51 protein-coding genes, 2 tRNA genes and 1 other RNA gene (2 of these 54 running past the window's edge) are annotated in these 57,671 nt (G+C 59.8%); 11 read left to right on the top strand and 43 right to left on the bottom strand.

Features of this window, described 5'->3' with window-relative positions; genetic code table 11:
* The 5 genes from M0412_RS14270 to M0412_RS14250 all read left to right on the top strand — a co-directional run.
* Nucleotides 1–197, top strand: partial view of an NAD-dependent succinate-semialdehyde dehydrogenase gene (locus tag M0412_RS14270; protein ID WP_269699043.1) — the 3' end only. It extends 1,234 nt beyond the left edge of the window; only the last 197 of its 1,431 coding nucleotides appear in the window; its start codon lies beyond the left edge, outside the window; the stop codon is at nt 195–197.
* 124 nt (nt 198–321) lie between these two features.
* The gene (locus M0412_RS14265; protein ID WP_269699042.1) at nt 322–1,134 is read left to right on the top strand and encodes an HpcH/HpaI aldolase/citrate lyase family protein; all 813 of its coding nucleotides are present in this window, start codon (nt 322–324) and stop codon (nt 1,132–1,134) included.
* Nucleotides 1,135–2,103 (top strand): hydroxyacid dehydrogenase, encoded by a 969-nt coding sequence (locus M0412_RS14260; RefSeq protein ID WP_269699041.1) that lies wholly within the window; start codon nt 1,135–1,137, stop codon nt 2,101–2,103.
* On the top strand, nt 2,096–3,220 hold the full coding sequence (locus M0412_RS14255) for a Gfo/Idh/MocA family protein (RefSeq protein WP_269699040.1): 1,125 nt from the start codon (nt 2,096–2,098) through the stop codon (nt 3,218–3,220). The genes M0412_RS14260 and M0412_RS14255 overlap by 8 nt, the downstream gene beginning before the upstream one ends.
* Before the next feature lie 75 nt (nt 3,221–3,295).
* Complete coding sequence (locus M0412_RS14250) at nt 3,296–4,180, top strand: MurR/RpiR family transcriptional regulator (RefSeq protein WP_080819437.1); 885 nt, start codon at nt 3,296–3,298, stop codon at nt 4,178–4,180.
* Nucleotides 4,181–4,190: 10 nt separating this feature from the next.
* Here the strand turns inward: M0412_RS14250 and M0412_RS14245 are convergent, their stop codons facing one another.
* The 11 genes from M0412_RS14245 to M0412_RS14195 form a co-directional block, all read right to left on the bottom strand.
* On the bottom strand, nt 4,191–4,946 hold the full coding sequence (locus M0412_RS14245) for a sulfite exporter TauE/SafE family protein (protein WP_237681410.1): 756 nt from the start codon (nt 4,944–4,946) through the stop codon (nt 4,191–4,193).
* A 57-nt stretch (nt 4,947–5,003) separates the two neighbouring features.
* Complete coding sequence (locus M0412_RS14240; protein ID WP_269699039.1) at nt 5,004–6,017, bottom strand: ABC transporter permease; 1,014 nt, start codon at nt 6,015–6,017, stop codon at nt 5,004–5,006.
* 35 nt (nt 6,018–6,052) lie between these two features.
* Nucleotides 6,053–7,588 (bottom strand): sugar ABC transporter ATP-binding protein, encoded by a 1,536-nt coding sequence (locus tag M0412_RS14235; RefSeq protein WP_142856262.1) that lies wholly within the window; start codon nt 7,586–7,588, stop codon nt 6,053–6,055.
* A gap of 86 nt (nt 7,589–7,674) precedes the next feature.
* Complete coding sequence (locus tag M0412_RS14230) at nt 7,675–8,601, bottom strand: substrate-binding domain-containing protein (RefSeq protein WP_269699522.1); 927 nt, start codon at nt 8,599–8,601, stop codon at nt 7,675–7,677.
* Complete coding sequence (locus M0412_RS14225) at nt 8,601–8,807, bottom strand: hypothetical protein (RefSeq protein ID WP_110758044.1); 207 nt, start codon at nt 8,805–8,807, stop codon at nt 8,601–8,603. The genes M0412_RS14230 and M0412_RS14225 overlap by 1 nt, the downstream gene beginning before the upstream one ends.
* 250 nt (nt 8,808–9,057) lie before the next feature.
* A complete protein-coding gene (pbpC, locus tag M0412_RS14220; protein ID WP_269699038.1) occupies nt 9,058–11,136 on the bottom strand; it encodes a penicillin-binding protein 1C in 2,079 nt (692 codons plus the stop codon).
* The gene (locus M0412_RS14215) at nt 11,133–16,586 is read right to left on the bottom strand and encodes an alpha-2-macroglobulin family protein (RefSeq protein WP_269699037.1); all 5,454 of its coding nucleotides are present in this window, start codon (nt 16,584–16,586) and stop codon (nt 11,133–11,135) included. Before M0412_RS14215 ends, pbpC begins: the two co-directional genes overlap by 4 nt.
* A 118-nt stretch (nt 16,587–16,704) precedes the next feature.
* Nucleotides 16,705–16,893, bottom strand: a complete 189-nt coding sequence (locus M0412_RS14210; protein ID WP_006310303.1) for a Trm112 family protein — start codon at nt 16,891–16,893, stop codon at nt 16,705–16,707.
* Between the two features lie 9 nt (nt 16,894–16,902).
* Nucleotides 16,903–17,574, bottom strand: a complete 672-nt coding sequence (locus M0412_RS14205) for an LON peptidase substrate-binding domain-containing protein (RefSeq protein ID WP_161991344.1) — start codon at nt 17,572–17,574, stop codon at nt 16,903–16,905.
* 68 nt (nt 17,575–17,642) lie between these two features.
* A complete protein-coding gene (gene trxA, locus M0412_RS14200) occupies nt 17,643–18,611 on the bottom strand; it encodes a thioredoxin (RefSeq protein ID WP_046799884.1) in 969 nt (322 codons plus the stop codon).
* Between the two features lie 53 nt (nt 18,612–18,664).
* On the bottom strand, nt 18,665–19,174 hold the full coding sequence (locus tag M0412_RS14195) for a prolyl-tRNA synthetase associated domain-containing protein (RefSeq protein WP_269699036.1): 510 nt from the start codon (nt 19,172–19,174) through the stop codon (nt 18,665–18,667).
* 255 nt (nt 19,175–19,429) lie between these two features.
* Here M0412_RS14195 and M0412_RS14190 point away from each other — a divergent pair.
* Nucleotides 19,430–19,504 (top strand) — tRNA-Gly (locus tag M0412_RS14190).
* An 832-nt stretch (nt 19,505–20,336) separates the two neighbouring features.
* Here M0412_RS14190 and M0412_RS14185 read toward each other — a convergent pair.
* From M0412_RS14185 to ruvC, 24 genes are all read right to left on the bottom strand, one after another.
* Nucleotides 20,337–20,413: transfer RNA gene (locus M0412_RS14185), tRNA-Met, on the bottom strand.
* Between the two features lie 135 nt (nt 20,414–20,548).
* Nucleotides 20,549–21,745, bottom strand: a complete 1,197-nt coding sequence (gene mnmA, locus M0412_RS14180) for a tRNA 2-thiouridine(34) synthase MnmA (protein WP_142841524.1) — start codon at nt 21,743–21,745, stop codon at nt 20,549–20,551.
* 209 nt (nt 21,746–21,954) lie between these two features.
* Entirely contained in the window at nt 21,955–23,145 is a 1,191-nt protein-coding gene (locus M0412_RS14175) for an OpgC family protein (RefSeq protein WP_269699035.1), read from the bottom strand.
* A 496-nt stretch (nt 23,146–23,641) separates the two neighbouring features.
* The gene (locus M0412_RS14170; protein ID WP_269699034.1) at nt 23,642–24,721 is read right to left on the bottom strand and encodes a Tim44 domain-containing protein; all 1,080 of its coding nucleotides are present in this window, start codon (nt 24,719–24,721) and stop codon (nt 23,642–23,644) included.
* A gap of 225 nt (nt 24,722–24,946) precedes the next feature.
* Nucleotides 24,947–26,542, bottom strand: a complete 1,596-nt coding sequence (serA, locus tag M0412_RS14165) for a phosphoglycerate dehydrogenase (RefSeq protein WP_269699033.1) — start codon at nt 26,540–26,542, stop codon at nt 24,947–24,949.
* A gap of 85 nt (nt 26,543–26,627) precedes the next feature.
* Complete coding sequence (locus tag M0412_RS14160) at nt 26,628–27,806, bottom strand: phosphoserine transaminase (RefSeq protein WP_269699032.1); 1,179 nt, start codon at nt 27,804–27,806, stop codon at nt 26,628–26,630.
* 210 nt (nt 27,807–28,016) lie between these two features.
* Complete coding sequence (locus M0412_RS14155) at nt 28,017–28,862, bottom strand: outer membrane protein (protein ID WP_142841529.1); 846 nt, start codon at nt 28,860–28,862, stop codon at nt 28,017–28,019.
* A 184-nt stretch (nt 28,863–29,046) separates the two neighbouring features.
* Nucleotides 29,047–30,399 (bottom strand): phosphoglucosamine mutase, encoded by a 1,353-nt coding sequence (glmM, locus tag M0412_RS14150; protein WP_046799890.1) that lies wholly within the window; start codon nt 30,397–30,399, stop codon nt 29,047–29,049.
* Between the two features lie 189 nt (nt 30,400–30,588).
* Nucleotides 30,589–32,553 (bottom strand): ATP-dependent zinc metalloprotease FtsH, encoded by a 1,965-nt coding sequence (gene ftsH / locus M0412_RS14145; RefSeq protein ID WP_046799891.1) that lies wholly within the window; start codon nt 32,551–32,553, stop codon nt 30,589–30,591.
* Between the two features lie 154 nt (nt 32,554–32,707).
* On the bottom strand, nt 32,708–34,039 hold the full coding sequence (gene tilS, locus M0412_RS14140) for a tRNA lysidine(34) synthetase TilS (RefSeq protein ID WP_269699029.1): 1,332 nt from the start codon (nt 34,037–34,039) through the stop codon (nt 32,708–32,710).
* Between the two features lie 30 nt (nt 34,040–34,069).
* Nucleotides 34,070–35,086: a tol-pal system protein YbgF gene (gene ybgF / locus M0412_RS14135; RefSeq protein WP_269699028.1), complete on the bottom strand. Its 1,017-nt coding sequence runs from the start codon at nt 35,084–35,086 to the stop codon at nt 34,070–34,072.
* Between the two features lie 158 nt (nt 35,087–35,244).
* Complete coding sequence (gene pal / locus M0412_RS14130; RefSeq protein WP_046799894.1) at nt 35,245–35,775, bottom strand: peptidoglycan-associated lipoprotein Pal; 531 nt, start codon at nt 35,773–35,775, stop codon at nt 35,245–35,247.
* Between the two features lie 210 nt (nt 35,776–35,985).
* Complete coding sequence (gene tolB, locus M0412_RS14125) at nt 35,986–37,293, bottom strand: Tol-Pal system beta propeller repeat protein TolB (protein ID WP_052819686.1); 1,308 nt, start codon at nt 37,291–37,293, stop codon at nt 35,986–35,988.
* Nucleotides 37,294–37,313: 20 nt separating this feature from the next.
* Entirely contained in the window at nt 37,314–38,483 is a 1,170-nt protein-coding gene (locus tag M0412_RS14120; protein WP_269699027.1) for a hypothetical protein, read from the bottom strand.
* A 9-nt stretch (nt 38,484–38,492) separates the two neighbouring features.
* Nucleotides 38,493–38,954, bottom strand: a complete 462-nt coding sequence (gene tolR, locus M0412_RS14115) for a protein TolR (protein ID WP_020012206.1) — start codon at nt 38,952–38,954, stop codon at nt 38,493–38,495.
* Between the two features lie 61 nt (nt 38,955–39,015).
* Nucleotides 39,016–39,735, bottom strand: a complete 720-nt coding sequence (gene tolQ / locus M0412_RS14110) for a protein TolQ (protein WP_003497570.1) — start codon at nt 39,733–39,735, stop codon at nt 39,016–39,018.
* Nucleotides 39,736–39,996: 261 nt separating this feature from the next.
* Nucleotides 39,997–40,437, bottom strand: a complete 441-nt coding sequence (gene ybgC / locus M0412_RS14105; protein WP_045019133.1) for a tol-pal system-associated acyl-CoA thioesterase — start codon at nt 40,435–40,437, stop codon at nt 39,997–39,999.
* Nucleotides 40,434–40,970, bottom strand: coding sequence for an NUDIX hydrolase (locus M0412_RS14100; RefSeq protein ID WP_269699025.1), 537 nt, complete (start codon nt 40,968–40,970; stop codon nt 40,434–40,436). The genes ybgC and M0412_RS14100 overlap by 4 nt, the downstream gene beginning before the upstream one ends.
* Nucleotides 40,967–41,494: an NUDIX hydrolase gene (locus M0412_RS14095; protein WP_065117461.1), complete on the bottom strand. Its 528-nt coding sequence runs from the start codon at nt 41,492–41,494 to the stop codon at nt 40,967–40,969. Before M0412_RS14095 ends, M0412_RS14100 begins: the two co-directional genes overlap by 4 nt.
* On the bottom strand, nt 41,494–42,072 hold the full coding sequence (locus M0412_RS14090; protein WP_269699024.1) for a DinB family protein: 579 nt from the start codon (nt 42,070–42,072) through the stop codon (nt 41,494–41,496). Before M0412_RS14090 ends, M0412_RS14095 begins: the two co-directional genes overlap by 1 nt.
* 36 nt (nt 42,073–42,108) lie before the next feature.
* A complete protein-coding gene (locus tag M0412_RS14085) occupies nt 42,109–42,327 on the bottom strand; it encodes a DUF2945 domain-containing protein (RefSeq protein WP_269699023.1) in 219 nt (72 codons plus the stop codon).
* Between the two features lie 53 nt (nt 42,328–42,380).
* Nucleotides 42,381–43,421, bottom strand: a complete 1,041-nt coding sequence (ruvB, locus tag M0412_RS14080; RefSeq protein WP_065117401.1) for a Holliday junction branch migration DNA helicase RuvB — start codon at nt 43,419–43,421, stop codon at nt 42,381–42,383.
* A 128-nt stretch (nt 43,422–43,549) separates the two neighbouring features.
* Nucleotides 43,550–44,167, bottom strand: coding sequence for a Holliday junction branch migration protein RuvA (gene ruvA, locus M0412_RS14075; RefSeq protein ID WP_046799902.1), 618 nt, complete (start codon nt 44,165–44,167; stop codon nt 43,550–43,552).
* Between the two features lie 28 nt (nt 44,168–44,195).
* Entirely contained in the window at nt 44,196–44,708 is a 513-nt protein-coding gene (ruvC, locus tag M0412_RS14070) for a crossover junction endodeoxyribonuclease RuvC (protein WP_003523217.1), read from the bottom strand.
* A gap of 250 nt (nt 44,709–44,958) precedes the next feature.
* Between ruvC and M0412_RS14065 the strand changes: the two genes are divergently transcribed.
* Both M0412_RS14065 and M0412_RS14060 read left to right on the top strand, forming a co-directional pair.
* The gene (locus M0412_RS14065) at nt 44,959–47,268 is read left to right on the top strand and encodes a methyl-accepting chemotaxis protein (protein WP_142841535.1); all 2,310 of its coding nucleotides are present in this window, start codon (nt 44,959–44,961) and stop codon (nt 47,266–47,268) included.
* A 127-nt stretch (nt 47,269–47,395) separates the two neighbouring features.
* Nucleotides 47,396–48,397 (top strand): LLM class flavin-dependent oxidoreductase, encoded by a 1,002-nt coding sequence (locus tag M0412_RS14060; RefSeq protein ID WP_269699020.1) that lies wholly within the window; start codon nt 47,396–47,398, stop codon nt 48,395–48,397.
* Between the two features lie 57 nt (nt 48,398–48,454).
* On the opposite strand, the gene M0412_RS14055 is transcribed toward M0412_RS14060, so the two are convergent.
* The gene (locus M0412_RS14055) at nt 48,455–49,201 is read right to left on the bottom strand and encodes a YebC/PmpR family DNA-binding transcriptional regulator (RefSeq protein WP_003497595.1); all 747 of its coding nucleotides are present in this window, start codon (nt 49,199–49,201) and stop codon (nt 48,455–48,457) included.
* Nucleotides 49,202–49,400: 199 nt separating this feature from the next.
* Between M0412_RS14055 and M0412_RS14050 the strand changes: the two genes are divergently transcribed.
* The gene (locus M0412_RS14050) at nt 49,401–49,904 is read left to right on the top strand and encodes a pyridoxamine 5'-phosphate oxidase family protein (RefSeq protein ID WP_142841537.1); all 504 of its coding nucleotides are present in this window, start codon (nt 49,401–49,403) and stop codon (nt 49,902–49,904) included.
* A gap of 65 nt (nt 49,905–49,969) precedes the next feature.
* Here the strand turns inward: M0412_RS14050 and M0412_RS14045 are convergent, their stop codons facing one another.
* The 7 genes from M0412_RS14045 to M0412_RS14015 form a co-directional block, all read right to left on the bottom strand.
* The gene (locus tag M0412_RS14045) at nt 49,970–50,812 is read right to left on the bottom strand and encodes an MBL fold metallo-hydrolase (protein WP_269699018.1); all 843 of its coding nucleotides are present in this window, start codon (nt 50,810–50,812) and stop codon (nt 49,970–49,972) included.
* A 119-nt stretch (nt 50,813–50,931) separates the two neighbouring features.
* On the bottom strand, nt 50,932–51,756 hold the full coding sequence (locus M0412_RS14040) for a TIGR00282 family metallophosphoesterase (protein WP_269699017.1): 825 nt from the start codon (nt 51,754–51,756) through the stop codon (nt 50,932–50,934).
* 70 nt (nt 51,757–51,826) lie between these two features.
* Nucleotides 51,827–52,444, bottom strand: coding sequence for a 5-formyltetrahydrofolate cyclo-ligase (locus M0412_RS14035; protein WP_269699016.1), 618 nt, complete (start codon nt 52,442–52,444; stop codon nt 51,827–51,829).
* Nucleotides 52,444–53,706: a hemolysin family protein gene (locus tag M0412_RS14030; RefSeq protein WP_046799910.1), complete on the bottom strand. Its 1,263-nt coding sequence runs from the start codon at nt 53,704–53,706 to the stop codon at nt 52,444–52,446. Before M0412_RS14030 ends, M0412_RS14035 begins: the two co-directional genes overlap by 1 nt.
* 230 nt (nt 53,707–53,936) lie before the next feature.
* Nucleotides 53,937–54,095, bottom strand: a non-coding RNA gene (gene ssrS / locus M0412_RS14025) — 6S RNA.
* A gap of 78 nt (nt 54,096–54,173) precedes the next feature.
* Nucleotides 54,174–54,551, bottom strand: a complete 378-nt coding sequence (locus M0412_RS14020) for a cell division protein ZapA (RefSeq protein ID WP_046799911.1) — start codon at nt 54,549–54,551, stop codon at nt 54,174–54,176.
* Nucleotides 54,552–54,561: 10 nt separating this feature from the next.
* Nucleotides 54,562–54,834 (bottom strand): DUF4164 domain-containing protein, encoded by a 273-nt coding sequence (locus M0412_RS14015; protein ID WP_046799912.1) that lies wholly within the window; start codon nt 54,832–54,834, stop codon nt 54,562–54,564.
* 325 nt (nt 54,835–55,159) lie between these two features.
* Between M0412_RS14015 and tkt the strand changes: the two genes are divergently transcribed.
* On the top strand, nt 55,160–57,142 hold the full coding sequence (gene tkt / locus M0412_RS14010) for a transketolase (protein ID WP_052819449.1): 1,983 nt from the start codon (nt 55,160–55,162) through the stop codon (nt 57,140–57,142).
* Between the two features lie 61 nt (nt 57,143–57,203).
* On the top strand, nt 57,204–57,671 hold the 5' portion of the coding sequence (gap, locus tag M0412_RS14005; RefSeq protein WP_269699015.1) for a type I glyceraldehyde-3-phosphate dehydrogenase. 543 nt of this gene lie beyond the right edge of the window; 468 of the gene's 1,011 nt are visible here — the first part of the coding sequence; its start codon is at nt 57,204–57,206; the stop codon falls past the right edge of the window.

Here is a 57,671-nt window from a genome sequence, read left to right as displayed (position 1 = left end):
CCTTCACCCGTTCTCCGGACAGGGCACGGCGAACGGTAGCGGCACTGAAATCCGGCATGGTCGGCATCAACAGCTTCGCGCTCGCCGCATCCGAAGCGCCTTTCGGCGGCACCAACCATTCCGGCATGGGGCGTGAGGGTGGTATCGAGGGGATAAGCGATTATCTCGAAACCAAACTCGCCCAGATCGTCTTTTAGAGCATTTCCAGTAAAAGTGCGCAGCGGTTTTACGTCCGGAAAATGCGGAAAAACAAAGGGCTAGAGCACATCCGACGATTCCGTTTACGTGCTCTAGCGACAGACAACCTTGCAGGAGAATCCCATGCGGAAAAACAAGTTGAAGGAAATCTGGGCCGAGGGACGTCCGGTGCTGCATGGCTGGCTGTCCATTGCCAGCCCGTTCAGCGCCGAAATCATGGCGGCGCAGGATTACGACGCCATCTCCATCGACATCCAGCACGGCGCGGTCGACTACAAGGACGTGCTCGGCATGTTCCAGGCAATGCGCGCTTCCGACAAGGTGCTGATGGCGCGGGTGCCCTGGCTCGACCCGGCGTGGATATCCAAGGTTCTGGATGCCGGGGCCTACGGCATCATCTGCCCGATGATCAACAACCGGGCGCAGGCCGAGCAATTCGTTCGTTACATGCGCTACCCGCCGCTCGGGGAGCGCAGCTTCGGCCCCACCCGCGCCGTTTACGCCGCCGGCGGCAATTATGCCGCGGAAGCCAATGACGAAATCCTCGCCTTTGCAATGATCGAAACGGCAGAGGCGATGGACAATCTCGAAGAGATTGCCTCCACCCCCGGCCTCGACGGGATTTATGTCGGCCCCGCCGACCTGAGTTTCTCGCTCTCTAAAGGTCAATTGACGCCTGCCTTTGACCGCGAGGAGCCCGAGGTCATCGGCGCCATCAAGCGCATCCTCGATGCCTGCCACCGCAACGGCATCAAGGCGGCCCTCCATTGCGGCACGGCGGATTACGCGGCACGCGCGGTGGAATGGGGTTTCGACATGACCACAGTGTCAGGCGATTCCCGCCTGCTGGCCGCCGCAGCGACGGAATCGACCGCGACGTGGCGCAGGCTGGTAGAAAAGACCGCCAAAAAAACCGATGGCAAAGGGGGGTATTGAATGCCGAACCTTCTCGTGGCCGGAAAACTTCATCCTTCCGGCGAGGCCATGCTGCGTGACCTGCCGGCCCTCGGCTTCTCCGTCCGCTATATCGAAGACGTTTCCGAAGCCTCCTACGCGCCTTTCATCGAAGAAGCGGATGCCATCATCATTCGCACACAGCCGCTTTCGGCAGCCACCATTGCCAGGGCCGGACGGCTGAAAGTGGTGTCCCGCCATGGGGTGGGTTACGATAGCGTCGATCTTGCCGAACTCAACCGGCGCAACATCGCACTCACCATCGTCGGCGATGTCAATTCCGTCTCCGTCGCCGAACATGCGATGATGCTGCTGCTGGCGGCGGCAAAGCGGGCCATACTCGCCGACCGCGCTGTCCGGGAGACCGGACAGTGGAGCTGGCGCAACAGGCTGGAGCAGCAGGAAATATCGGGCAAGAACCTGCTCATCCTCGGTTATGGCCGGATCGGGCGGCATCTCGCCAGAATGGCTTCGGGTTTCGGCATGCATATCCGCGCCTATGACCCCTACCTGCTGCAATCGGGATGGCCCGAGGGGCCGACAAGACCCGTATCGCTGGAAGAGGGCCTGCCCTGGGCCAACTATATTTCCGTGCATATTCCCAAAGGGCCAAGCCCGGCAATCGGAGCCGCCGAAATCGCACTGATGAAACCCGGTGTCGTCCTGTCAAACACGGCCCGTGGCGGTGTCGTTTGTGAAAAGGCACTCAGCGAAGCGCTTGCCTCGGGTCATGTCGGCGCGGCCGGGCTTGATGTCTTCGACGACGAGCCGCCGGAAAGCTCCTCCCCGCTGCTGTCGCAGTTCAACACCGTCCTGTCGCCGCATATTGCCGGGCTTACGACGGAATGCGGGGAGAGGATGGCCATCGCGTCCATCCAGAATGCCGTCAACTACCTGAAAGGGACGATCGATCCCGGCCTCATCGTCAATCCGGAATTTGCCCATGTCTGAAAAACCCGTTCTACGCGTCGGCCTCATCGGCACCGGCTTCATGGGCAAAGCCCATGTCTTCGGTTTCGCCTCTGCCCAGAAGGTCTTCGACCTCCCCTACCGGATCGAACTGCACACCGTTGCCGACATCACCGAAGATGCGGCTGCACGGGCAGCTGCGGATTTCGGCTTCGCCCATTCCACGGCGGACTGGCGCAGCATCATCGCCGATCCGGATATCGACCTCGTCGACATCACCGCGCCGAACGCCCTGCACAAGGAAATGGCGCTTGCCGCGATTGCCGCCGGCAAACACGTCTATTGCGAAAAACCGCTGGCGCCGCTTGCTGCGGATGCCGGCGAGATGGCGGCAGCCGCGGCTGCGCGTGGCGTCAAAACACAAGTGGGCTTCAACTATCTCTGCAATCCCATGCTGCGGCTGGCGCGGGAAATGGTGGCGGCAGGCGAACTCGGCAAGATACGCGGTTATCGCGGTCTGCATGCCGAAGATTATATGGCTGACGCCGCAGGCGCCTTCACCTTCCGCCACGATCCGGCCGGCGGCGGTGCGCTTGCCGATATCGGCTCTCACGCGCTTGCCACAGCCGAATTCCTGCTCGGCCCGATAACCGAAGTGATGGGGGATTGCGTGACGCTGATTGCCGAGCGGCCGGATGGCAAGGGCGGCACACGCAAGGTGGAAGTGGACGATGTGGGGCGCGCCTTCCTGCGTTTCGCCAATGGCGCGCAGGGCTCGGTCGAAGGCAACTGGATCGCCACCGGCCGCAAGATGCAGCATGATTTCGAGATCTACGGCGACAAGGGTACACTTTATTTCACACAGGAGCGGTTCAACGAGCTACATTTCTATTCCGCTGCCGATCCGGCCGGCCGCCGTGGCTTCCGCAAAATAGAGGCCTCTCCTGACCACGCACCCTATGGCCGCTTCTGCGTCGCGCCCGGCCATCAGCTCGGCTTCAACGACCTGAAAGCCATCGAAATCGAAGGTTATCTCCGGGCGATCGCGGGACAGGCACCAGAGCCTTTCGGCTTCGCCGCCGGCCTGCGCATCCAGCGCCTGGTCGAGACGATCCAGCGCTCGTCATCGGCACGGCAATGGATGGATGTCGCTGCCTGAAATCCCGGATTAAGCGGCGGGCTGCGGACCTTCATGCCTCTTGGAAAACCGCAATAAATATTGCAAGATCATGCCATGAAGCAACAACCGCAGCCCGTCGACCCTCCGAAAGATTACGAAGAACTGATCCGCCTCATCCATGATCGTCATGACCAGATGAGCAAGACCTATCAGCGGATCTCCGTTTATCTGACGCAGAACCCCAATGAAGTCGCAGTGCATTCGGTCAATACCATTGCCGAGCGGCACAACATCCACGCCTCCAGTTTTGTGCGGTTTGCGCAGTCGCTGGGTTACAAGGGGTTCAAGGAACTCCAGGCGCTGTTCCAGAAACGGCTGGCGACGGCGGCTCCGGGTTTCGAGGCGCGCGTGCGCGCGCTCGACGATGAATTGCAAAGCCGCGAGGACCGTTCGGAATACGGTTTCCTTCACGATCTGGTCGTCAGGGATATCGCCTCCCTTCAGGACCTGCTCGAACGCATCAGCGCCGAACAGCTCGGCACCGCCGCCGATCTGATCGAGGCCGCCGGTACAGTCTATCTTGTCGGCCAGCTGCGCTCCGCACCGGTGGCGGAGCTGCTGCGTTACATCCTCACCATGCTCGGCAAGCAATGTATCCTTCTCGATCCCGGCGGCGGGCTCGCCACCCATATGGCGCGGACGATGAAGACCGGTGACGTGCTGATCGCGGTGTCGTTCCGATTTTACGCGACGGAAGTGGTGAATATCGTCGAGGAGGCGGAAAAGATCGGTGTGCCGACCGTGGCGATTTCCGACAGTACCCTGTCGCCGCTGGCAAAATCGGCAAAGGTCCTGTTCTCGGTCCCCGAGCATGATTACAGCTTTTCCCGGTCTCTGGCCGCGCCGATGTGTCTTGCGCAGGCTCTGGCCGTCGCCGTTGCCGCCCGTGTTCAGAAGAACGAAACAGCGCCGCGCATTCCGACGGTGACCGGCCTCTAGGCACCCTCACTCAAAGCCCTGTCACGCCGTCCCAGATAAGCTTCACCGCCACCAGCGCCACGGACACATAGGTCAGTGGATAAAAGATCGAGGCGCGCATGTGGCGCACCGTCCAGGCGCCAAGCCATGTGGAGACGATAGCCAACGGCACCATCAGGGCGGCGCGGCCGAGATTTTGCGCGCCGAAACCGCCGAGAGCCGCATAAGGCACGAGCTTCAGCACATTGGTGATGGCAAAGAACATCACATTGGTGCCGGTGAAAACCTTCGGGTCCATGCGAAGCGGCAGCAGGTAGACCTGTAGCGGCGGCGCGCCGGCATGGGCGACAAAACTGGTGTAACCCGCAAGCAGGCTCCAGAATCGCCCCGCCATTGGCCGCTCCTTCGCAACCGTCACCAGGACGCCCCTTGAAAGCACGACGCGCAGCACGAACACGGCCGAGACAAGGCCGACGATCAGACGCACCACGGCATCCGAGGTGATCTCGGCGGTCATCCATCCAAGCCCGATGCCGAGAACGGCTGCCGGCAGAAGCTGGCGCATGATCCGCCAGTCGACCCATTTGCGCCAGGCGGCCACGCCGACCATGTCCATGACCACCAGAATGGGCAGCAGGATGGCGGCCGCCGTGACCGGTGACATCACCAGCGCCATCAGCGGCACGCCAAGCAGGCTCATGCCGCCGAGCCCGCCCTTGGAAAGCCCGACCAGCACGACGGCAAGCACGGTGACGCCCAGTTCCAGAGGAGAGTTGAATAGGTTCAAGTGCATCTCCTCGGCATTGCCGCCGGCACCCCTGCCGGGGCACCGCGCGCATGAATATCAGCCCTTCCTGAGCCGGGCTTTTTGACGGTAGACATCAGCGACGACCGCGCTGACGATGATCAGTCCCTTGACGATCTCCTGATAGTAAGCATCCACACGCAGAAATGTGAAGCCCGACATCATCAGACCGAGGATCACCGTGCCGATAACGGTGCCGAAAATGCGTCCCCGCCCGCCGGAAAGGGATGTGCCGCCGATGACCGCCGCAGCGATGGCGTCGAGTTCATACATCATGCCCATACCGGCCTGCGCCGTTTCCGCACGGGCAGCGGTGACGATGCCGGCGAGGCCCGCGAGCAGGCCGGCAATGGCATAGACCTTGACCAGATGCACCTGGACATTGATGCCGGACACCCGGGCCGCCTGCATGTTCGCGCCGATCGCATAAGTGAACTTGCCATAACGCGTATAGCGCAGGGCAATGTGGAAGGTGACGGCGACGAGCAGGAAGATGACGACAGGCCATGCGCCCGAGCCGATCGACGCGAAGCTCTCGGTCGGGAAGGAGATCGGTTGCCCCTTCGTATACCACTTGGCGATGCCGCGCGCAGTCACCATCATGCCCAGCGTGGCGATGAAGGGCGGTATTCCCGTGACCGCGATGAGCATGCCGTTGACGATGCCGGCGATCAGGCCGAGACCGAGGCCGACGACCAGCGGCACCACCACGGGCATATCGGTGAGCGCCGGATAGATCGCCCGCGCGAAATCGCTGCTTTGCGCAAAACTCATGGCGATCATGGCCGTCATCGCCACCACCGAGCCCGAACTGAGGTCAATGCCGCCGGTGATGATGACCTGGGTGACCCCGACGGCGATGATGCCGACGACGGAGACCTGCAGGATCATGATCGTCAGGCGCTGCGGACTGCCGAGAAAGCTCTGCCCCTGCACGAACCAGCCGAGCAACTCAAACACAAGTGCGACGCCGATCAGCACGGTCAGAATATTCAGTTCCTGCGGCAGCTTGCGCCTTTTCCGTTCGACCGGTTCGGTCTGTACGCTATCCATGATTTTTCCTCCCCGGCATTGCCGCCGTCGCAGCCTCAGCGGGCCGCCAGTTCCATGATTTTGACTTGGTCCGCTTCGGCGCGATCGAGAATCCCGGTCATATGCCCCTCATGCATCACGACAATCCGGTCGGACATGCCGAGAACCTCCGGCAGTTCCGACGAGATCATGATGACGGCGACACCTTCCTTCGCCAGACTGGAAATCAGGCGATGGATTTCCGCCTTGGCGCCGACATCGATGCCGCGCGTCGGTTCGTCGAGAATGAGGATTGCCGGTTTCGTCAGAAGCCAGCGGGCGATCAGCACCTTCTGCTGGTTGCCGCCGGACAGGTTTTCGATCCGCTCGTCGAGATCGGGCGTCTTGATGCGCAGCGCCTTCTTCATGTCGTTGCACAGCACCGTCAAACCGCGCTCATCGACATAACCCATCGCCGCATGACCATTCTGGAGGGCTGCGATCTGCATGTTTTCAAGGATCGAAAGCGGCAAAAAACAGCCGGTTGCCTTGCGGTCCTCCGTCAGCAGCGCCATGCCCCTGCGCATCGCATCCGCCGGCGAGTGGATCGTGACCGGAGCGCCGTTGATGCGGATGGTCCCTTCGCTCGCCGGCACCACCCCGAAAATCGCCTCGGCGACGTTGGAACGGCCGGATCCCACCAGTCCCGCCACGCCGAGGATTTCACCACGATGCAGATCGAAGGAAATACCGCGGAAAACACCGGACAAGCCGAGATCGCGGACCTCGAGAACCACGTCGCCGATCGATGCCTCCTGCTTGGGAAACATGTTGGTGATCTCGCGGCCGACCATCATTTTTATGATGTCGTCGCGCGTGACATCGGTGCTCGCATGGGTTCCGACATATCGCCCGTCGCGGAACACCGAAAACTCGTCGGCGATCTCGAACAGTTCGTTCATCTTGTGGGTGATGTAGACGATGCCGATATTGCGTGACCGCAGATCGCGGATGATATCGAAAAGATGCGCGACCTCGGACTCCGTGAGGGCCGATGTCGGCTCATCCATGATGAGCACGCTGGACTGGTAACTGACGGCCTTGGCGATTTCGACCATCTGCCGCTGCGCCACCGTCAGTGTGCTGACCTCCGCCGCCGGATCGATATTGATCTTCAGCTGGTTAAACAGCGCCTGCGTCTCCGCCAGCATTTTCGCATGGTCTATGAGGCCGAGACGGTTTTTCGGTTCGCGGCGGATCCAGATGTTCTCCGCCACGCTCATCCAGTCCATCAGCGCCAGTTCCTGATGGATCATGGCGATGCCGCGCTCCAGCGCATCCCGCGGACTTTTGAGGCGGACGTCTTCTCCCCGCAGCCTGACGGTGCCGGCATCCGGGCTGTAAATACCGGCGATGATCTTCATGAGCGTCGACTTGCCAGCGCCATTTTCGCCCATCAGCGCGTGCACGGAACCGGGGCGCAGCCGAAACTGCACATCATCCAGCGCGACGACACCCGGGAATTCCTTGCGCACCCCCTCGATTTCGAGAAGGTATGGGCCGGCGGCCTGCTTGAAGCGTTCGATCGCCTCTAAGGTGGTTGTGGAAATCATATCTCACCCGTCCTTTATCCGGTCAGCGGCCGGGCCGTGATTTGCTGTGCCGGCGACCGAGGCAATGCCCGGTCGCCGGCCACAAATCAGTTGTTGGACTTGTATTGAGCAACATTGGCGGGGGTGACGAGTTCAAAGGGCACATCGACCTTGTGCTCGAATTTTTCGCCACGCGCGATTTTGAGGACGGTATCGAGCGATCCTTCGCCCTGACCCTTGGCAGACTGGTAGACCGTGACGTCAAGGTCGCCCGCTTCCATCGCCGCCAGCGCATCCTGCGTTGCATCAACACCGGCGACGATGACATCCTTCATGCCGACACCGGATGATTTCAACGCCTGGATCGCGCCGAGCGCCATCTCGTCATTGTTTCCAAGCACGATGGTCGGCTTCATGCCGGATGTGATCCAGTTCGTCATCAGGTCCATGGCGGGGGTACGCATCCAGTTCGCGGTCTGCGCGTCCAGCACCTTGATGTCCTTGCAGGCATCGCTTTTGAGGACACGTTCAGCCGCCGCGGTGCGGCCGCGCTGGCCGGTGGTGCCGAGTTGCCCCATGAGAATGACCGCATCGCCCTTGCCGCTGGCAAGCTTGCAAACCTCGGTTGCCTGCAATTCGCCGGCCTGCTCCTCATTGGAACCGACCCATGCCTGCTTTTCCGGGAATTTTTCCATATTGGCCGGCAGCATGTTCACGAAGACCAGTGGAATACCCGCCTGATCAGCGATCTTCGACATCGCCCTGCCGGAATCCGCATCCACCAGCATGGTGATGATGCCATCAACGCCAGCCGCCACGAAGTTTTCGATCTGCGACTGCTGGCGGGCGATATCGCCCTGCGCATCTTCCATCTGGACTTCGACGCCGAGGTCCTTGGCATGGCGCTGAATGTTGTGACGCAATACGGTGAGATAATTGTCGTCGAAAAGCGACATTGCCACGCCGATCTTCTCGGCATAGGCAGCGTTTGCCATCAGGGCGCAGAATGCGGTTGTGATTACGATTTTTTTGATCACGAGATTTTCTCCTCCTCTTTTCCCCGCACGTGACGAATGTGTGCGATCACCCAAACCGGTGCCTCCCGGCCGTCTCCAGGCATGGCTTCGCCGGTGACGGATGCAGCAGCAAAATCCGCCTCAAGCGAAGTCATGTCCTGTCGATCAGTCGAAACGGCAGCACTGTTTGCGCGCAGCTTTAGTGCTGCGCCCGTCTCTCCCATGCGACCGGGTATTTTCCGGGCGCAGTTTCAACATAGCGGGATGGAACAGGATTCGCAACAAAAATTGCAGAATTTCTATACGGCAATAAAATTTCCAAAATCTTGCTGCGGGGCCATCTGCCGACATTCGTCCCGAAGGTAAAAAAGGATCGACAGAACCCGCGCCCTGCGACTTTGCGCGCCGCGCGCTAAAGCTATGCTTGTTTTTGGGAAGAACGGACGCAAAGAGCGGCTGGCACGCCGCAAAGATTCACTCGACGAAAATCCGCACGCTCGAGGCGCGGCCATCGGCATCGATCACCGTGAGGGTGGAAAACCCTTGCCCCTCGGGTCGCCACTCGCTGTTGCGGCGATGGGAAGCGTCGGGCAGAGGCATGCCATTCGCGAGCCAGCGGAAGGGAGCGCGCCCGCCTTGCAGCTTCAGCACCAGCGGTGAAATGCCCGACTGGCCGGAAAGCTCAACCCTTGCTCCTTCCGGCGGATAAACGATGCGCGGGGCGCTTTCGCGTCTCGAGGCTGAAAGCAGGCCGCTTGCGGTTAGGGTGAAACGCCGCTGGTTGGCGGGAAGGTCGGTGACGGCAACGCGCGCCACACCGGAGGGTGCGCCGGGCATCGGCGTGATTGCCACACCGGATTTTGCGAAGGCCTCGAACAGGATCGGGGCCGCTGTCGCGTAACCGGCAATACCCGGCACCGCGCCATTATCAGCCCGGCCGACCCAGACGCCGATGACGTGCCGCCCGTCATAGCCCACCGACCAGGCATCACGATAACCGTAACTCGTGCCTGTCTTGTAGGCGATTCCGCGCTGTTTCATACCGAGCGGCGGCAGCACGCCGGAAAGTATGTCAGAGACATTCCAGATCGCAGCATCGGAAAACAGCCGGTCACCGGCAAGGCGCTCAGGGACTGACCGGACGCCGTCGCCCAACCGCACGGGATCACCGCTGCCGGCAAGCCCGGCATAAAGCTGCACCAGATCAACAAGCGAAATACCCGCCCCGCCAAGCGCAATGGCAAGTCCGGGCGCCTCGCTTGACGGCAGCACCAGCCGGACGCCCGCCCGCCGGAACCGCACCATCAGCGCCGATGGGCTGACCGCATCCAGCAGCTTGACGGCGGGTACGTTGAGCGACAGTTGCAGAGCCTGCCGGATGCTGACATCGCCCTGATAATGCATATCGAAATTGCGCGGTCGATAACCGGAAAAATCCGCCGGGCGATCCTCGATGATGGTTTCCTGCCCGACAAGACCGTCTTCAAAGGCAAGGCCATAGATGAACGGCTTGAGGGTGGAGCCCGGTGAGCGTATCGCCCGGCTCATCTCAACGAAACCACGCCTCGCGGTATCAAGATAATCCGCCGAGCCGACCTCTGCGAGAATATCGCCGGTCTGCGCGTCGGCCATGACGATGGCGACGGAAACCTTGTCGCCAAGCTTTTCCGCCGCATGGCGAGCAACCCCCTCGAGCTCCCGCTGGATCGGCAGTTTCAGCGTCGAGCGCGCCTCTGTGGTATTCGGAAATTTCGCCCGCGCGGCGACGGCCATATGCGGCGCATAGGCCGGCAGGTCGCGCCGGCTGGCGGGCACGGCGGAAAGAGACGCCCGCTCCGCTTCCCCTTCGCCCACCACGCGTTCGACGGCAAGCCGTTGCAGCACCCGCTCGCGCGCCTGCCTTGCCGCTTCCGGAAAACGGTCCGGACGACGTTTCTCCGGCAGCTGCGGCAGCGCCACCAGCAGGGCCGCCTCCGCCGTATCGAGCCGGCCCGGCTCCTTGCCGAACCACGCGAGGCTGGCGGCCCTGACGCCTTCGAGATTGCCGCCATAGGGCGCGATATTCAGATAGAGATCGAGGATATCAGCCTTGTCGAGCCGTCTTTCGATCTGGAGCGCCCGCATGGCCTGCAGCAATTTTGCCGAGAATGAGCGGTCGGCACGCGGCTCGATCAACCGCGCCACCTGCATGGAAAGAGTCGAGGCGCCTGAGACGATCCGACCGTTGCTGGCCAGTTGCCAGGCGGAGCGCATAAGCGCCCATGGGTCGACCCCGTGATGATCGTAGAACCGCTGGTCCTCATAAGCGACCAGCATACGCAGGAACTGTGGATCGACCTCGGCTGCAGTCGTTTTCAGCCGCCAGCGGCCATCCGCTGTCGCAAAGGCGCGCAACAGCTTGCCGTCGCGGTCCAGCACCTCGAAGGATCGTTGCTGCGCAGCCTCCAGCGGCGGCGGATAGGCCTTGTCCAGTGCATCAAGACCGAAGGCCGCGCCGCCGAGAAGCAGCGCGGCTGACACGATGCCGACGATGATCGCCTTCCGTCGCCTCATGGGTTTGCCGAGCGCACCTCCATGCGGCCGGTTGCCGTGCGGGCGGCAAATTGCGGCCGATACATATCTTCAACAGAGGCTGCCGGATGGTCATAGGTGCCCGGAGTAACGGCGCGGACGACATAGGCAAGCGTGATCTCCGAACTGTCGCCGGCCGAGCGGTCGAAGGCCGCCACGAAGCGGTCGTAGCGGAATTCGGTATGGGCCGCTTCCGTTTCCGGCAACCAGTCGAAATTCGAAAGCGCTGCCGAATTGACGAGGCTCGGATTGTCGATTTCGAAACCGGAGGGCAGCAGATCCGTCACGAGAATGCGCGACTGCCAGTTATTTTGCGGCACGACGTTCAGCACCGCGACATAACGCTCGTTTTGCGTGACCTCGCTCGGGTTCACCTCCTCGCCATCCATGGAATAATAGGTGCGGGTGATGGTGAAGCCTTCGCCGCCCGCCGCAAGCGGTTGCGCCGGCGGCGCGACCGTGGTGACAACAGCCGTGACCGGATCGGCCGAGGCATTGGCGATCTTCAAGGGAGCGGCCAGCAATTCATCGCCGCTCATCCGCTTGCCGAAACCGCCGGTCTGCAGGTCGCCGTTCACGTCGAGGCGGATATCCTTGTCCTCGCCTTTGACGGCACGGGCGGCCAGCAGCATCCAGGCCTGTTCCTGGGTGCTGGTATAGGGCTTCTTTTCCCATTCCTTGGCCACCGCACCGGCAAGCTGCGGCACGACGGCCGGAACCGGACGACTTTCGGCCGCAAGCGCCAGTGTCGCCGCGCCGTCACGCAGCGCAGAGCCATAATCTGCCCGCGCCAAGCTGACATTGGTGGCACGGCTTGCCATATCGAGCGAAGCGCCGAACACACTCTTCGAACGGGCCTGATCGCCATAAAGCGAAAGCGCGGCGGCAACCTGCGCCTTGGCAAGCGGCGTCGGGAAATCGGCAAGCGCCGTATCCGCGTAATAACGCAGATCGTTGATCGCCGCCTTGCGGTTGCGTGCCAGCACATAAAGCGAATAGGCGATCTCGTTACCGCGATCCTTGACGTTGCTGTCATAGGAAAGGCCGTTCTGCAGATTGTTCAGCGCCTGCACCATGGCCGCTTCGGGAACATCATAATTCTGCTCGCGGGCGCGGGTCAGGAAGTCGCTGATATAGGCATCGAGCCATAGATCGCCATAACCCGGCGACCAGAGGCCAAAACTTCCGGAACTGGACTGGAAGGACAGCACCCGGTAAATCGCCTCCTGCACCCGCTTGCGGGTATCGGGGTCTTCGGCCATGCCACTATCCTTCGTCAGCTCCGAAAGATAGAGCAACGGCAAAGCGCGGCTCGTCGTCTGCTCGGCGCAGCCGTAAGGATATTTGTCCAGCATCATCACCAGCGCCGGAATATCAAAGGCGGGCGAGCGCGTGACATTGACGGCGACCGAAGAGCCGAGCAGCATGCTGTCGGCCAGAAGATCGCCGTTGATCGTCAGGCTGCTGTTCGGCGCAATCTTGATTTCGCGCCGCGTTGTGACAGGCAGAACGGCCGGGCGCACCGGAACATTCAGAACCTGCTCCAGCGAGACACCCGCAGCATTGGAAACCTTGATGGTGATTGCGCCATTGCCGGGCTGTTCGCCCGTCAGCGGAACCGTCAGCGACGACTTACCGCCCTTTTGCAGCGCCAAGGTCTGCGACATCTCGCCCTGATCGACCGTCAAGGCCGTGTTGCTTGTGACATCCAGCCGGTAATCGCCAGCCTCGCCATCGGTATTGGCGATATCGAGCCGCAACTGCGAGACATCGCCGGGCGCGAGGAATTTCGGCGCGCTGGCCGTGACCACGACGGGATCGCGGATGACGGCATCGGAGACAGCATGTCCCACGCCCGTCTTCGTCCAGGCCACCGCCATGATGCGCGCTGTACCGTTGAACTGCGGAATATCGAAGCTAACCGTCGCCTTGCCGTCACCGTCGAGTTCGACCGGACCGGCAAAGAAGGCCACCAGCTTTTCGGTGGGCGGGCTGCCCTGAAGGGCGGCGCCTGCGCCATCACCGCCGGTGCGCAACCGGCCGGTGGTACCAAGCGAACCGTCAATCAGGCGGCCATAAAGGTCGCGGATTTCCAGCCCCAGCCGGCGCTGGCCGAAATACCATTCATCCGGCTTCGGCGGTTCATAGCGGGTGAGGTTCAGGATGCCGACATCCACGGCCGCAACGATGGCATAGGCCTTTTCGCCGACACCAGCGCCCGCAACCGTGATCGGAATTTCAAGCGGCTGGCGCGGCAGCGTCTTCTGCGGCGCGCCGAGGGTGACGGCAAGCTTGCGCTCGGCCGGATCGACGGCAAGCCATTTGATGCCGATGGCGCGCATCGGCATGCGGCTTTCCTGCGCATCGCCGGGCCGGAACAGCGTGGCCGTGACGTAAGCGCCCGCACCCCATTCCTCGGTGACCGGAATGTCGATCTCGCCGCCATCCGCGCCTATCTCGGCATTCTGAACGGAAATCAGCTTCTCGGAACCGGACGTGATCATCAGCTCACCGGCAAAACGTGAGGAAACCTTGAGTTTCGCCGTATCGCCGATCTTGTAGCTCTGTTTGTCCAGCGCAATTTCCAGCGCATCCGGCGTTTCCGTCGAGCTTGCCTCAACATAAAAACCGGCATCGAATTCAACGCTGGAGACCGGTGCGCCATTACCGGCACCCTCCACTTCCAGCCGGTAGCGGCCCCAGGTGACCGGCACGGAAACCTCGCCGCCATTGGCATCGACGGACAAGCTGCCGGCTTCCTGCTGCTTGGTGTATTCCACCGGCTCGTAACGCCAGGAATTGCCCTGACGATACCATTGATAGTTCCGCTCGACCTTGATGAGCTTCCAGTTGAGGCCGCTCATCGGCTGTTTCACGCCATCGGCGCTGACGCCGATGATGTGGAAACGGCCAACGGAATTCTGGGCGAGATCGCCGGAAAATTGCGGCTTGATGCCGATAACAGGGGCTTCCGCCTTGATAGGCAGCGTCAGCGAGCGCTCCACGGCACGTCCACCCGCCTCCTGCATGCGCACGGTGATGTTGGCGGAAAGCAGCTGCGTGGTGGAGGGCAGATCGGTCAGATCGACATTAAAGCTCGCCTTGCCCTCTTCATCCAGAACCGGCAGATCGGCAAGCGTGGTGCGGTTTTCCTCTTCGCTTTCCTCATCGGCCAGACCAAAGAAATAACCTTCGAAATCGGCGCTGGTGCGCGTCGGCTTGATCGCGACCTCGCCTTCCAGCGTCAGGCCGGCAGCGGGCGCGCCATAGAGATAACGGCCATCGACGTCGATTGCCGTTTCCGCAGCCGGGTCGATCTGTTTTGCCTTGCTGGAAAGATCGAACTCGGTGCGATCAGGCACGAAATCATCGACGAGGAAGCTCTTTTCGCTGATGGCAGCCGTCTTCGGGTCGGTATGGATGCGCATCGTCCAGGTGCCGCGCATGGCATTTGCCTGCAACGGCAGATCGACCGCATGGCCGCCCAGCGCCTTGCCGTCGCTGACGAAACGCCGGTCCTCGACACCGTCAGGGCGCGAGAAGATGAAAGTGAGCGGAAGATCCTCGATTGCCTTGCCGTCGACGTCGCGGGCAAGCGCTGCGGCATGCACGGTCTCACCGGCGCGGTAGATGCCGCGTTCGGTCCAGCTGAACACATCGATCGCGCCGGGTGCTGCACGTCCCGTCACGCCGCGATCCGAGAGGTCGAAGCCGGCGCGGGTCATGTCGAGGAACACGTAGTCCTTGTCGCCGTTGCGTGCGGTGAGGATTGCGGGCGCCTGCGCAGCCGTGCCGCGCATCAAGCCGGCGGAAAACACCGCGCGGCCGTCCGCATCGGTCTTAGCCGTGCCAAGCACCTCATTATTCTTGGCAAGCAGCTGCAAATCCACGTCCGCGAGCGGCTTGGCGCTGCCAAGGGCGCGGACGAAGACATTGAGCCCATCGGTTCCGGCATAGGTCGTGATGCCGGTATCGGATACGAGGAACCATTGCGTGGCGCGGGAATCCCATGTTTCCGGCGCGGTGCCGGGCGGCACGGCTGTCAGCACATAGATGCCAGGTTTCCGCTCCGGCAAAGCTTCATCCACCGGGAAGCTCGTCACCACATCCTTGTTGAGATCCGGCTGGATATCGATCGCGCCCTGCCAGACGAGTTCGCCGATTTCATTTTCGATGCGGTCGGCGTTGTAACCGTCCATCTGCGTCAGAAACTGCGAATTGGAAAGCAGCGCGGTGATGTTGCGATCACCGACGCGATAGAGCTTCAGATCGGCCTTGTCGGCATTAACGGAGACGATCGGAATGCCGCGGCGCGCAGTACCCGGCAGTACGAAATTTTCACCCGTGAAGCGCACGCTGGCGGCGCGGTCACGCACATAAATATCGAGATTGACCTGCTTTTCCAGAGGCTCTTCCACCGAAGACGGCAGGCCGGCGCGCAGCGCTATCTTGTAGCGCTGGCCATGGGTCAGGCCTTCCACGCAGATCTCGCTGCCCTTCGCTTCGATGGCCTTGGGGGCTGCCCCATCCAGCGTGATGAAGGAGGAATAATCGACGCCGTTCTTCACCAGCGGTTCGGAAAACTGCACGCAGGCGCGCGGGCTGACGCTATCGGTATCCACGGTGTTGTTGATGACGCGGAAACCCTGACGCGTGCGCAGATCGGCATAGGCCGCCGTTGTCTGTGCGTTGTCGGTGAGCGCAAGGCTCTCCTTATAGGAATTGAGTGCCGCGCGATAATTCTGGGTTCGCTCAAAAGCCTTCGCCAGCCGGTTCAGGGCCTCGGTGCGGGCGCTGACCGTGCGGCTCAGCTGATAGGCGTTGATGGCGGCAGACGCCGCCTGCCCGGCAATCGAATAATTATCCTTGACCTGCGCCGCCTTTTCCGACAATTCCGCCCAGAGCGCACCGTCATCAGGCGTGATGGCTAGAGCCTGTTTATAGGTCGTGACCGCATCGGCAACATTGCCTGCGGCTGCCTGTTGCCGCGCCGTCTGCACAAGGGCTTCCACGCCCTGTTCGTCACCGTCACTGGCAGCAAGGCCGGATTTCAGCCGGCGGGCTTCCTGCTGCAGGCTATCCGTCACGAAGGAAAGGCGTTGCGGCGCACCGATATCGGCTTCCGTCGCCACTTCCACGATCTTGCCGGCAACCGCGCCGGGGAAAGCGTTCAGCTGGTTGAAATCCGATTTGAGGAAGCACCATTTCACCTTGGGATTGTAGGTAAAGGCCTTGCAGGCAGCGTCGCCGACGCAAATCTCGCCGCATTGTTCCAGCGAGACATTCTGCTCCGTCCGAAGATCGAAGCCGAAATAATCGCCGTTTTGCGTGGTTACCACTTTCCGCGAAGGTTCGGCCGCCGTGGCCGGGAGAAAAATCAGGGCGGTAGAGACCGCAACCAACGAAATCCGGACGAGCGCGCGCAACGACATCAGTATTCTCCCGCAACAGACATGTCGGGCGGGACTCTGGTCAAATCCACGCATGGTTGTCAACGCATCTTCGTCAATTCACAACAGGAGGATGCGTGGAGGCCAGCAGACGGGGAGGCTAGTCTTCTATTTTACGCGCTTCGGAAATCAGCATGATCGGCACGCCGTCGCGGATCGGGTAAGCGAGCCTTGCGCTTTCGGAGATGAGCTCGTTGTGGGTCCGGTCATAAGAAAGACGCCCCTTGGTCAAAGGGCAGACCAGCAGCTCCAGGAGCTTCGGATCGACATTGCTCATTCTGTCGTCCATGGGGCGATCCTATTGCAGCACGGTGCCGCCCTCGCCCGACCCCTGGGCAAGAACGATCTCGGTGATGGCAATCAATGTTTCGGCCCGTGTCTTCAGGTCGGGGGCTTCAAGCAGCGCCTGTTTTTCGGCCGGACCGAAGGGAGACATCATGGAAAGGGAATTGACGAGGACACGATTGCCCGCCCTTTCCACGCTTTCCCAATCAGCCTCCAGCTGGTTTGCGTCCAGAAACGCGCGAAATACCCGGAGCAGATTTTCGCGATCCACCGCTTCCTCGTCATATTCGCCGGAAAGATCGGCAATGAAAGGCGCGTGACGGAAGCTGCGATAGGGCTTGCCTGCCTCCACCTCTTCCAGCAAGCGGAAACGGCAGACACCGGTGAGAGAGATGACGTAACGGCCATCCCCGGTTTCCGAAAAGGAGGTAATTCGGCCGAGACATCCGACCGCGCTCAAAGGCCCGCCTTCAATCCCCGCCTCAATGACATTCAGGGCCGGCTGCACCATGCCGATGACACGGTGGCCAGCCAGTGCCATGTCGATCATGGCGAGATATCTCGGCTCGAAAATATTGAGTGGAAGATGGCCTTCCGGTAGCAGCAGGGCACCCGGCAAGGGAAATACCGGCACGGTTTCCGGCAGATCGTCATTCTTCACATATCTCGCATTTCCGACATGCATGGGATCAAGCCCCCTGTTCACTGCTGCCCTGCCTGCAGATCAACCGCCGCGGCCGGGATATGCCCGCATTACGAAAACAATATTGCCGAAAGCTTCCGGCGGCCGGCGACGGTTGCCGGGTCCTTGAAGCCCCAGGCCTCGAAAAACTCCAGAAGCTGCCGGCGCGCGCCGTCATCATCAAAGGTCCGGTCCTTGCGCATGACATAGAGCAGATGGTCTGCCGCTTCATCGCGCCGCCCTTGAGCGTTCAGCACCTTGGCGAGCTTCACCCGCGCCTCGTGATGATCGGGATTGAGCGCCAGATCGCTTTCCAGCGCCACCGGATCTCCGATCTTTCGGGCTTCCTCATATTGCGCGATCTTTTTCAGAACGAGCTGAATGCCCGCATCTTCGTTGAGCTCCGCAGGCAGGGAGGAGAGCAGTTCGCTAGCCCGTTCATACTGACCGGCAGCAATCATGCATTCGGCAATACCGGCAATCGCCGCGGGGTTTTCCGGATCGGCCTGCATGACGGCGCCGAACAGCTGTGCTGCGCCGTTAAAATCGCCATCCGTCAGAAGCTGTTTCGCCTCGGTCAGAGCCGCCTCGATTTCGGCTTTGGGATCACCCGCATCCGGGCCGGCAATCTTGTCGATGAACTGCTTGATCTGGCTTTCCGGCACCGCGCCCATGAAGCCATCCACCGGCCGGCCATCGGCAAAAGCGACGATGGCGGGGATGGACTGGATGCCGAGCTGGCCCGGAATGGACGGGTGATCGTCGATGTTCAGCTTCACAAGCTTCACACGGCCATTCGCCTCGTTGATGACCTTTTCGAGCACCGGCGTCAGCTGCTTGCACGGGCCGCACCAGGGCGCCCAGAAATCCACCAGAACCGGCTGGCGGCGCGATTCCTCAAGAACATCCTTGGAGAAAGCAGCCGTCGTTGTGTCCTTGATGTGACCGGAGGCTGCGCCATTCAGCTCGCCGTTGTGATGCGCGCTTGCAGACATCTGCCCGCCATAGGAACCGCCGTAAGGATTATTGGTGTCGCTCATGCCGGTCTCCCGCAATTTCTGTCGCATGTCTCAGTTGAAGCAAAGATCGTATCTCACTCGCTGACTTTCAAGACAAGCGGCGCATGTCCGGTCGCCTCCAGAAAGCGGATAAGATCCTTCGACGCGATCGTCGTCGTCTGGTCGTTGGAAAGCGGATGGCCATTGACCAGTTCGTTTTCCAGAAGATCACTGTCGAGCACGAAGGTGACCTGCCTGCCAGTGTCGTTGATCGCCCCGAAGACCGTTACCGATCCCGGCACGACGCCCAGATATTCAAGCATTTTTTCCGGCCTGCCAAAGGATACGCGGCTTGCAGCACCTATCGTCTTGTGAACGCTTTTGAGATCGACAACGGCATTTTCTTCGACAGTCAGAACAAAATATTGATCCTTCTTGTCCTTCACGAAAAGGTTTTTCGTATGGCCGCCGGGAATGAGATCGCGCAGCGACTGGGCTTCGGCAACGGTAAACACCGGTTCGTGCTGTTTCGTGGTATGAGAAATGCCGAGCCCATCCAGAAACTGGAAAAGCTCCGTTGCCGTTCTGGGAGAATTCTCCGCCATATTCCGCCGCCGCCTCTGCCGATTCCAATATTATTGCATTCCTGATTAAGGGGGCAACCGGCGCTTGGCAACGCCGGAAAAAACGCAAAGATGAAAAACCGCCAATCATTTCCGTCGCTTGTCGCATTTTTCAAAGAAATTTTCGCGTTTTTGTCATTTCCCTGTTGCATTCCAAAAACGATTGAGCGATATAGCGCCCGTCGCCGCAACGTGGTGACCCACGGTTCAGCGACTACCCCGGACCGGTGGATTTGAGCGGGTGTAGCTCAGGGGTAGAGCACAACCTTGCCAAGGTTGGGGTCGAGGGTTCAAATCCCTTCGCCCGCTCCAAATTTTCCCAGAGACGTAATCTCCCAACGGAATAATGAATTTCAGACCAGTCGGATTGTGCTAGGTTATGCGGTTTGGCACTCAAGAGTTCGTCATTCTGCCTTTTCAGAACAACGGCGAAATTATCGGACGAATGGAACTTCCGTCAGAAATGGTCGTTTCAGATGCGAGGCTCCTAACCTCGGTTCCCCTCTGAATTGCCCGCCATGAGCGGGCATTTTTTTGGCATCTGCCGCCAAAATATAAATCTTCCCATCCGGAACATCGCCCGTATAGAGGGCGTTTCCCTGTGTTGATCAACACCGGGGGGAAACACCCATGTCCGCAATTTCGAAAACTCTTTTGATTGCAGCACTCGCTGCCGTGACGATGCCGGCCGCCTCATTCGCGGCAGACATGGTCGTTTATGGTCAGGATCAGCCTTCACGGCACAGAGACCATTATCAGTCACACCGGGCTGAGAACACCTATTCGAATCGCGCCGAAATGCGCTGCTCCGAGAACATCGTCTCCTATCAGGCGCCTTACCAGCGGCACACGGAACTGGTCACACTGTGCCATCCGCCACTAAATTGGCGAACGGAGCCGTCCACGGCAACAATATGGTCGCCATGATCTTGCCATAATTCATTTGATGTGCTTTTGTGCAGCCGCCCTTGTGGGAGGGGGTAGAGGTCGAGACCCGCTGGCTGCATTTTGGCAGCAGGCGGGTTTCCCTTTTTTTGGCGACCGCTATGGGCCAATACGCTGCTGTAGGCACTTTCCGGCCTTGGCCAGACGGCAAAAAACAGGCGCACAAGGCGCTTATTTAATTTTGTACTTTGGATGAAAGTGGTAGCGGGAGAGGGACTTGAACCCCCGACACGCGGATTATGATTCCGCTGCTCTAACCACCTGAGCTACCCCGCCACAGGGGAAACGTGACAGTCATGTGACTGGCCGCTCCATCAGGATGAGCGGCTTATAAGGTGCCGCTCCCCAAAGTGTCAAGCGCAAGATGCGCAAAAAATTCGCTTTCCACCTCGCGGCAAAAAGCGAACTGTTTCAGGCCGCAACCGGCTTTTCCAGAAGTGCCTTCAGCGAAGCCTCGGCTTCCACCGAGCGTTCCGAACGTTCGATGAAACCACCACCGTAAACGCGGGCATCCGCGCCCGGCGCTGAATAGAGCACGCAGGCCTGGCCCGGGGCGACGCCGGCTTCGCCGGTCATCAGATCCACATAGATGCCATTTTCGTCGGCATGCAGCACCGCTTCGGTTGGTGGGCGCGTGGAGCGCACTTTGGCGAAGCAGGCAAAACCCTGCCCGGCGTCGACAGCCAGTTCGCCGTCACCCAGCCAGTTCATGTCACGCAGATAGACGCGGCGGGTTTCCAGCGCTTCGCGGGGGCCAACAATAACACGGCGGCCACGCGCATCGAGATGCACGACGTAGAGAGGCTCCCCGGTGGCAACACCGATGCCACGACGCTGGCCGATCGTATAATGCACGATACCATCATGGCGGCCGAGCACACGACCATCCAGATGCACGATATCGCCGGCCAGAGCCGCATTCGGCTTCAGCTTGTTGATGATATCGGTATATTTGCCCTGCGGCACGAAACAGATGTCCTGGCTGTCGGCCTTCTTGGCAACGACGAGCCCCATATCTTCCGCCAGCGCCCTCGTTTCGGCCTTGGAGAGGCCACCCAGCGGAAAGCGCAGATAGTCGATCTGCTCCTGTGTGGTGGCGAACAGGAACCAGCTCTGGTCGCGGTCGCTATCGATCGGGCGATAAAGCGCTCGGCGGCCCGGCTGGCCAGACACGGGATTGGGGCGTGAGCGGATATAATGGCCGGTTGCCAGCGCATCAGCGCCGAGTTCCTGCGCTGTGGCGAGCAGATCGGCAAATTTTACCGTCTGGTTGCAGGCAACGCAGGGGATCGGCGTTTCTCCCATTGCATAGGCTTCGGCAAAAGGATTGATGACGGTTTCACGGAACCGCGCTTCGTAATCCAGCACATAATGCGGAATACCCAGCGTTTCGCAGACCCTGCGCGCATCATCAATATCCTGCCCCGCGCAACAGGAACCGGCGCGGTGCACGGCAGCACCATGGTCATAGAGCTGGAGCGTAATGCCAAGGACATCATAGCCCTCGCGCTTGAGGATACCGGCCACAACCGAAGAATCGACGCCACCGGACATGGCGACAACGATCCGGGTATCTTCCGGCCTCTTGTCAAAATCGAGCGTATTCACGTTTTTTCCCATCGTCAGTCATAACGGGGGTAAAGGCCCCGCCGCCTGTCGGTCATCCGCCGCGTGGGCATCAGCCGGAAAAACCGGACTGTCCTGCGCCGCCATCCTGCGGATTTAAGGGCTGCATATAGAAAGGAATGGCCGCGCACGCAAGTACGGGGCGGAAAACCGCCCCGTAAAGCCCTCAGACACCGGAAATAGTGGTGGTGTTAAGCGCCAGCCGTTTTCTGGCCGCTGCTGCCGATCCACTTGTCGCGCTCCCGCCACAGAGCCGGCAACGCCAGCAGTCCGATGGCCGTGAAGGCAATCAGCGTCTTGCTGACCTGCGACAGTTCCGCCGTGCGGCCATCAAGATAATAGACGCCGTAGACGATCGCCACGTGCCAGACATAGACCTGCAGCGAATGGCGGCCGAGCAATTGCAGGAACTTCAACGACAGCACCCAGATCACGCCTTCGGCAATGGAGCGCACGAGCGGGTTGTGATGCTTCGGGCCGGCAATCACCAGCCAGGTCAGGCCGACGCCGACGGCGAGGAAGTTGATGAGATAGACGGGGCCGAAATCGGCGCGGATTTCCATGGTGGAGAACTTGCCCATCATGAATTCCGGCATCAGGCCCCATGCCGTGGCGATGCGCAGCGGCAGGAAGAACAGGCAGATAAGCAGCGCGGCCTTAGGCAACCACGTATGCTGCGGCGAGAAGATCGCCTTCCACGGAATACGGTTCTGCGCCGTCATCGCACCCATCACCAGTGCCGAATAGAACACCAGCTGCCAGCCCAGCAGGTTGAAGCTGACGCGAATGCCCTGCTCATCCGCACCCTTGACGAGTTCGTTGAGCGGCGTCGTGACGATCTGCTGCAGGCCAAGCTGGCCAGCCATCCAGACCAGCAGGGAGCCGGCCATGACATAAGCCCACTTGCCATCAAGGCAGAGCTTCACGAGGATCGGCGCAAACAGCATGTAGACGATGTACTGCGGCAAGATATCCATGAAGGTCGGCTGGAAGAGGAATGTCGCAATGGCAGCGAGACGCAGCGGATCGTCGAAGGTCGTCATGCCGAGCCAGTTGTACCAGATGTAAGGCGCATGCGGGATGACCATGCGGAAGAACAGCACGGCAATGACAAGGCCCATCGCGTAGCGATAAAGCTCCATCGCCCGGTTCCAGATCATCTGCTTGCCGGCGTCATAACCATATTTCATCATCTTGCGGGCATAGACCATGCCGATCAGGAGACCGGACAGGAACACGAAGCCCTGCGCGTCCTCGACAAAGGCAAACTGCCGGTGATTGACTTCCACCAGCCAGAAGCCGCCGGCAAACACCAGATGGTTGATCAGCATGAAAACGAGGAAGTAACCACGCATCCCGTCGATCAGGTCAAAGCGTTTCATCTCGATAGCTCTCCGTTCTCTCACAGGGCCTGCGTTGCCCGGCCACCCAGCCCGGCGTGCGGGAGGCGGGCCGGGGATTGGATTGTCAACGCTGTTTTGCGGCTGAGGTTCCCTTTCCAAAGCGGTTTAGAACCGACGCGAAAAGTCACATTGACGTGTATGCCCCGTGGTAGGACGCGCGGACTGAATGCCGGATGAATGAAAAAAGGCGATTCCGTGGAAGCACCGAGCCATGCGCAGACACGATGCCTTGGCAGTGAGCACGCAAACCCTTGCATGGCAGGGCGAGAGGCCAAGTCCGGATTTGTGGGTGCGGCAGATATCACCCGTTAGATTTATCAGCCTTTTTTTTGTGCCCCTGCCCTGCCCCCATCTGCGCCCGGGGCACAACCCGAATCAACGCCGAAATCGGCGATATCGCTGATCCTGACAAACGAAAGCCCGGAGGTTGGTAACCTCCGGGCTGTTCAGTCTAGAAATGAAACTCGCTCTCGCCTCAGGCGGCGGCCTGAATGGCGGCGACCTGCCAGTTGTCGTTGCCGCCACGGCGCACGAAGGTCCACATTTCCACCGCTTCGGAAGGCTTGTGCTCGTCACCCTCGATAACCTTGCCCGAGGTGCGATCGCGCATGATGTCGATGGCGGAGTAGCGCATGGCCACCGTCGCATAGTCCTGGCCTTCTTCGTGCCAGGCTTCGGCAACATCGCCCTGCAGTAGTGTCACGTCGCGGACGTCGTTTTTCACACCGCTCGTGGCATTGTCGCTCAGTTCCTCGGCGAGATAGGACATGGCTTCCGGCGTCGTCAGCTTGCGCAACGTGCCGTAATCCTCTGCAGCATAGGCGGACTGGACGTCTTCCAGCATTTTCTGGAAGGTTTCGAGGTCGCCCTGGGTGATGCCGATCTCGTCACCTTCGGAAACGGCGTTCTCGTGCGCCACCGGCTTGGCCGCTGCCGCTGTGACTGCCGCCGCACCGCCCGTAGCACCGGCGAGAGCGCCGATCTTCGGGATTTTGAACGAGGATGCGGAAGGACCTGCCTGCGAGCCACCATTAAAGGACGAACCGGAATGATCCGTGCGCTGCGAGCCGCCGGCTGCACCGTAAGCGGGCTGGCCCTGACGGCGCGATGCGAAGAAACGCATGGCGAGCATCACCAGACCACCGATAAGCAGTACCTGCATCAGCATGCCGAAGAAACCGGCCATACCGCCAAAACCGCCGCCCATCAGCATGCCGAACAGGCCGCCCATCAACAGGCCGCCCATAAGACCACCCATCATGCCGCCAAACAGGCCACGGCTCTGCTGCGGGGCCGCCTGCGCACCGGGGCGCGCCGGCTGGGCAGCGTTGGGCGCCGCCTGGTTGGTATTGGGGGTCATGCTGCGATTAATTGGCGCGGTCTGGCCCGGCGCAGTGGTGGTCGCAGGTGGTGCGGAGTATGTCCGCGTACCACGGCTGCCGAAACCACCGCCGGCACGGCGTGCCTCGGCCATATCAACCGCCACGAAAGACACCGCGATACCAAGTGCGGCGACTGCGAACAAACCCTTGAAGCGCCGAAAGGCAGCAAACATCACTATCTCCTGTTGGCCGCCCTCCCATGAGCAGCATCTCAGCAGGCGATATAGCAACTCATGATCATCATTTTTAGACCACTCGGCTTAAATTTTTCGTGATATGCAACCGAAACGCGAGACAGACGCGTATTGCCATAAAATCCGTGGCCGAAAAACCGAAAAACCCGGAACAGGGTTTCCCCTGAACCGGGCCTTATTGTCCCCTTGGGAGGAACGATAAGATCAGTCGACGTTGAACATCAGCGGCTTGACCTGGCGGATCGCCGGGTTGGCGCGCAGCTTGTCCAGCACCGTTTCGGAAACCGGACCATCGACATAAAGCAGCGCGATGGCGTCACCGGCTTCCTTTTCACGGCCGAGCTGGAAGTTGGCGATGTTGACGCCAGCCTCGCCGAGCGTGGTGCCCATGAAGCCGATCATGCCGGGAACGTCGGTGTTGGTGATGTAGATCATGTGCGATCCGACATCGGCATCCATGTTGATGTTCTTGATCTGGATGAAGCGCGGCTTGCCATCCGAAAACACCGTGCCGGCAACCGAGCGGATCTGGTTTTCCGTCTTGACCGTCAGCTTGATATAGCCGTCGTAAACGCCGGTCTTGTCGCGCTTGACTTCGGAAAGGATGATGCCCTTTTCCTTGATCATGACAGGAGCCGAAACCATGTTCACGTCAGCCACCTGGCTGCGGATCAGGCCGGCCAGCAATGCACTGGTCAATGCCTTGGTGTTCATGTTGGCGGTTGCGCCATCATAGAGGATTTCGATTTCCTTGGTGGCGCTTTCCTGCACCTGACCGACGAAGGAGCCGAGAACATCCGCAAGACGGATGAAAGGCCTCAGGCGCGGCGCCTCATCAGCCGTGATCGACGGCATGTTGATGGCGTTGGAGACGGCACCCTTGACGAGATAATCCGACATCTGCTCGGCAACCTGCAGGGCGACATTTTCCTGTGCTTCCGTGGTCGAAGCGCCGAGATGCGGCGTGCAGACGACGTTTGGCAGGCCGAAAAGCGGGCTTTCAGTGGCTGGTTCGACTTCGAACACGTCGAAACCGGCACCGGCGACATGGCCGGACTTGATGGCTTCGGCAAGCGCTGCTTCATCCACCAGACCGCCACGGGCGCAGTTGACGATACGAACGCCCTTCTTGGTCTTGGCAAGGTTTTCAGCGTTGAGGATGCCGCGTGTCTTGTCGGTCATCGGCACATGCAGGGTGATGAAGTCGGCCTGCGCCAGCAGCTCGTCCAGCTCGACCTTGGTGACGCCCATTTCCTGCGCGCGCTCCGGCGAGAGGAAGGGGTCGTAGGCCAGAACATGCATCTTCAAGCCCAAGGCACGCGAGCAGACGATGCCGCCGATATTGCCGGCACCGATGACGCCGAGCGTCTTGCCGGTGATTTCGACACCCATGAATTTCGATTTTTCCCACTTGCCGGCCTGCGTGGAGCTATCGGCTGCCGGAAGCTGGCGCGCGACTGCGAACATCAGCGCAATCGCATGTTCGGCCGTGGTGATGGAGTTGCCGAACGGCGTGTTCATGACGATGATACCGCGGCGCGAGGCTGCCGGAATATCGACATTGTCGACACCGATGCCGGCGCGGCCGATGACCTTGAGGTTGGTCGCAGCCTCGATCAGCTTTTCTGTCGCCTTGGTGGCGGAGCGGATGGCCAGGCCATCGTAATTGCCGATGATTTCGGCAAGCTTGTCCTTGTCCTTGCCGAGCTTCGGCTGGAAATCGACTTCGACGCCACGATCACGGAAAATCTGGACGGCGGTTTCCGACAGTTCGTCGGATACGAGTACGCGAGGTGCCATGGTTTACGGGCTCCTTGGAGGAAACGATTGAGATGTGCGAATGGAGAATGCGCGGCCCTGCATCAGCGCAGGGCCGGTATCAAAATCAGGCGGCAGCCTTGGAAAGTGCTGCCTTCTGCGTCTGGTAAGCCCAGGCGAGCCAGGGCATGACGGCTTCCATATCGGCCGTCTCGATGGTGGCGCCGGCCCAGATGCGCAGACCGGACGGTGCGTCACGGTAAGCGCCGATATCGAGCGCGACATTTTCCTTCTCGAGCAGGGCAACAACGCCCTTGGCGAAGTCGGCCTGTGCGGCCGCATCCAGCGCCTGTACCTCGGGATCGACGATCTTCAGGCAGACGGAGGTGTTGGAGCGGGTTTCCGGCTTGACGGCCAGGTTGGCGATCCAGTCATTCTTCTCGATGAAGTCGTAGATGACCTTGGCATTGGCATCGGCACGGCCGATCAGCGCCTTAAGGCCACCAAGGTTCTTCGCCCACAGCAACGCATCAATATAGTCTTCAACGCAAAGCATGGACGGCGTGTTGATGGTTTCGCCGGTGAAGATGCCTTCGATCAGCTTGCCGCCAGAGACCATGCGGAAGATTTTCGGCAGTGGCCATGTCGGCGAATAGCTCAGCAGGCGCTCAACAGCACGGGGCGAAAGGATGATGACGCCGTGGCCGCCTTCACCGCCCAGAACCTTCTGCCAGGAGAAGGTGACGACGTCGAGTTTCGTAAAGTCCATGTCCTGTGCGAAGGCCGCCGAGGTGGCGTCGCAGATCGTCAGGCCCTTGCGGTCAGCAGGAATGAAATCGGCATTGGCAACGCGGACGCCCGATGTCGTGCCGTTCCAGGTGAAGACGACATCACGGTCGAAATCGACTTCGGCAAGGTTCGGCAGCAGGCCGTAATCGGCCTCGAATTTGCGGACGTCCTTCAGCTTCAGCTGCTTGACGACGTCGGTGACCCAGCCGGCGCCGAAGCTTTCCCAGGCGAGCATATCGACGCCACGTTCACCGAGCAGCGACCAGAGCGCCATTTCAACAGCGCCGGTATCGGATGCAGGAACGATGCCGATACGATAATCGGCGGGGACGTTTAGAATTTCACGGGTAAGATCGATGGCCTGCTTCAGCTTGTCTTTGCCAACCTTGGCGCGATGCGAGCGACCGAGCGGTGCATCGGAGAGAGCATCTAGCGACCAACCGGGACGCTTCGAGCAGGGACCAGAAGAGAAATGCGTATTGCCCGGACGGAGGTCCGGCTTCACTATATCTGTCATTTGACTACCCTTTCAGATAGGCGCTCCACGTTAGGGTGGAGTGTCCTGACGCCGTTGCTATTCCTGTCATCGACCTCAGTCAAGCGGAATATGTCGCTACGCATGGAAATTTTAGTCCATATGCGTCACGCACCGCGTCAGATGCCGCCAAAAAAACCGCCCGCACCTGAAGGATGCGGACGGTTTGAAACTAGCAGTCTGGCGTGACGTTTATTTATAAACGGCAGGCTGCAGCGGAATATCGGCAGGCGGCATGTATTGTGCCGTATCGCAACCGTTGAAGACATAACGGCCGCCAACACGCACTTCATGCGAATAGAGACCCTTGTCACGGCCCGGACCGCCGCCGTTCTCATAACCGAACATGTCGCCCTTGTTGATGTGGCGGAAACGGTAACCGATATCGGCCTTCAGGTTACAGGTGACGTCGATCGACGCACCTGCCATCAGGGCGTAAGCGAAGCGCCACTTGCCCTTGCCGCCGTGCTCGGTGGTCGGGTCGCAGCCGAGGCCATTAACGCTGCACGATGTGTTGCGCAGCTTATCCCACTTGACGTAAGAGCCACCGATACCACCACCGACATAAGGTGTGACACGGCCATAAGTGCCGAGATCGACATAGGCGTTGGCCATCAGCGTATAGGCTCTCAGCGAGCTCAGATCAGCCGAAACACAGCGACCGGGAACGGAGCCGCAGAAACCGCTTGTGGAGCCGCGGAAATCCGATTTTCCCATATAGTCGAAGGTTACGTCGCTGCGGAAATAGTTGTTGAACTGGTAACCGACACCGGCGCCAACGACATAGCTGTCCTTGATATCAGCCGTATCAAAATCCTGCAGATAACCGCCAGGGCCGCCCTGATAATAGTGGGCACCGCGCAGTTTGTTGAAAGAATAGCCGACGTCGCCGCGCAGATACCAGCCGCTAGACTGCGTGATCTGAACTTCCGGCGCTTCGACATAGGCGGGTGCTGGTTCGGCTTGATAAAGGTCGGCGCCGACGGCGCTTGTGCCGGTCAGCAGAACGGCCAGAAATCCGGCCAGGGCGTTTTTCATGACTTCCACTCCAGAAGAGGCACGTGCGTTGCGGCAGCTGCCAGTGAACTGTTCAGTTCTGGAGAGTGGCGTAAAATGGTTAAGTCCCGATTAACCACGATCATTCACTATATTTATTAGCAAATACTCAAAGAAAAAGCCGGCTGGGAGGCCGGCTTTTGTCTTTCGTTACTGTCGCGATAACTCACGCGGCCGAGCGGGCGCTGGAGATGACGCCGACCAGATCGTTGACGATCTTTTCCACTTTCGCACTGTCGTCACCCTCCGCCATGACGCGGATCAGCGGCTCGGTGCCGGAAGGACGGATGACGAGGCGGCCATTATTGGCCAGCGCGCTTTCCGCATCGGCGATCGCCTGCAGCACGACCGGATTTTCCAGCGGCTTGCCGCCAGAAATGCGCACATTTTTCAAAAGCTGCGGCACCGGCTCGAACTTGCGGCATACTTCGCTGACCGTGCGGCCGGAGCGCTTGACCTTGGCGAGAACCTGCAATGCCGCGACAAGACCATCACCGGTCGTGCCGTAATCCGACAATACGATATGGCCGGACTGCTCACCACCAACGTTGAAATTGTGGTTGCGCATATGCTCGACCACATAACGGTCGCCGACCTTGGTGCGGGCAAGGGTGAGGCCCTTGTCGCCGAGGAACCGTTCCAGGCCAAGGTTGGACATGACGGTTGCGACAATGCCGCCGCCGCGCAGCGTGTTATCGTCAGCCCAGCTATCGGCGATGACAGCCATCAGCTGGTCGCCGTCAACGATCTCACCGCGTTCATCGACGATGATGACACGATCCGCATCGCCATCGAGCGCGATGCCGATATCGGCCCGCACCTCATGCACCTTTTTCTGCAGGGCTTCCGGATGGGTGGAGCCGCATTCGAGGTTGATATTGATGCCATTCGGCTCGTTGCCGATGGTGACCACCTCAGCGCCGAGTTCCCAGAGGGCGGCGGGAGCCACCTTGTAAGCTGCGCCATTGGCGCAGTCGATGGCGATCCGCAGGCCACTCAGCGTCACATCGCGCGGCAAAGTCCGTTTGACGAATTCGATATAGCGGTAAATATCGCCATCCACGCGCTTGGCGCGGCCGATTTCGCTCGGCTTCGCCAGCTGTGCGTAGATATCCTTGTCGAGAAGATCTTCGATCTCCAACTCCAGCTCGTCGGAAAGCTTGTATCCGTCAGGTCCAAAAAGCTTGATGCCATTATCGGAGAAGGGATTGTGCGATGCCGAGATCATTACACCGATATCAGCGCGCAGCGACCGGGTGAGCATGGCGACGGCAGGCGTCGGAATAGGTCCGAGCAGGAAAACATCGAGGCCGGCTGCGGTGAAACCGGCAACCAGTGCGTTTTCCAGCATATAACCGGAAAGGCGGGTATCCTTGCCGATGACGACGCGATGGCGATGATGGCCACGGCGGAAGATCGTGCCGACCGCAATGCCCACACGCATCGCCAGATCCGGCGTCATGGGGAAGACGTTCGATTGTCCGCGGATACCATCGGTTCCGAAATAACGGCGTGCCATTTGAACTCCAAATCTTTCGAGCATTCCGGCAAATGTGAAAACAGCCGGAAGCGTTTTTGGCTAGATGCCACAAACCACGATAAACAGCACGTAAATTACCGCGAAAATGGCTTATATCTTGTTACCAAACTGAAAAGGCCACCCAGATTACCGGATGGCCTTTTACAATAGCTTGCCTGATACAGGCGATCAGTGCGGCTGCGGCTCCATGCCGCCTTCGGCCTCGCCGTCGCCCTTGGCTTCGCCGTCACCCTTCACTTCACTGGGGCCGTCCTTCTTGGCACCGGCTTTCGGCACGGCCGAACCACGGCTGCCCGGAGAATCGTCACCCAGATCGCGCGCGGGCTTCTCGCCCCTCAGCAACGCCTTGATCTCGTCGCCCGTCAGGGTCTCATATTCGAGAAGACCCTCGGCAATCGCGACAAAGCCATCGTGGTTGTCGGTCAGGATGCGCCGTGCCTCGGTGTAGGCCTCGTCGATCAGGCGGCGAACTTCAGTGTCGATCGTCTGGGCAGTTGCCTCGGAGACGTTCTTCGACTGCGAGACTGAATGGCCAAGGAACACTTCCTGCTGGTTTTCACCATAAGCCACCTGGCCGAGAGCGTCGGAGAAGCCCCATTGCGTCACCATGGCGCGGGCAAGCTTGGTGGCCTGCTCGATATCCGAAGAAGCGCCTGACGTGATGTTCTCCTTGCCGAAGGTCAGCTCCTCGGCAACGCGGCCACCCATCATGATGACGAGGCGCGACACCATCCACTTGTAACTCATGGAATAGCGGTCGCCTTCCGGCAGCTGCATCACCATGCCGAGCGCCCGGCCGCGCGGAATGATCGTCGCCTTGTGCAACGGATCGGCCACGGCAACCTTCAGCGCGGTGATCGCGTGACCGGCCTCATGATAGGCGGTCAACTTCTTTTCGGCCTCGGTCATGGCGGAGGAGCGGCGTTCCGCACCCATCATGATCTTGTCCTTGGCGTCCTCGAATTCCTGCATGGTGACCACACGCTTGTTGCGGCGGGCGGCCATGAGGGCTGCTTCGTTGACGAGGTTCATCAGATCCGCGCCCGAAAAGCCGGGTGTACCGCGGGCCAGAACCTTGAGATCGACATTCGGCGCCAGAGGCACGTTGCGGATATGCACCTTGAGGATGCGCTCGCGGCCGACGATGTCAGGGTTCGGCACAACGACCTGACGGTCGAAACGGCCGGGACGCAGAAGTGCGGGGTCAAGAACGTCGGGACGGTTGGTGGCGGCAATGAGGATGATGCCCTCATTCGCCTCAAAACCGTCCATCTCGACCAGCAGCTGGTTCAGCGTCTGTTCGCGTTCGTCGTTACCGCCGCCGAGACCGGCGCCACGATGGCGGCCAACGGCGTCGATTTCGTCGATGAAGATGATGCAGGGTGCGTTCTTCTTGGCCTGCTCGAACATATCGCGCACGCGGCTTGCGCCAACGCCGACGAACATTTCCACGAAGTCCGAACCGGAAATGGTGAAGAACGGCACATTGGCTTCGCCAGCGACAGAACGCGCCAGAAGCGTCTTACCGGTGCCCGGAGGGCCGACCAGCAGCACGCCGCGCGGGATTTTACCGCCGAGGCGCTGGAACTTCTGCGGATCACGCAGGAATTCAACGATTTCCTCAAGGTCCTGCTTGGCTTCGTCCACGCCGGCAACATCGTCAAAGGTCACGCGGCCATGGGCTTCCGTCAGCAACTTCGCCTTGGACTTGCCAAAGCCCATCGCGCCGCGCGAGCCGCCCTGCATCTGCCGCATGAAGAACAGCCAGACGCCGAGAATGAGGAACATCGGCAGAAGCGTGCCGAGATAGCTCAAAAAGCCGGAAGAGCCGTCGCTTTCGGGACGCGCCACGATGGTGACGTTCTTGCTCTGCAAGCGCTCCATCAGGCTGTCGTCGATGACGGGGGAATAGGTCTGAAAGGCCGTGCCGTTTTCGGTGTAGGTTCCGAGAACCCGGTTACCGGTGACGGTCACGTCGCGAACTCGCCCGGAATCCACGTCGCGAAGAAACTGGGAATACGGAATTTCCCGCGAACCCGTTTGCGTCGGCGACGTCTGGAACATGCTGAACAACGCGATCAGCAAGAGGGCGATCACGGCCCACAAGGCGAAATTTCTGAAATTTGGGTTCATCGAACTCCCCGAACTCACACGGACATATCTGCTGCCCGCTATTATGTGCCCCTAACATAAGGACGACATCTGCCGTTGCCAAGGCGAACGGCGTTATCTGATGCGTTTTGGTGTAAAAAGTATTCCAAGGCAATTCACGAAAAAGAGGCCCGATTTAAACCGGGGGCTGTGGATATGCCTGGCGACCGAATAAAATTGCGATTGCATTCGCCAACTCAAGGTCGAAACGCGGCAGGAAAAGATCAAATGGTGCAAGCCGTGTCGTAATCTCGACGCCTCCCGCAAAGGAGGCCGATCCGGCTGCGGCGATTTGCGGCAGGCCCGCCATCGCCGATTTTGCCACCCCGGGCGGCACCGACGGAAAAAGCCTGGCCGCTTCCAGAGCATCACCCACCCTGCCTGCCGCAACGCGGATCGGAAATGTGGACCCGTTCCTCACTGAAAAACGATCGTCCCACAGTCCCTCTTCGGAAGCCTCGAGACGAAGCTCCGGCAGGTTTCGCTGCTCACGGAAAATATAAAGCCCATCTCGTCGACGATCGAGCAGGACGCGACCGACCGTCATCCGACCGTTTTCACCGGTTTTGAGAAATTGCAGAACCCGCGCCATGCTGCTCGCAGCCGGGAAATAGGCCCTTCCGCCAAGCGCGGCGATGAGCGCCGCCAGCCCGTGCCGGAATTCGGGGTGATCGACCAGCTTGCTGTCCACCGGCAATCTGGCGATTGCGGCCTGAAATATCTGCGCGTGCCTACGCAGGAAATCGGCGCTTTTTTCAGAAAGCGCCTGCCTTTTCGCGGCGGCCTCCGCATCAGGCTGCATCGGAAAATCGGGAAGCGTCTGCCGCACGCGCACGCGCTCATATTTTGTATTCTCGTTGCTCGGATCGTCAAACCAGCCATGCGAGCGGGATGACACGTAGTCGCGGATTGCCTGCCTCTCACATTTCAGGAACGGCCGCATGATCCAATAGCGCCCATCGTATAATACCGCGTCCGCCATGCCCGAGAGGCCGAGATTGTCAGCCCCCGCGCTGCGGGCGGCACGCATCGCCACGGTTTCCCGTTGGTCGCCGATCGTATGCCCGGTCACGACAAGATCAGCGCCGACCTCCTGGGCAACCCCGGCGATCAGGCGGTAGCGGGCAAGACGGGATGCTTCGGAGATGCCGGCCGCCGGCTTGATGCCGCCCCATCGGCGCGTGGCATGAAAGATATTCAGTTCGGCACAAAGCGCGGCAACCTTGGGGGCCTCATCGGCGGATTCCGCTCTCAGCGCATGGTCGACCGTAATGGCGGAAATCCGCAATCCGTCGCGATCCGCCTCCGTCATTACCTGATGTAATGCCAGCAACAGGCCGGTGGAATCACTGCCGCCGGAGATTGCGACGAGGATATGGGCGGGTTTGCGGAGGCTTTCGATGAAAGACCTTGCCGCCGCAAGCGGCGCAGCTGTGTTGTCGCTTAGAATGCGGGCATCAACCGGCATGGAAAGACCGCCACCATGGCAGGAAAAAGATCAGCAGCTCAGCCGCTTCTGTTCGCTTGCAACCTTGTTCAGTACGGTCTTCGACGCACTGGGATAACGCTTCGGCACCTCGCGCAGCGTGGCGCAGGCGGTTTCGGTATTGTCGAGAGCTGCAAGCGACATGCCAAGCTTCATCAACATTTCCGGAGCCTTGGGAGATTTGCCATAGGCCTGGTGACCATTGAGGAAGGTTTTCGCCGCCTCGTTGAACTTGCCCTGCGAATATTGCGCCTCACCCAGCCAGAAGCTTGCATCCGCTGCCTTGGTGCCTTTGGGATAGCCCTGCAGGTACTGCTGGAACCCCTGCTCCGCCAGCCTGTAATCGCCAGAAAGAACATGGCCGTAAGCGGCCTGATAAATATCGCTTTCGCTGGTCAGCGCCGCCGTGTTGACGGGATCGGTCGTCTTGCGCGGCGTATTGCCGGTGGTCACACCGGGAAGACTGCCGGAAGAATTGTTGGCACCCTGATTGAGCGTCCCACCGATCGGCATTCCCTTGGAATCAAGCTCGATCGAGCCGAGCGTCGTCTCTCCCGGTGCACCTGCCGGTGCATTGGATGGAGCAGACGGCGAAACGGAAGCGCCACCCTCGGGTGGCGTTTCGATGATCGTTGCAACGTCGTCTGTCGGCGGCGTGCCCGGACTGACCGGACTGGCTTCCGCCTTCTTTTTCGGCGCCGTAGGACTTGCGCCCTTGCCGCCGGCATTACCACTTTCCAGCTCCTGGAAGCGGAATTCATTGTCTTCCTGCGCCTTGCGGATCGTTTCCTGCATCTGCAGAAGCTGGAAGCTCATTTCCTCGATACGGCCGTTGAGCTGCCGAATCTGCTCTTCAAGCTGCTGAACCCGATAGGCTTCGTTGGCCTGAACCCGGATGACCGGGGCCTGCTGAGAGTTGATCGTGCCGAAGCTACCCCCCGCACCGAACAGCGGACCCGAAACGGCGATGCCGCTCAGGCCGGTGCAGGCTGCAAGCCCCAGCATTCCCGCCACGACAAGTTTCTTCATCTCATTCGTCCTGCCTTAACTGATTTGCACCGGAATGGCGCAAGCCGGATTTTTTCCATATCAACCAAAAAAGCAACTTAACTTCGGCCAAACTATGAAAAAAACGAAAGGCGGCCCGAAGACCGCCTTCCATTCAAGATCACAATAACGTCAGGCAATCACATGCCCGCGCCACCAAGAACTGTCACGGCGCGGCGGTTCTGCGACCAGCACGAGATGTCGTCACAAACGGCGACCGGGCGTTCCTTGCCGTAGGAGATCGTCTTCATGCGGTTTGCCGGAACGCCCTGGGAAGCCAGGAAGTCACGGGTCGAAGCCGCACGACGGGCGCCGAGCGCCAGGTTGTATTCACGCGTACCGCGTTCGTCGGCATGGCCTTCGACGGTGATGGCGTAGTTCGGGTAACGGGCAAGCCACTGGGCCTGGCGCTGCAGGGTCTGCTGCGCATCGGCGCGGATCGAGGTCGAGTCCGTATCGAAGAAGATGCGGTCGCCGACATTGACCGTGAAGTCCTGCTGGGAGCCCGGCGTTGCGGAACCTGCGCCACCAAGACCGAGTTCACCGGCATTGTTCGGCATGTTCTTCTTCGCGCAGCCTGCAAGGGCAAGTGCGAGCGTCATGGCGATAACAGCCGGGTTACGGGCCAGTTTCTGCATCGGGCTGAGTGCCGAAATGTGTGTACGGCTCATCGCCGGTCTCTCCTTGGAAATTTCAATAACGTTGCCAGACACTAACTGATCGCGGTTAATAGCCGGCAAACGCTTATGGTTAACAGAAAGGAAATGTCCCACTTTTTTGCTCCCTCACAACACTTTGCGGCAAGAAAGAGGCATTTTCCCGTGTGGCATGCGTAAAACATGACGGCGCCGGAGTTACCGGCGCCGTCATGGCAGTTAATATCAGTCCAGAAGCGGCGACCATGCCGGGTCCGAAGCAAAGGTTGGCGTCTTGATGAGCTGTTCATTGTAGCCCGTCAGGTCGATCGAATAGAGCTGCGGACCGCCCGCACCGGCGTTCTGGCGGAAGAACATCAGCACGCGGCCATTCGGTGCCCAGGTGGGACCTTCATTGTGGAAGCCGCTGGTCAGAATGCGCTCACCCGAACCGTCGGTCTTCATCACGCCGATCGAGAACTTGCCGCCCGACTGCTTGGTGAAGGCGATCAGATCGCCGCGCGGCGACCAAACCGGGGTGGAATAGGAACCGTCGCCGAAAGAAAGACGCTGCTGGCCGGAACCATCGGCATTCATCACGTAAATCTGCTGGCGGCCGCCACGGTCGCTTTCAAAGGCGACGCGCTGGCCATCCGGCGAAAATGACGGCGCCGTATCGATCGCCGATGTGTTCGTCAGGCGGGTCGTGGTGCGCGAACGCAGATCCATGGTGTAGATATTGGCGTTGCCATCCTGCTGAAGGCTCATGATGACCTTCTGTCCATCCGGCGAGAAGCGCGGCGAGAACGTCATGCCGGGGAAATTGCCGACCACTTCGCGCTGTCCGGTTTCCAGCTGCAGCAGGTAAACGCGCGGCTGCTGGCCTTCGAAGGACATGTAGGTCACTTCCTGACGGTTCGGCGAGAAACGCGGCGTCAGAACGATGTCGTTCGAATTGGTTAGGTTGCGGACGTTGAAACCGTCCTGGTCCATGATCGACAACTGGCGCTTGCGAGCTGTCTTCGGGCCGCTTTCAGAGACAAAGACAACGCGGGTGTCGAAATAACCCTTTTCGCCGGTGATCCGCTCATAGATCGCATCCGCGATGATGTGGGCGACGCGACGCCAGTTTTCCGGCTGGGTGAAGAATTGCTGGCCGGTCATCTGCTGGCCTGCGAAAGTATCCCACAGGCGGAACTCGGCGCGCAGGCGACCATCGCTTTCGCGCGTCACACGGCCAGTCACGAGCGCCTGTGCGTTGATGACCTTCCAGTCTTCGAAACGTGGCTGCTGGTCCGGACTGGTAATCTTTTCGATGAAGGCGCTCTTGTTGACCGGCGCGAAAAGGCCGGAACGCTGCAGGTCGGCGGCGATGACCGCCGAGACCTGTGCGCCGATACCGTCGCTCGACATGAAGTCGGTGATGGCGATGGGCAGCGGCTCGACGTTACCCTTGTTGATGTTGATTTCCACCCGCGCAAAAGCCGGTGCGGAGAAAACCGACATGAGGGCCGCGACAGCGAGCACCAGCCGGATCGGCGAAAATATCTTCATGTTGCCAGGCCTTTCAGCATTCATAGCAATTCACTGGGATCGAAGTTCACAACGACTTCGTTCCATGCGTCATATTTGTCGGCAGGAAGGTTCGTGAACGGAGCAGAACGCATGATGGCGCGATAGGCTCCGCCGGAAAGAGCACGGCGCGTTCCTTCGGAACCACCCGTCGCCTCGATCTCGGGCCGACCGATGATGGTTCCATCACGGTCGAGCTTCATGGTGACCCGGACGCGAACGTCCGAGGCATCCGCCATGCCGGGAATGATCTGCCAGTTCTTCTGGATCGCGCCACGCAGCGCATCCATTTCAGTCTGGCTGAGCGTAGAGCCGCCCGTTGTTTTCTTGCCGCCAAGCGACGCCGTCTGCGTCGACCGCTTCGCCCCGCCACCGGATGGCGCCTGCTTGTTCAAAAGCGCGGCGATATCGTCGGCGTTGAAATCGCTTTCCTTGGACGAAGCGGATTTCGCCGTCTCCTGCTTCTTTTCGCCCGGCTTCTTGTCAGAAGGTTTGTCGGTGGACTTTGCCTGATCGGGCTTGGTCTCGGCCGGCTTTTCAGCGGGCTTCTGCTCTGCAGGCTTGGTTTCCGCCTGCTTCGGCTCTTCCGGCTTCGGCGGTTCGGGGCGGGAGTTCGGGCGCGGCACGTTCTGCGGCACGGGGATTTCGGCCGGCTCCTGCGTGGCCGGCGGCGGTTCTTCCGCCTTGGTTTCCTGCGGCGGCGGTTCCGTCTTCGGCTGCGGCGCGATTTCCGGCTTGGTCTGCGGCAAGGCGGCCATTTCCTGCGGCTTCGGAGCCGAGGTTTCTTCCTTGACGATTTCCTTTACTTCATTCGCCTTGGTATCGACGACCGGCTGCGGCTTTTCCTGCTTTGGCGGGGCAGCTGCGCTGATATTGTCATTGGGCTTTGTCGTCGGCGTCGGCGGCGCTTCTATATCGGCCGTGTTATTACCGATATTCTGGGCGTTTTCAATGATGTCAGGGCGTGTGGTCGGAACAGGAGCCGATTTTTCGGCCTTCGGAGCGTTCTTGTCGCCCTGCTGGATCTGGGTCAATTCCTCGATAGGCACCAGTTCCACCGGCAAGGCCTCGGCCTGCGACACGTCGAGCGGTTCCGGCGAGCCCAGGGAAACCAGGGCGAAAGCCAGAAGCGACGCATGCACGATCGCGGATGTGGTGATGCTGCCCTTCATCGTTTTACGTCAATTGTCCTGTTTCTGCTGGGTCACAAGGCCGATATTCTTGAAGCCCGCCGCCTGGATACGTGCCATCACATCGGCGACGACGCCGTATGCGGCAACGGAATCCGCGCGGACGAAGATACGTTCGTTATAACCTGTCGTGGCGATTGCCTGCAGCTTGTCGGCCACCTCGGCCGCCTGGATTTCGGTTTCCTGCAAATGAATCTGGCCATTGGCATTGACGGAAATCGTGATCGGCTGCGTGTCCGAATTCAGCGCATTGGCGGATGTCTGCGGCAGATCGATCGGCACGCCGACCGTCATCATCGGTGCCGCCACCATGAAGATGATAAGCAGCACGAGCATGACGTCGACCAGCGGCGTTACGTTGATCTCGCTGATCGCGCCGCCTTTGCGCCGTCCGCCGCGCCCACCCCGGCGTCCACCGGAACCGCCGCCGCCGCCACCTGCTGACATACCCATAGTTTTTACTCCATTTTGCCTTGCGGCAAATCACTGCACAGCATGCAAGTTGCGCGGCCGCTTATTGGGCGGCCTGCCGTGTCTGAAGTTTTTCATCGATCTGGCGCGACAGGATCGCGGAGAACTCGTCGGCGAAACCTTCCATGCGAGCGGAAAGCTTGTGCGCATCAGCCGTGAACTTGTTATAGGCGATAACCGCGGGAATAGCCGCGACAAGGCCGATGGCCGTTGCCAGAAGCGCTTCGGCGATACCGGGCGCCACGACCGCAAGGTTGGTCGACTTCGAACCGGCAATCGCCTGGAACGAGGTCATGATACCCACAACCGTACCGAAGAGGCCGATAAAGGGACCGGCCGAACCGATGGTGGCCAGCGAACCGAGGCGGGCCTCATATTGTTCGCCTTCACGCGCAATCGTCACGTCCATTGCCCGGTCGATGCGCATCTGCAGACCAATGGGAGAACGCGCGCCGCGCTCGAATGATTTTTTCCATTCCCGCATGGCGGAAACGAAAATAGCCGCAAGACCGCCATTCTGGCGTTCCGCCAGCGTGCGATAAAGCTCCTCAAGCGACTGGCCCGACCAGAACACCTGTTCGAACTGGTCGAACTGGCGCTTTGCCTTGCCGAAGCTCACATATTTGTCAAAGACGATCGCCCACGTCCAGACCGAGGCGGCGATAAGTCCGATCATCACGAGCTTCACGATGAGGCCCGCCTGCATAAACAGTGCCCAGAGACTTACATCGTGTGTCGCCGCTGCCAAACCTGCCTGTTCCATAAATATCCAATCCCCGAATCCAAACGCCCGGTACGGGACCGGGCGATTCAAACGCGTGTTAACGCTCGAAGTCATGCGGCCGCAGCCGTTAACCCCTTTGCCATACCCCGATACTTGCCAGTAAGCCTTACTTGCCAATAAATTTGGTGAAAGGAAGGCGTGCGCCGCACAAATGCCAGTTGCTAAAGTAAGACACCATTATGGTTAAAGGAGTGTTACAACCGGGGCACGCCGGGTGGATTTACTGAACCGGGCCGCCAATTACTTCAGGAATTTTTCCGCCACCGTCTCCGGAAGACGCCTTGGCCGGCCGTTGGCATTGATGACGGCGATGATGACCTTGGCCGCGACCAGCAGGGTTTCACCACGCCGTATTTCCTGATTGAGCACCATTTTTGCGCCACCAGCCTTTTCGGTCACAGTGGTGATTGTCAGCACATCATCCATCCGCGCCGGTGTCTTGAAATCGATCTCCATGCGATGAACGACGAAGACAAGGCCCTCCTCGTCAGCGGTCAAAAGCGCGCTCTGCTCACAGCCGAGGCAACGCAGGTAATCGGTACGGCCGCGCTCGAGAAAATGCAGATAGCGCGCGTGATACACGAGGCCGGAAAAATCCGTGTCCTCATAATAGACGCGTTGTGTCAGGCGGTGCCCATGTTCGATGAGTTCGCCGGAAAGCGAAACCACAAGCTCGCTCATAATGTCTCCTTGGTAAGTGCGTCCGCATCGATACCACCTTCGCGGACGATGAGATGTTCGTGGCGCGGAGGCAGCACCTCAATGCGGTCTGCAATAAAACGAGGCCTGAGATCGTGCTCCAGCAGAGTGGAGGATTGTGCACGCAACCAGCGGAACTCCACCTCGATACCATCCAGCACCCGGTGAACGATATCGCTTTCATGAAAGGGAAACGCCTGGCGAAGCGACACCAGATAATAAAACGCCAGCTCATGCGCGGCATAATCGCCGTAAGCAAAAAAATTCTCGGCGGACCATAAAAGGCGTTCGACCGAACAATCTCGCTCAAGTTCCTCGCCGATTTCGCGGATGATGGTTTCTTCGGAGCTTTCGCCGATTTCCGCCCGTCCGCCCGGCAGGGCCCAGTAACTGTCCTTTGTGCCGCGCTGAACGAGAACATGGCCATTCTGGAAGATCAACGCCGCCACGCGCATGCTGAAAAGCTGCGGCTTGCGGTCCAGCCGGATCATATGGCGTTCGGGGGCAAAAGTCATTTGTCGTCCAGATCGCCGTCATGCCAGACGAGGTGTCTTGTGGTCTGCGGCAGGTGTTCTATTTCGTCGGCGATGAAATAGGGCGGAATATCCAGTTCCGTCAACGCCTCACGCGTTGCCGCGACCCAGCGGAACTCCAGTTCATTGTCACCATCCTGAACGCGGTGGATGATGTCTGTCGGATGAAAGGCCAGCGTCTCCGGCAGGTCCATCAGGTAATAAAAACCGAGTTCGTGCCAGTCCTTGCCTTCATAATGGAAGAAGTTTTCGACCGCCCAGAGAAGCCGCCCCACCTTGGCCTCGACGCCAAGCTCCTCCACCATTTCACGCGCCAGCGTTTCCTCGGAGCGTTCGCCCATTTCGGCGCGACCGCCCGGAAAGGTCCAGAATTTTTCATGCGACGCCCGATGCACCAGCACATGGCCATCACGAAACGCCAGACCCGCAACGCGCATCTGGAAGATGCGCTTCGGCTTGAATTTCATGCGGATACGGGTGTCCTGGTTTTTGTTATCATGCGTCATCATGCTGGCCTGTGGGCTGGAAACATCAAATCATCTTCCGCCCACCCTAACGCATCCATCTCTTCTTTTCTCGCCTTTGCATCATCCCCCACAATGAATTCATCCAGTTGCGGCGGCTTTATCGTCGTGCCGGACAGCATGGCATGCGCCTGCCCGCGATGATGCGTCTGGTGCTGGAAGAGATGGGAGAGGACATCGTCGCAACGATCCTGCTGGATACGCGCGCCACGATGGATATTGACCGTGGCCGCGAGGCCGTCTTCATCCAAACCGTCGACAAAGGCGATCAGTACCTCGTCAAGTTCCGTCTGGGCGGTGTGCAATTCCGCCATGGTGGAGAAGGGCTCCTCTTCGGCAAAGGCGGCCAGACCGAGCGTTCCACCCTGCAGGGCATCGATATAGAAGCGGTCGACGGTGTAGATGTGGTTCAGCGTCGCCCTGAAAGTGGGGAAAAAACTGACGCGCGGAGCGATGAAAGCTTCCTGCGAAAGCCGCAGACAGGCCTGATGCAGTCGAGAATTGGCCAGCCGGTTGTTGCGAGCGAGTTTGCGGAAAATCCGCAGCGGATCGTAAGGCATCAGCGTCCCTCCGTGACCGCCGGATGGCGGCGTTGTTCAATCGGCCCGCTCAAGCTCCGATCGACTTTTCAGAACCTTTGCGCCGTCTTCCTGTTCGATCAGAAAAGCGGGCTCGTCCTTGCTCGCCTTCCGCTTGATCCTGGAGCCGGCGATTGTGCGCTCAACATCATCCATGAAGGTCTCGACAATCTTACCTTCACCGGTTCCGCTACCCCAGTTCCAGCGAACTTTCGTTCCCTTGCGAAATGCCGACATGATCATCTCCTTACCAAAGATGGTCAAATGCCAGCGTACCGGGGCTTGTTCCCTCAATCGTCTTCCAGCGTCAGCCGGAACTGCGCGGCCTCGAGATCCTTCGGCGGCTGCATGCCAAGATGTTTCCAGGCGGTTGCGGTCAAAATACGCCCGCGTGGCGTGCGCTGGATGAAGCCCTGCTGAATCATGTAGGGCTCGATAATGTCCTCGATGGCATCGCGTGGCTCCGAGAGGCCCGCGGCGATGGTTTCGATGCCGACCGGGCCGCCGCCGAAATTGACGGCAATCATGGTGAGATAACGCATATCCAGCTGGTCGAGGCCCATATTGTCGACCAGGAGCCGCGTCAAAGCCTCGTCGGCAATCTCGCGGGTAACGGCTTCGGCCCGCGCCACTTCAGCGAAATCGCGCACGCGGCGCAAAAGCCGACCGGCAATACGCGGCGTGCCCCGCGCGCGCCTTGCGATTTCCCGTGCACCGCCATCGGTCATATTGAGCCCCATCAGCCGCGCCCCGCGCCGGACGATCAGTTCCAGCTCATCGACCGTGTAGAAGGCCAGCCGGACGGGAATGCCGAAACGGTCGCGAAGCGGTGTCGTCAGCAGGCCGAGGCGGGTCGTGGCGGCAACGAGGGTGAATTTGGAAAGGTCGATCTTCACCGAGCGCGCCGCCGGCCCCTCGCCGATGATGAGATCGAGCTGGAAATCCTCCATGGCGGGGTAGAGGATTTCTTCCACCGCTGGGTTGAGGCGGTGAATTTCGTCGATGAAGAGGACATCGCGCTCCTCGAGATTGGTGAGAAGTGCGGCAAGATCACCCGCCTTGGCAATGACCGGCCCTGACGTGGATTTGAAGTTGACGCCGAGCTCCTTGGCCATGATCTGCGCCAGCGTCGTCTTGCCGAGACCGGGAGGGCCGACGAACAGCACGTGATCGAGCGCCTCGCCCCGGTTCTTGGCGGCCTCGATAAACACCTTGAGATTGGCGCGGGCCTCTGCCTGGCCGGTAAAATCGTCCAGCGACTGCGGGCGTAGCGTGGTGTCGATATCCTCACCGCGCTTTTCCGGGGTAATCAGTCTCTCCGCATCGCTCATTCAGGGCATTCCATTGTTATAGCCGAATTCATCAGGTAACCGTCGCCGCTATATCATGAGTATCGCAACAAGGCGCTTCACGAAATTCAGGATAGGCCTGCGCTCCACGCCCGCCTGCCAAGCCAGTCTTACCGCGAAAGTTCCTTCAGCCCCAGCCGGATCAGCTTGGCGCTATCGCCGCCCTCACCGCCATTCTTCAGCGCGGCGGCAACCGCATTGGCGGCCTGATCACGGGAATAGCCGAGATTGGTGAGCGCGGAGACCGCATCGGCAACCGGCGCGGAGGCAACGCCTTCCCCAAGTTCCTGCTTGAGCCCGATGGACGCCGAAGCATCCCCAGCGAAAGCGGGCGCCTTGTTGCGAAGTTCCGTCACGAGGCGAACCGCCACTTTCGGCCCCACGCCGGGCGCACGCGAAATCATTACCTTGTCCTGAAGTGCTATGGCATTGGCGAGCTCGGAAGGCGACAGGGTGGACAAGACGGCCAGCGCCACTTTTGAGCCCACTCCCTGCACACTCTGCAGCAGGTTGAACCATTCCCGCTCCAGTGCGGAGAGGAATCCGAACAGCTTAAGCTGGTCCTCGCGCACATATGTCTCGATGAACAGCACCACCGCCTCTCCGACGGAGCCGATTTTCGACAGTGTCCGCGCCGAACAATAGGCGACGTAACAAACGCCATGCACATCCACCAGCACGTAATCCGCGCCGATTTCCTCGATGCTGCCCTTCAATTTTCCGATCATGATGCCGCCCGCTCAATGAGACCTATATTCAACCGGCCGCCAGGAGCCGCCGCATCCTGTCACCACCGCGATTATGGGCGTGGCAGATGGCGATGGCGAGCGCGTCCGCCGCATCGTTACCCTTGAATTCGGCCTTCGGCATCAGGATTTTCAGCATCATGTGAATTTGCTGCTTTTCGCCGTGCCCGACGCCGATAACCGCTTTCTTGACCGCATTCGGCGCATATTCGAAGACCGGCAATCCTGCCCGTGCCGGAACCAGCATGGCAATGCCGCGCGCCTGACCGAGTTTCAGCGTGGCCACCGCATCCTTGTTCACGAAGGTCTGCTCCACCGCCGCCTCATCGGGCTGATGGCTGTGCACGATGTCCGCCAGCCCGTCATGCAACTGGCAGAGCCGGGAGGCAAGGTCCATATCGCCGTCCGACGTTACCGTGCCGGAAGCGACAAACCGCAGGCTGTTGCCGAGGGTGTCAATCACACCCCAGCCGGTGCGCCGCAGTCCGGGGTCGATGCCGATGATTCGAATCGTCTTTTGCATGAGTTACCTTATCTTTCCGGTTGCGACCCTGCCAGCGATAAGTGAACAAAACGACAACATTGATCAAATTTGCAACACAGCATTTACCTCTGCTTAAACCGCGTACCGCATTGTTCCCCCACAAAACCAAAAAAAAGGGGAGCTGCGGACATGATGATCCGCAGCACAGTATTTTCGCCATATCAGCCGTCCGATGGCGCCATCCATGCATGGCGCGGGAACTGAACCGGCATTGGGGGCTGCTTCGGCCATGCTGAACCGTTTTCATTCCATATCCACCAAAGTGCTGGTGATTTTCCTGGCGCTGATGGCGGTATCCACCGGGGCTCTGACACTTCTCGGTTATCAAAGCAGCAGTGGCGTTCTCGAAGAACAGGCGTCGAAATCGATGGAGAGCATTCTCGTCTTCCGCGGCGACATGCTTCAGGAACGCCTTGAACAGCTGAAGACGCAGGCGGACTCCATCGCCAAGATCGAAGCGCTGCAAATGGCTGTTGTTTCCATGCGCAGCGGCTGGGCGACCGTACAGAAGAATTCCGGTGACGCAAAAGCGGAACTGCAGCGCGTCTTCGTCAAGGAAAATCCATTCGGCGAAAAGGAAAAGCTGATCAAGCCGGAAAACCCAAGCGGCTTTTATTATTCGACCCATGAAAAGACCCAGACGGATATCGGCGGATATCTGCAGGGAACGCCGTTCAGCGACGTCCTTTTCATCGATCCGGCCGGCACGGTCTATTACTCTTATCTGAAGGGAACGGCCTTTGCGGAAACCGTAACCGGCGGCGTCTGGACGGAAAGTGGTCTTGGCGCGGCATTTGCACGCGGTGCCGCGAATGCCGAGAAAGCCGTCAACGACATTGCGCAGACCAGTTTCTCCGGCCTGCGCATAGACACGGCAACAAAGGAGGCCGGCATTTATTTCGGCGTTCCGGTCGTCAAATTCGGTGCCTTCAAGGGCATCGTCCTCTTCCGTGTCAAGGAAGACGTGTTCAGCCAGATACTCGCAAAGGGCATCGCGGCCGGCAGTTCCGAACAATCGGCAATCATTTCGGCGGACGGCAAGGTTCTGGGCGTACAGGGCGAAAAGCTCATCGGTCTCGACCCGGCAATCTACGGGTTCCATGGACAGGCGCTGAACGCCGCCGGCATGACGATTGCCAAGATCGACCGCCCGGATGGCGAGGCCAATGCCTATGCCCGCCCCTTCTCCTTTGCAGGTGAAAAATATCTCGCCGTCGAAAGCATGTTGCGCAGCGAACTGAATGCGGGTTCCATCTCGATTGCCGGCACACTTGCCGTGATCGGCCTTTGCGTTCTGGCCGCCATGTGTGCGGCAACGGCCTTTTTCGCACGGCGCCTGTTCGCCCCGCTGGAAAAGCTCGCCGGTCTGACTGGCGAAGTGGCGGCAGGTCGTCTCGATACTGAGATCGGCAATCAAGACCGGAAGGACGAGATCGGCCGCATGGCGCGGGCGCTCGGCAGTTTCCGTGAAAAGCTTATTCTGCAGCGGGAGATGGAAGAGACCGCATCGCGCACCCGGGAGGAAGCCGAAACCGCCCGCCGCGCCCATCTTGCCGAGCGCGAAGCCGAAGCCGGAACCCTGCAGATGGTCGTGCAGTCTCTGGACGAAGGCTTGGACCGGCTGGCGAATGGCAATCTTGCTTATCGCATCGACACAGTATTCCCCGAGGATCTCGAAAGCCTGCGCCACAACTTCAATACGGCGCTTGCCCGGCTCAGCGAGACCATGCAGGCCATCGGCGGCAATTCCACCGCCGTTCGTGGCGGTTCCGAAGAAATGCGGGTGGGTGCCGACCAGCTGGCGGAACGCACCGAGCGGCAGGCGGCCTCCATTACCGAGACTGCAAGCGCCATCAAGGCCATCACCGAGGCCGTCCGCGATCAGATCGAACGTGCAGAACAGGCAACGCGTATCGCCCATGACGCGAGCACGGAGGCGACAGCATCCAGCCGCGTGATGGAGCAGACCATCGCCGCCATGGAGGCGATCCAGACCTCATCGCGCCAGATCAACCAGATCATTGGCGTCATCGATGAAATCGCTTTCCAGACCAACCTTCTTGCTTTGAATGCGGGTGTGGAAGCCGCCCGCGCTGGCGACGCCGGCAGGGGGTTTGCGGTTGTGGCGCAGGAAGTGCGTGAACTGGCGCAGCGTTCGGCCGCTGCCGCCAAGGAAATCTCCAGTCTGCTGAAACGCTCCACCGACGAGGTATCCGCAGGGGTTGTCTTAGTCGAAAAGGCGGGCGCGTCACTCACCGGCATCGGCAAGCATGTGCAGACCATCAGCTCCCGCATCGAGGAGATCATGGAATCGACCCGCGAGGAAGCGCAAACGCTTGCGGAAATCAATGGCACCGTCACCAGCCTCGACACCATGACGCAGCAAAATGCCGCCATGGTGGAGGAAACGACGGCCGCCATTCATAACCTCGCCTCCGAAGCGGGCGAGATGGACGGCAGGCTCGGACAATTTGTGCTGGCCACTGACGGGCAAGCAGCGGCACACGGCAAAACCCCTCAATTCCGGCGGACCGGCTGAATATGGGGGCCTCTTCGGAGGCCCCAATTTTTTTGAACCATCCATCAATTCTATGCGACTTCTATGGTAAATCGGGACACGCGCCTTACATCCGCAGCAAAGATTTGAATTTACGCAGGAGCGTCGGATGATCCCCTTTTCCATTCTCGACCTTTCGCCCATCGGCGAAGGCGAGAGCGTCAGCGCGGCGCTTGAAAATTCCCGCCGCATGGCAATCAAGGCCGAAGACCATGGCTATAACCGCATCTGGCTGGCGGAACACCATGGCATGCCGGGCATTGCCAGCGCCGCGACATCGCTCGTCATCGCCCATGTGGGGGCGGCCACGAAACATATCCGTGTCGGCTCCGGCGGTATCATGCTGCCCAACCATTCCCCTCTCGTCATTGCCGAGCAGTTCGGCACGCTAGCGGCGCTGCTGCCCGGCCGGGTCGATCTCGGTCTTGGCCGCGCGCCCGGAACCGACATGCGCACGGCACGGGCGCTGCGCCGCAATCTCGATGCCGGTGCGGAAAACTTCCCGCAGGACATCATCGAGTTGCAGCGTTACCTCGGCCCGCCGCAGCAGGATCAGGCGATCCTTGCCGTGCCGGGCATGAATTCCAACGTGCCGCTCTGGCTGCTCGGCTCCAGCACCTATAGCGCGCATCTCGCCGCGGCACTTGGCCTGCCCTATTCCTTCGCATCGCATTTTGCCCCTGACATGCTGATGGAGGCGATCCATATCTATCGCGAGCGCTTCCAGCCCTCGGAGGTGCTGGACAAGCCCTATGTGATGGTGGGTGTGATGGGTGTCGGCGCCGAGACGGATGAGGAAGCGCAGCATCTCTTCACCTCGTCACAGCAGCAATTCGTCAATCTGCGCCGCAATGTCCGCACTCCGTTCCCGAAGCCGGTGCACAGCATGGATGACTACTGGAACGAGATTGAGCGCTTCTCGGTGGAACACACTTTGCGTTTCGCCGCAGTCGGCTCGCCGGAAACGATCGAGCGCCATCTCGGTGGTTTCCTTGCCGAAACGCAGGCAGACGAACTGATCGTATCGATGCCGATCCATGACATCGAAAAACGGCTGCGTTCCGTGGAAATTTTCGCCGATGTCCGGAGTTCCATCAGGAAGGCCGCCTGAATAGAAAAGCCCCGGAGCGATATCGCTGCCGGGGCTTTTCTTTAAGAACATGAAACGTCAGGCGGAAAGCTTGGCGAGAATTTCTTCGGAAACCTCGAAGTTGGAATAGACGCTCTGCACGTCGTCATCGTCTTCGAGATTGTCGATGAGCTTCATCAGCGACTGCGCCTTTTCTTCATCCACCGGCACCGTGTTCTGCGGCTTCCAGATGGCCTTGACGCTTTCGGCCTCGCCAAGCACGCCTTCCAGCGCCTTGGAAACCTCGTTCATCGCTTCGAAACCGCAGATGATGGTGTGGCCGTCTTCGGAGGATTCGACATCGTCAGCGCCCGCTTCGATGGCCGCTTCCATGACCTTGTCGGCATCGCCCACTTCCGCCTTATAGGTGATTTCGCCAACGCGGTCGAAGGAGAAGGAGACCGAGCCGGTTTCACCGAGTGCGCCACCAGCCTTCGTGAAGATGGAGCGTACGTTGGAGGCGGTGCGGTTGCGGTTGTCGGTCAGGGCTTCGACGACGACGGCGACGCCACCCGGGCCGTAACCCTCGTAACGAACCTCATCGTAGTTTTCACTGTCAGCACCGGAAGCTTTCTTGATCGCGCGCTCGATATTGTCCTTCGGCATAGACTGGGCCTTGGCGTTCTGGATTGCCAGACGCAGGCGTGCGTTCATGTTCGGGTCGGGCATGCCCGCCTTTGCCGCAACGGTGATTTCACGCGCAAGCTTGGAAAACATTTTGGACCGTACGGAGTCCTGCTTGCCCTTGCGGTGCATGATGTTCTTGAACTGTGAATGACCAGCCATGGAAAACCTGATTGTCTTAATTTGGAGATTGCGGGCCTTATAAGTGCGATACGCCCGCCGTTCAACCCCGCAAGCGCTTTCTCTTCCGTGAACAATAGAAGGAACTGATTTATCCGCTTCTCGTTTTGATCATGAACGCGGCAGATGAGGGCATGGATTTCTCTCCGTCGCAGCAAAACAGACCGGAAGGAGAAAACATATGGTCAGCCTGACTGAAGCAAGAGAAGCCCCGGCCCGCCAGCTCTGGGACGAGATCAATTCCGTCCATGCCGGCATGCTCGGTCTGGAAGGACTGCACAACCACATGCAGCCCATGGCGCCTCATGCTGACCCGAAAACCAACACCATCTGGTTTTTCTCCAAAAAAGACACCGATCTCGTAAAATCGCTGAAGTCAGGCTCGCGTGCGCATTTCTGCCTCGTCGGCAAGGACCATGATTATCACGCCTGCCTCTCCGGCATTCTGGAAGCGCGTGACGACAGGGCGAAGATCGACGAATACTGGAATTCCGTCACCGCCGCCTGGTTCGAACATGGCAAGGCCGACCCGCTGCTGACGATGCTGGCACTTCACGTCGATGATGCCGATATCTGGGCGTCAACCGACAGCACGCTGAAATTCGGCTGGGAAATCGCCAAGGCCAACATGTCGGATGACAAGACACCTGACGTCGGCGTCCGCCAGCACCTCACCTTCGCCTGATACCTTTACCTGGGTTCTAGCTCCTGATTTTCCGGGCTCCCCCGGCCTTCCTCGCCCACCGCCTGCTACATGCCTTTCGGCACCAGTATCTGCGGTTGGCGGGGAAGGTTTCTCATTGAAACGCGGATCACCGGATCGGCGGCATAAGCAATCTGGAAACTTTCTCCGAACATCGTCAGAAACTGTTCGAGCGGCGGTCCGGTGCGATGCATCGGCAGGATCAGCGCGGAGCGCAGGCGTTTCACCACCCGGCTCATGCTGTCGGCCCCCATGGTCAGCCCGCCATCCACCGGCACCATCAGCACATCCAGACGGCCTATTTCGGCATAATGCGTGTCTGTCAATTCGTGATGCAGGTGGCCGAGATGGCCTATACACAGCCCTGCAATTTCGAAAATGAAGATGGAATTACCGTTTTCCTGGAAGGATTCGTAGTCACCCCAGCGGTTGCGGATATCGGTCGCGACATTGCGGATATAGACATCTCCCACCAGAACCCTGTGTTCGGCCTTTTCTCCCGGCGTATCACTCCATCCATGCAGCACGTGTTGAATCGCCGGATCCGGGTTCAGGGTGAAATGGGTGGAGTGCGCCCTATTCATCGTCACCACCGTCGGGGTGACGGGCGGGCGATAGACGCCATTATAGTCGGTGGCGATCGTCACCCCACCGGGGCTTTCGATAAGATAGGTGGAATGGCCGATGAAACTGATCTTCACCTCTTCCCGGGAAGCGGCCTGGGCAAGCTGAACGCCGGGTGGATTGAAACTGGCGAACATCACACCGGGAATATTGCGGGCAATCGCCTGGCACTGGCTGACGGGCGGGCGACTTTCCGTCTGGGCGAAGGTCGCGCCCGCGCAGGTGAGCAATCCCGTTATTGCAAGCATTAGCACACGCAGCATCATGCCACTCCCCTGAACTTGCGATGCGCAGAGGATGAGACAGGTTTTGCAAGCCGTCCAGTTGCAAGAGCGGCGAGAATGCTCACAATCTCGTCATTGTGAGCATTGCCGCCGAAGGAAGGTTAGACCCAGAAAGACGGTAGGGTTTCGGCAAGCCGCGGTCCGATGCGCAGCGGCGCAATCTTTTCAGCCAGTCCGGTGCGGTCGGAAATCTCGACACCGACACCGCAGATCGTTGCAGGCCCGCTTGCCGCCTCGAAGCGCCCCTTCGGCATCTTGGAGATGAAGCGGTTGATCGGCTCTTCCTTCTCCATGCCGAGCGAGCTGTCATAATCACCGCACATGCCGGCATCCGACATATAGGCGGTGCCGCCATTGAGGATTTGCGCATCCGCCGTCGGAACATGCGTATGGGTGCCGACAACGAAGCTTGCGCGGCCGTCGACGAAATGGCCAAAACACTGTTTTTCGCTGGTCGCCTCGGCATGAAAATCGAAAATGATGGCGTCGGCCTGCTCTTTCAGCGGGCAGGCGGCAAGAATAGCCTCGGCCGACTTGAAGGGATCATCAAGTTCCGGATGCATGAACACCCGGCCCATAATGTTGGCGACGAGGATACGTGCGCCGTTACGGGCGTAAAAAATGCCTGAGCCCTTGCCAGGCGTACCATCGGGATAATTGGCGGGCCGCAGGAACTGGTCATGGCGCTCGCAGAAGGAAACCGCCTCCTTCTGGTCCCAAACATGGTTGCCTGTCGTTACCACATCGGCGCCGGCATTGATGGTCTCGAGATAGATATCCTCGGTGATGCCGAAACCGCCGGCGGCGTTTTCACCATTGACGATGACGAAATCGAGCTTCAGATCGGAAATCAGTCCCGGCAACCTGTCCCAGACCGCCGTGCGTCCGGTCTTGCCCACCATATCTCCGAGAAAAAGAAGTCTCATTCACCGCCCCGTTTTGCGTATGTTCTTTGGATTGCGTCCCTCTAGCGGGTAATCCGTGTTTTAAAAAGTGCTAAAACGCCTTTTGCCCCTGATCGGGCATCGACCGCCGTGCGGAAAACCAGCGCAGGCCGCTCTCCGTCAGAATTGCATCAAGCGGCACGTCATGCGGCTCCGCCGGCACCGACGGTACTTCCTGACAATCAAAGGCGACACCGATGAGAACGGGGCTCCGACCCTTGCCATGCAATCGTGCAATGGCGCGGTCATAGTGGCCCGCGCCATAACCGATACGCTGACCCTGCCCGTCGAAAACGGACAGCGGCACGAGCAGAATATCCGGATCGAGAACATCTGCATCGGCCCCCGGCCCGGTCGTGCCGAAGCCGGTCTTCACCAGTGTGGTATCCGCGTCGAAGGTGCGGAAAACGATGGTTTCGCGGTCCAGTACGACGGGAAGCACAAGACGCCCGCCCCTTGCCCGCAGCGCCTCCATCAGCGGCCGGATATCGGCCTCGGAACGGATCGGCATGAAACCGGAAATGATCGCGCCCGGCGCAAAGGAGATGGCGGATGCGCCATGGGCGGTCACCGCCTGGCTTTTTTCCTGCCGCTCGGCCTGCGTCAGCGCATCACGCGCGGCAAGCCTTTCGCCGCGCAGTCTTGCTTTTTCGGCAATGTCGCCAGACATCAGGCGGCCCGGCTCACAAGCACCTTATCGATACGATGGCCGTCGAGGTCGATGACTTCGAAACGCCAGCCGTTGCGGGTGATGTGCTCGCCCAGTTCCGGCAGTCGACGGAACTCATCTAGCACCAGACCGGCAACAGTCTCGAACTCGGCGTCCTCGTCGATCTGGAACCCCATGCGGTAAGCAAATTCATCGGCCGGCATCCAGCCGGCGACGAGGAATGAACCATCCTCGCGCTCGACCATTGCCGGCTCCTCGTCGTTATCTTCCTGGAATGCGCCGGTGATGGCCTCCAGAACGTCGCCGGAGCTGACGATACCTTCGAAATGGCCGTATTCGTCATAGACCAGCACCATATGCACGGTCGAACGGCGCAATGACTGGATGACATCCACCGCGCTCGTCAGGTCCGAGACCACAGGAACTTCGCGCAGGAGCTCGCGCACATCCAGCTCCTTGCCGGAGGCCAGCGCATCAAAGGCGTCCTTGGCGAAAAGCACGCCGAGAATTTCATCGGAAGCGCCGTTGCGCACCGGCAGGCGCGAACGCTGGGTGCCGCGAAGCTGCTCGCGGATTTCTTCCGCGCTGTCTTCGATATCGACCACTTCCACGTCACGGCGCGGCGTCATCAGGCCACGCGCATTGCGGTCGGCAAGACGCATGACGCTGGTGATCATCGCCGATTCCTCGGTTTCGATCACGCCGGCGCTATGGGCCTCGGCCAGAACCGTGCGAATTTCGTCGTCGGTCACCGAGGCGTTGGACTCGCCGCTATGGCCAAGAAGGGCGAGGACGGCCTTGCCCGACTTGTCGAGCAGCCATACCAGCGGCGCGCCGACCCGCGACAGCATCACCATGGTTGGCGCGACGCGGGCGGCAACCTTTTCGGGATCGCGCAACGCGATCTGCTTGGGCACCAGCTCGCCGACGATCAGCGACAGATAGGTAATGGCGACAACCACCGAACCGACACCGATCGCATCGGCGGCACGATCGGGAACACCCTGTTCCAGAAGCCATGCGGTGAACCGGGCGCCGAGTGTGGCGCCGGAAAACGCACCGGACAGAACGCCGACCAGCGTGATGCCGATCTGCACCGTGGAAAGGAAGCGTCCGGGATTTTCGGAAAGGCCGAGCGCCATGGTGGCGCCTCTGCTGCCCTGCGCGGCAAGCACCTTGAGCCTCGCCGGTCTGGAGGAGACAACGGCAAGCTCGGACATGGCAAGCACACCGTTCAATACGGTGAGCAGGACCACGATCATAATTTCAGTAAACAAGTTTAGCTCTTTGGGCTGTTGAACGGCACGTCGCGGTTTTGGCCGCAGCGCCCCTTTTATAAAAGGGCATGACAGACATACCAATCCGGATAATAGGGAATTGTTCCGCCATTGCAATGACGGCACTATAAAAAAGCCGTTCCCGGCAGTAGTTAAAAATAACTGTCGACGATAAAATAATCAGGTGAAGAACCGGGGTTGACCCGAAACTTCAAGCGCGATCCACGGCGACCGATGGAGATTTACGATCCTGGGTGCCTACAAAAGTAGGTGGGCACCGTGTGTCCAGCCCCACGGGACTGGCCAGGGACAGCTCCCTTTGGATCGAGTATGGCCCCAGGGATTGTGGTTCCTGTCGGGAAGCGCAGAACGCATCCAAGATATAGGACGGATCGGGGAAAACCGCCAGAGGGGCGGTGCGAAATTTTGCCGCCTCAGAACTCTTCAGCCAATCAATGCGCTGCGGGCTTCGGCCGGGCCAGCAGTTTGTCGGTTATTCCGTTGAGGCGATCGGCCAGATCGCCGATGGCAAGCGCCACCATCTCGTCCGATTTCGCCTTGTGCTCGGCCATGCCGTCGCGGTTGCGGGACAGGGAGGTGACTTCGCCTTCCAGCTTCTCGAGCTTACGGTTGATTTCGGAAAGCTCGTCCATCACCATGATGCCGGCCATGACGGTGAGCCTGAGATCGCCGATTTCACCAAACTGGCTCTTGAGGTGCCCGACATAACGGTCAAAACGCGTGGCAAGGTCGGTGAGGTGATCTTCCTGCCCCGCCTCGCACGCCATGCGATAGGCCTTGCCGTCGATCATAACAGTGACTTGCGCCATGAAACCGCTCCTATCGATCCAGCACCGCGCGGATCGTTTCCATCGCCGTCACCAGACGGCGGGAAACCTCGCGGTTGACTTCTTCAAGACGGTTGGCGCGAAACTCGGCCTGATCCAGCTCCTGCGCCAGTCTGGCGCGGTCGACATGGACCCGTTTGACCTCATTATCGATCTCGCCCGTCTCCCTTTGCCGCTCGATACGCATATCGATGGCATTTTCGAGATTTGTGATGGCAGCATTCAGCTCCGTCAGCGCAGATTGTACGGTCTTCTCAGCCGACATCGTTTTTTCCAACTCGCACGCCACCGGGCGAATCGTCCGGTTTCAGGCCTTTTCAACAATCATGAGGTTATTACCCGATTTATCATCCCGTCAATCAAACCAGTGCATTGAGACGTTTTGCTCTGTGGATGAACGAAGGGATGTCGGCCCATATCGCACGAATTTTGTCAGGACACCCGGTTTTCTAAACGATTTTTTCTCCCGCAGCGAACCGCAAACGCCCGTGGATTTATTGACTTGCCGGCCTCACCTGCTATGGATCAACCCGCTTTTTGGATAGTTGCGTAAAACTATCTCCTTTCACCCGGAAACAGACGGAAAAGCCATGATTTCTCGCGACAAACACAACCGGATGGCAAATGCGATCCGCTTTCTTGCCATGGATGCAGTGGAGAAGGCCAATTCAGGCCATCCCGGTCTGCCGATGGGCGCAGCTGATGTCGCCACCGTTCTCTTCACCCGTTACCTGAAATTCGATCCCAAGGCGCCGCTTTGGGCGGATCGTGACCGCTTCGTGCTGTCGGCGGGCCATGGTTCGATGCTTCTTTACTCGCTGCTCTATTTGACGGGCTACGAGGACATGACGATCGACGAGATCAAGCGCTTCCGTCAGTTCGGCTCCAAGACCGCCGGCCATCCCGAATATGGCCATGCGACCGGCATCGAAACCACCACCGGCCCGCTCGGCCAGGGCATCGCCAACGCCGTCGGCATGGCGATCGCTGAGCGCAAGCTGGAAGAGGAGTTCGGCTCCGACCTGCAGAGCCACTTCACCTATGTGCTGTGCGGCGACGGCTGCCTCATGGAAGGCATCAGCCACGAAGCCATCGCGCTTGCCGGCCACCTGAAGCTCAACAAGCTCGTTCTGTTCTGGGATGACAACAACATCACCATCGACGGTGAAGTTGGCCTTTCCGACAGCACCGACCAGATTGCCCGCTTCCAGGCCGTTCACTGGAACACCATCCGCGTTGATGGCCATGATCCGGACGCGATTGCCGCCGCCATCGAAGCGGCGCAGAAATCCGACCGCCCGACCTTCATCGCCTGCAAGACCGTGATCGGTTTCGGCGCGCCCAACAAGCAGGGCACCCACAAGGTGCACGGCAACCCGCTCGGCGCAGAAGAAATCGCCGCTGCGCGCAAGAGCCTCAACTGGGAAGCCGAAGCTTTCGTCATTCCGGAAGACGTGCTCGATGCATGGCGCCTCGCTGGGCTGCGCTCTACGAAGACCCGCCAGGACTGGGAAGCCCGCCTCGAAGCCGCTGAAGCTGGCAAGAAGGCCGAGTTCAAGCGTCGTTTCGCCGGCGACCTGCCCGGCAATTTCGACAGCTCCATCGATGCCTTCAAGAAGAAGATCATCGAAAACAACCCGACGGTTGCCACTCGCAAGGCCTCGGAAGACGCGCTCGAAGTCATCAACGGCATCCTGCCGGAAATGGTGGGTGGTTCGGCTGACCTGACGCCGTCCAACAACACCAAGACCAGCCAGATGAAGTCCATCACGCCGAGCGACTTCTCCGGCCGTTACCTGCATTACGGTATCCGCGAGCACGGCATGGCAGCGGCGATGAACGGTATCGCCCTGCATGGCGGTCTCATCCCCTATGCCGGCGGCTTCCTGATCTTCTCCGACTATTGCCGTCCGTCGATCCGTCTTGCTGCGCTCATGGGCATCCGCGTCGTCCACGTTCTGACGCATGATTCCATCGGCGTCGGCGAAGACGGCCCGACCCACCAGCCGGTCGAGCAGATCGCCGCGCTTCGCGCCATTCCGAACCTTCTCGTCTTCCGCCCGGCGGATGAAACCGAGACGGCGGAATGCTGGCAGCTGGCTCTCGAGCAGAAGCATCGTCCGTCTGCTCTGGCGCTTACCCGCCAGAATCTCGCGCCTTCGCGCAAGGAATATGAAGAAAAGAACCTCTCCGCTTATGGTGCTTACGAGCTCGTATCGGCAAGCGACGCGAAGGTTTCGATCTTCGCCTCCGGTTCGGAAGTCGAAGTGGCGCTGAAAGCCGCTGCAACGCTGAAGGACAACGGCATTTCGGCCCGCGTCGTCTCCGTTCCCTGCTTCGAACTCTTCAAGGAACAGCCGGAAACCTATCGCAATGCCATCATCGGCAAGGCACCGGTGAAAATCGCGGTGGAAGCCGCCATCCGCCAGGGCTGGGATTATTTCATCGGCTCCGACGGCGCTTTCGTTGGCATGCATTCCTTCGGTGCGTCCGCACCGGCGAAGGATCTCTTCAAGCACTTCGGCATCACGGCGGAAGCCGTTGTCGCCGCAGTCGAGGCAAAACTCGCGTGAGGGCCCCAAGCCCTCACCATTCAAGCAAAGACCAAGCCATATCTTGATCGGGAGACTGTAAATGACTGTAAAAGTTGCCATTAACGGCTTCGGCCGCATCGGCCGCAATGTTCTGCGCGCCATCGTCGAATCCGGCCGCACCGATATCGAAGTCGTTGCCATCAACGACCTCGGCCCGGTTGAAACCAACGCGCACCTGCTGCGCTACGATTCGATCCACGGCAAGTTCCCGGCTGACGTGAAGGTCGAAGGCGACACCATCATCGTTGGTGGCGGCAAGCCGATCAAGGTAACGGCTGTTCGCGATCCGGCAACGCTGCCGCACAAGGAACTGGGCGTCGATATCGCGCTCGAATGCACGGGCATCTTCACCGCCCGCGACAAGGCGGCTGCCCACCTGACCGCCGGCGCAAAGCGCGTCATCGTGTCTGCTCCGGCTGATGGCGCTGATCTCACCGTCGTTTTCGGCGTCAATGACGACCAGCTGACCAAGGACCATCTGGTCATTTCCAACGCATCCTGCACCACC

This window comes from Agrobacterium sp. O3.4 (assembly GCF_041414895.1).
Classification (GTDB): Bacteria; Pseudomonadota; Alphaproteobacteria; order Rhizobiales; family Rhizobiaceae; genus Agrobacterium; species Agrobacterium cucumeris.
This window is presented reverse-complemented; position numbering and strand designations above follow the sequence as displayed.

What these genes read in the sequence shown, in the direction of transcription:
- tolQ (WP_003497570.1), bottom strand. Translation starts at nt 39,735, where the DNA reads ATGGAACAGGCAGGTTTGGCAGCGGCGACACACGATGTAAGTCTCTGG.
- M0412_RS14030 (WP_046799910.1), bottom strand. Translation starts at nt 53,706, where the DNA reads ATGATCGTGGTCCTGCTCACCGTATTGAACGGTGTGCTTGCCATGTCC.
- M0412_RS14205 (WP_161991344.1), bottom strand. Translation starts at nt 17,574, where the DNA reads ATGCATGTCGGAAATGCGAGATATGTGAAGAATGACGATCTGCCGGAA.
- M0412_RS14170 (WP_269699034.1), bottom strand. Translation starts at nt 24,721, where the DNA reads ATGTTTGCTGCCTTTCGGCGCTTCAAGGGTTTGTTCGCAGTCGCCGCA.
- M0412_RS14155 (WP_142841529.1), bottom strand. Translation starts at nt 28,862, where the DNA reads ATGAAAAACGCCCTGGCCGGATTTCTGGCCGTTCTGCTGACCGGCACA.
- M0412_RS14090 (WP_269699024.1), bottom strand. Translation starts at nt 42,072, where the DNA reads ATGCCTTACGATCCGCTGCGGATTTTCCGCAAACTCGCTCGCAACAAC.
- trxA (WP_046799884.1), bottom strand. Translation starts at nt 18,611, where the DNA reads ATGAGCGACACCAATAATCCTTACGGCGGTTCCTATGGCGGGCAGATG.
- M0412_RS14120 (WP_269699027.1), bottom strand. Translation starts at nt 38,483, where the DNA reads ATGAAGGGCAGCATCACCACATCCGCGATCGTGCATGCGTCGCTTCTG.
- M0412_RS14095 (WP_065117461.1), bottom strand. Translation starts at nt 41,494, where the DNA reads ATGACGCATGATAACAAAAACCAGGACACCCGTATCCGCATGAAATTC.
- M0412_RS14215 (WP_269699037.1), bottom strand. Translation starts at nt 16,586, where the DNA reads ATGTCGTTGCGCGCGCTCGTCCGGATTTCGTTGGTTGCGGTCTCTACC.
- ruvC (WP_003523217.1), bottom strand. Translation starts at nt 44,708, where the DNA reads ATGCAAAAGACGATTCGAATCATCGGCATCGACCCCGGACTGCGGCGC.
- M0412_RS14255 (WP_269699040.1), top strand. Translation starts at nt 2,096, where the DNA reads ATGTCTGAAAAACCCGTTCTACGCGTCGGCCTCATCGGCACCGGCTTC.
- ybgF (WP_269699028.1), bottom strand. Translation starts at nt 35,086, where the DNA reads ATGAAGAAACTTGTCGTGGCGGGAATGCTGGGGCTTGCAGCCTGCACC.
- M0412_RS14020 (WP_046799911.1), bottom strand. Translation starts at nt 54,551, where the DNA reads ATGGCGCAAGTCACTGTTATGATCGACGGCAAGGCCTATCGCATGGCG.
- M0412_RS14085 (WP_269699023.1), bottom strand. Translation starts at nt 42,327, where the DNA reads ATGTCGGCATTTCGCAAGGGAACGAAAGTTCGCTGGAACTGGGGTAGC.
- ruvA (WP_046799902.1), bottom strand. Translation starts at nt 44,167, where the DNA reads ATGATCGGAAAATTGAAGGGCAGCATCGAGGAAATCGGCGCGGATTAC.
- M0412_RS14050 (WP_142841537.1), top strand. Translation starts at nt 49,401, where the DNA reads ATGGTCAGCCTGACTGAAGCAAGAGAAGCCCCGGCCCGCCAGCTCTGG.
- tkt (WP_052819449.1), top strand. Translation starts at nt 55,160, where the DNA reads ATGATTTCTCGCGACAAACACAACCGGATGGCAAATGCGATCCGCTTT.
- M0412_RS14265 (WP_269699042.1), top strand. Translation starts at nt 322, where the DNA reads ATGCGGAAAAACAAGTTGAAGGAAATCTGGGCCGAGGGACGTCCGGTG.
- M0412_RS14235 (WP_142856262.1), bottom strand. Translation starts at nt 7,588, where the DNA reads ATGATTTCCACAACCACCTTAGAGGCGATCGAACGCTTCAAGCAGGCC.
- tolB (WP_052819686.1), bottom strand. Translation starts at nt 37,293, where the DNA reads ATGAAGATATTTTCGCCGATCCGGCTGGTGCTCGCTGTCGCGGCCCTC.
- ybgC (WP_045019133.1), bottom strand. Translation starts at nt 40,437, where the DNA reads ATGAGCGAGCTTGTGGTTTCGCTTTCCGGCGAACTCATCGAACATGGG.
- M0412_RS14240 (WP_269699039.1), bottom strand. Translation starts at nt 6,017, where the DNA reads ATGGATAGCGTACAGACCGAACCGGTCGAACGGAAAAGGCGCAAGCTG.
- M0412_RS14040 (WP_269699017.1), bottom strand. Translation starts at nt 51,756, where the DNA reads ATGAGACTTCTTTTTCTCGGAGATATGGTGGGCAAGACCGGACGCACG.
- M0412_RS14225 (WP_110758044.1), bottom strand. Translation starts at nt 8,807, where the DNA reads ATGGGAGAGACGGGCGCAGCACTAAAGCTGCGCGCAAACAGTGCTGCC.
- M0412_RS14060 (WP_269699020.1), top strand. Translation starts at nt 47,396, where the DNA reads ATGATCCCCTTTTCCATTCTCGACCTTTCGCCCATCGGCGAAGGCGAG.
- M0412_RS14035 (WP_269699016.1), bottom strand. Translation starts at nt 52,444, where the DNA reads ATGTCTGGCGACATTGCCGAAAAAGCAAGACTGCGCGGCGAAAGGCTT.
- tilS (WP_269699029.1), bottom strand. Translation starts at nt 34,039, where the DNA reads ATGCCGGTTGATGCCCGCATTCTAAGCGACAACACAGCTGCGCCGCTT.
- M0412_RS14250 (WP_080819437.1), top strand. Translation starts at nt 3,296, where the DNA reads ATGAAGCAACAACCGCAGCCCGTCGACCCTCCGAAAGATTACGAAGAA.
- M0412_RS14260 (WP_269699041.1), top strand. Translation starts at nt 1,135, where the DNA reads ATGCCGAACCTTCTCGTGGCCGGAAAACTTCATCCTTCCGGCGAGGCC.
- M0412_RS14100 (WP_269699025.1), bottom strand. Translation starts at nt 40,970, where the DNA reads ATGACTTTTGCCCCCGAACGCCATATGATCCGGCTGGACCGCAAGCCG.
- ftsH (WP_046799891.1), bottom strand. Translation starts at nt 32,553, where the DNA reads ATGAACCCAAATTTCAGAAATTTCGCCTTGTGGGCCGTGATCGCCCTC.
- M0412_RS14175 (WP_269699035.1), bottom strand. Translation starts at nt 23,145, where the DNA reads ATGAAACGCTTTGACCTGATCGACGGGATGCGTGGTTACTTCCTCGTT.
- pbpC (WP_269699038.1), bottom strand. Translation starts at nt 11,136, where the DNA reads ATGAGGCGACGGAAGGCGATCATCGTCGGCATCGTGTCAGCCGCGCTG.
- glmM (WP_046799890.1), bottom strand. Translation starts at nt 30,399, where the DNA reads ATGGCACGCCGTTATTTCGGAACCGATGGTATCCGCGGACAATCGAAC.
- tolR (WP_020012206.1), bottom strand. Translation starts at nt 38,954, where the DNA reads ATGGGTATGTCAGCAGGTGGCGGCGGCGGCGGTTCCGGTGGACGCCGG.
- M0412_RS14055 (WP_003497595.1), bottom strand. Translation starts at nt 49,201, where the DNA reads ATGGCTGGTCATTCACAGTTCAAGAACATCATGCACCGCAAGGGCAAG.
- M0412_RS14045 (WP_269699018.1), bottom strand. Translation starts at nt 50,812, where the DNA reads ATGATGCTGCGTGTGCTAATGCTTGCAATAACGGGATTGCTCACCTGC.
- ruvB (WP_065117401.1), bottom strand. Translation starts at nt 43,421, where the DNA reads ATGAGCGATGCGGAGAGACTGATTACCCCGGAAAAGCGCGGTGAGGAT.
- serA (WP_269699033.1), bottom strand. Translation starts at nt 26,542, where the DNA reads ATGGCACCTCGCGTACTCGTATCCGACGAACTGTCGGAAACCGCCGTC.
- M0412_RS14015 (WP_046799912.1), bottom strand. Translation starts at nt 54,834, where the DNA reads ATGTCGGCTGAGAAGACCGTACAATCTGCGCTGACGGAGCTGAATGCT.
- M0412_RS14160 (WP_269699032.1), bottom strand. Translation starts at nt 27,806, where the DNA reads ATGACAGATATAGTGAAGCCGGACCTCCGTCCGGGCAATACGCATTTC.
- M0412_RS14065 (WP_142841535.1), top strand. Translation starts at nt 44,959, where the DNA reads ATGCTGAACCGTTTTCATTCCATATCCACCAAAGTGCTGGTGATTTTC.
- M0412_RS14210 (WP_006310303.1), bottom strand. Translation starts at nt 16,893, where the DNA reads ATGGACGACAGAATGAGCAATGTCGATCCGAAGCTCCTGGAGCTGCTG.
- M0412_RS14195 (WP_269699036.1), bottom strand. Translation starts at nt 19,174, where the DNA reads ATGGCGGAGAATTCTCCCAGAACGGCAACGGAGCTTTTCCAGTTTCTG.
- pal (WP_046799894.1), bottom strand. Translation starts at nt 35,775, where the DNA reads ATGAGCCGTACACACATTTCGGCACTCAGCCCGATGCAGAAACTGGCC.